Annotated in this window: 50 protein-coding genes and 3 pseudogenes (2 of these 53 cut by a window edge); 21 read left to right on the top strand and 32 right to left on the bottom strand. The window is 64.2% G+C overall.

Annotated features, from left to right (window positions below; translation table 11 throughout):
* Nucleotides 1-620: the 5' portion of a Ppx/GppA phosphatase family protein gene (locus AC0L2O_RS16620; RefSeq protein ID WP_369724421.1), read on the bottom strand. Its footprint begins 454 nt before the window's first position; 620 of the gene's 1074 nt are visible here — the first part of the coding sequence; the start codon lies at nucleotides 618-620; its stop codon lies off the left edge, out of view.
* A gap of 210 nt (nucleotides 621-830) precedes the next feature.
* On the opposite strand from AC0L2O_RS16620, the gene AC0L2O_RS16615 reads away from it, so the two are divergent.
* On the top strand, nucleotides 831-3203 hold the full coding sequence (locus AC0L2O_RS16615) for a xanthine dehydrogenase family protein molybdopterin-binding subunit (protein ID WP_473370453.1): 2373 nt from the start codon (nucleotides 831-833) through the stop codon (nucleotides 3201-3203).
* 167 nt (nucleotides 3204-3370) lie between these two features.
* On the opposite strand, the gene AC0L2O_RS16610 is transcribed toward AC0L2O_RS16615, so the two are convergent.
* The gene (locus AC0L2O_RS16610) at nucleotides 3371-4171 is read right to left on the bottom strand and encodes a hypothetical protein (protein ID WP_409189117.1); all 801 of its coding nucleotides are present in this window, start codon (nucleotides 4169-4171) and stop codon (nucleotides 3371-3373) included.
* Between the two features lie 140 nt (nucleotides 4172-4311).
* Between AC0L2O_RS16610 and AC0L2O_RS16605 the strand changes: the two genes are divergently transcribed.
* The 3 genes from AC0L2O_RS16605 (at nucleotide 4312) to AC0L2O_RS16595 (ending at nucleotide 7782) form a co-directional block, all read left to right on the top strand.
* Complete coding sequence (locus tag AC0L2O_RS16605; protein WP_409189118.1) at nucleotides 4312-4809, top strand: YaiI/YqxD family protein; 498 nt, start codon at nucleotides 4312-4314, stop codon at nucleotides 4807-4809.
* Nucleotides 4810-4817: 8 nt separating this feature from the next.
* Nucleotides 4818-6638, top strand: coding sequence for an ABC-F family ATP-binding cassette domain-containing protein (locus AC0L2O_RS16600; RefSeq protein WP_409189119.1), 1821 nt, complete (start codon nucleotides 4818-4820; stop codon nucleotides 6636-6638).
* Between the two features lie 64 nt (nucleotides 6639-6702).
* Nucleotides 6703-7782, top strand: a complete 1080-nt coding sequence (locus tag AC0L2O_RS16595; RefSeq protein WP_473370452.1) for a D-TA family PLP-dependent enzyme — start codon at nucleotides 6703-6705, stop codon at nucleotides 7780-7782.
* Here the strand turns inward: AC0L2O_RS16595 and AC0L2O_RS16590 are convergent.
* Complete coding sequence (locus AC0L2O_RS16590; protein ID WP_473370451.1) at nucleotides 7779-8681, bottom strand: LysR family transcriptional regulator; 903 nt, start codon at nucleotides 8679-8681, stop codon at nucleotides 7779-7781. The genes AC0L2O_RS16595 and AC0L2O_RS16590 overlap by 4 nt on opposite strands.
* A 94-nt stretch (nucleotides 8682-8775) precedes the next feature.
* Here AC0L2O_RS16590 and AC0L2O_RS16585 point away from each other — a divergent pair, with 94 nt between their 5' ends.
* A complete protein-coding gene (locus AC0L2O_RS16585) occupies nucleotides 8776-9993 on the top strand; it encodes an MFS transporter (RefSeq protein ID WP_473370450.1) in 1218 nt (405 codons plus the stop codon).
* Here the strand turns inward: AC0L2O_RS16585 and AC0L2O_RS16580 are convergent.
* The 8 genes and pseudogenes from AC0L2O_RS16580 to AC0L2O_RS16545 form a co-directional block, all read right to left on the bottom strand.
* The gene (locus AC0L2O_RS16580; protein WP_473370449.1) at nucleotides 9988-11226 is read right to left on the bottom strand and encodes a BaiN/RdsA family NAD(P)/FAD-dependent oxidoreductase; all 1239 of its coding nucleotides are present in this window, start codon (nucleotides 11224-11226) and stop codon (nucleotides 9988-9990) included. The two genes, AC0L2O_RS16585 and AC0L2O_RS16580, sit on opposite strands and share 6 nt — an antisense overlap.
* A gap of 152 nt (nucleotides 11227-11378) precedes the next feature.
* Nucleotides 11379-12296, bottom strand: coding sequence for an SDR family NAD(P)-dependent oxidoreductase (locus AC0L2O_RS16575; RefSeq protein WP_473370448.1), 918 nt, complete (start codon nucleotides 12294-12296; stop codon nucleotides 11379-11381).
* A 217-nt stretch (nucleotides 12297-12513) separates the two neighbouring features.
* Nucleotides 12514-12993, bottom strand: a complete 480-nt coding sequence (locus tag AC0L2O_RS16570) for a MaoC family dehydratase (protein WP_473370447.1) — start codon at nucleotides 12991-12993, stop codon at nucleotides 12514-12516.
* Between the two features lie 161 nt (nucleotides 12994-13154).
* Entirely contained in the window at nucleotides 13155-14873 is a 1719-nt protein-coding gene (locus tag AC0L2O_RS16565; RefSeq protein ID WP_473370446.1) for an AMP-binding protein, read from the bottom strand.
* 131 nt (nucleotides 14874-15004) lie between these two features.
* A pseudogene (mmsB, locus tag AC0L2O_RS16560) lies at nucleotides 15005-15907 on the bottom strand (3-hydroxyisobutyrate dehydrogenase); the annotation flags it as partial.
* Between the two features lie 16 nt (nucleotides 15908-15923).
* Complete coding sequence (locus tag AC0L2O_RS16555; RefSeq protein WP_473370445.1) at nucleotides 15924-16991, bottom strand: enoyl-CoA hydratase/isomerase family protein; 1068 nt, start codon at nucleotides 16989-16991, stop codon at nucleotides 15924-15926.
* Complete coding sequence (locus AC0L2O_RS16550) at nucleotides 16988-18133, bottom strand: isobutyryl-CoA dehydrogenase (protein ID WP_473370444.1); 1146 nt, start codon at nucleotides 18131-18133, stop codon at nucleotides 16988-16990. The genes AC0L2O_RS16555 and AC0L2O_RS16550 overlap by 4 nt, the downstream gene beginning before the upstream one ends.
* A 115-nt stretch (nucleotides 18134-18248) precedes the next feature.
* Nucleotides 18249-19745, bottom strand: a complete 1497-nt coding sequence (locus AC0L2O_RS16545; protein WP_473370443.1) for a CoA-acylating methylmalonate-semialdehyde dehydrogenase — start codon at nucleotides 19743-19745, stop codon at nucleotides 18249-18251.
* A gap of 101 nt (nucleotides 19746-19846) precedes the next feature.
* Between AC0L2O_RS16545 and AC0L2O_RS16540 the strand changes: the two genes are divergently transcribed.
* Entirely contained in the window at nucleotides 19847-20755 is a 909-nt protein-coding gene (locus tag AC0L2O_RS16540) for a LysR family transcriptional regulator (protein ID WP_409189128.1), read from the top strand.
* Between the two features lie 129 nt (nucleotides 20756-20884).
* Here AC0L2O_RS16540 and AC0L2O_RS16535 read toward each other — a convergent pair whose 3' ends face one another.
* Together AC0L2O_RS16535 and AC0L2O_RS16530 are read right to left on the bottom strand one after the other, a co-directional pair.
* Nucleotides 20885-21505 (bottom strand): TetR/AcrR family transcriptional regulator, encoded by a 621-nt coding sequence (locus tag AC0L2O_RS16535; RefSeq protein ID WP_473370442.1) that lies wholly within the window; start codon nucleotides 21503-21505, stop codon nucleotides 20885-20887.
* 108 nt (nucleotides 21506-21613) lie between these two features.
* Nucleotides 21614-21892, bottom strand: a pseudogene (locus AC0L2O_RS16530) (PaaI family thioesterase); the annotation flags it as partial.
* Nucleotides 21893-22044: 152 nt separating this feature from the next.
* Between AC0L2O_RS16530 and AC0L2O_RS16525 the strand changes: the two are divergent.
* The 6 genes from AC0L2O_RS16525 to AC0L2O_RS16500 all read left to right on the top strand — a co-directional run bounded on the left by AC0L2O_RS16525 (nucleotide 22045) and on the right by AC0L2O_RS16500 (nucleotide 28604).
* Complete coding sequence (locus AC0L2O_RS16525) at nucleotides 22045-22815, top strand: enoyl-CoA hydratase (RefSeq protein ID WP_473370441.1); 771 nt, start codon at nucleotides 22045-22047, stop codon at nucleotides 22813-22815.
* A 135-nt stretch (nucleotides 22816-22950) separates the two neighbouring features.
* Nucleotides 22951-24141: an acetyl-CoA C-acyltransferase gene (locus AC0L2O_RS16520; RefSeq protein ID WP_473370440.1), complete on the top strand. Its 1191-nt coding sequence runs from the start codon at nucleotides 22951-22953 to the stop codon at nucleotides 24139-24141.
* Between the two features lie 119 nt (nucleotides 24142-24260).
* Nucleotides 24261-25556, top strand: coding sequence for an MFS transporter (locus AC0L2O_RS16515; RefSeq protein ID WP_473370439.1), 1296 nt, complete (start codon nucleotides 24261-24263; stop codon nucleotides 25554-25556).
* Between the two features lie 383 nt (nucleotides 25557-25939).
* The gene (locus AC0L2O_RS16510; protein WP_473370438.1) at nucleotides 25940-27481 is read left to right on the top strand and encodes a TadE/TadG family type IV pilus assembly protein; all 1542 of its coding nucleotides are present in this window, start codon (nucleotides 25940-25942) and stop codon (nucleotides 27479-27481) included.
* 11 nt (nucleotides 27482-27492) lie between these two features.
* Nucleotides 27493-28056 (top strand): TadE/TadG family type IV pilus assembly protein, encoded by a 564-nt coding sequence (locus AC0L2O_RS16505; protein ID WP_473370437.1) that lies wholly within the window; start codon nucleotides 27493-27495, stop codon nucleotides 28054-28056.
* Between the two features lie 26 nt (nucleotides 28057-28082).
* Complete coding sequence (locus AC0L2O_RS16500; protein ID WP_409189135.1) at nucleotides 28083-28604, top strand: TadE/TadG family type IV pilus assembly protein; 522 nt, start codon at nucleotides 28083-28085, stop codon at nucleotides 28602-28604.
* 67 nt (nucleotides 28605-28671) lie between these two features.
* Here the strand turns inward: AC0L2O_RS16500 and AC0L2O_RS16495 are convergent, their stop codons facing one another.
* From AC0L2O_RS16495 to AC0L2O_RS16480, 4 genes are all read right to left on the bottom strand, one after another.
* Nucleotides 28672-30378, bottom strand: coding sequence for a response regulator (locus AC0L2O_RS16495; RefSeq protein ID WP_409189136.1), 1707 nt, complete (start codon nucleotides 30376-30378; stop codon nucleotides 28672-28674).
* On the bottom strand, nucleotides 30375-31889 hold the full coding sequence (locus tag AC0L2O_RS16490) for an ATPase domain-containing protein (protein WP_473370497.1): 1515 nt from the start codon (nucleotides 31887-31889) through the stop codon (nucleotides 30375-30377). Before AC0L2O_RS16490 ends, AC0L2O_RS16495 begins: the two co-directional genes overlap by 4 nt.
* 176 nt (nucleotides 31890-32065) lie before the next feature.
* On the bottom strand, nucleotides 32066-33625 hold the full coding sequence (locus AC0L2O_RS16485; RefSeq protein ID WP_473370436.1) for an acyl-CoA carboxylase subunit beta: 1560 nt from the start codon (nucleotides 33623-33625) through the stop codon (nucleotides 32066-32068).
* Nucleotides 33555-34529, bottom strand: coding sequence for an IclR family transcriptional regulator (locus AC0L2O_RS16480; protein ID WP_369724466.1), 975 nt, complete (start codon nucleotides 34527-34529; stop codon nucleotides 33555-33557). Before AC0L2O_RS16480 ends, AC0L2O_RS16485 begins: the two co-directional genes overlap by 71 nt.
* A 94-nt stretch (nucleotides 34530-34623) precedes the next feature.
* On the opposite strand from AC0L2O_RS16480, the pseudogene AC0L2O_RS16475 reads away from it, so the two are divergent.
* A pseudogene (locus tag AC0L2O_RS16475) lies at nucleotides 34624-34846 on the top strand (acyl-CoA carboxylase biotin carboxyl carrier protein subunit).
* Between the two features lie 145 nt (nucleotides 34847-34991).
* The gene (glsA, locus tag AC0L2O_RS16470) at nucleotides 34992-36839 is read left to right on the top strand and encodes a glutaminase A (protein ID WP_473370435.1); all 1848 of its coding nucleotides are present in this window, start codon (nucleotides 34992-34994) and stop codon (nucleotides 36837-36839) included.
* Between the two features lie 16 nt (nucleotides 36840-36855).
* On the opposite strand, the gene AC0L2O_RS16465 is transcribed toward glsA, so the two are convergent.
* The 14 genes from AC0L2O_RS16465 to AC0L2O_RS16400 all read right to left on the bottom strand — a co-directional run bounded on the left by AC0L2O_RS16465 (nucleotide 36856) and on the right by AC0L2O_RS16400 (nucleotide 49758).
* Nucleotides 36856-37158 (bottom strand): nucleoside triphosphate pyrophosphohydrolase family protein, encoded by a 303-nt coding sequence (locus AC0L2O_RS16465; protein ID WP_473370434.1) that lies wholly within the window; start codon nucleotides 37156-37158, stop codon nucleotides 36856-36858.
* A gap of 26 nt (nucleotides 37159-37184) precedes the next feature.
* A complete protein-coding gene (locus tag AC0L2O_RS16460; protein WP_473370433.1) occupies nucleotides 37185-37712 on the bottom strand; it encodes a carboxymuconolactone decarboxylase family protein in 528 nt (175 codons plus the stop codon).
* A gap of 484 nt (nucleotides 37713-38196) precedes the next feature.
* A complete protein-coding gene (locus AC0L2O_RS16455) occupies nucleotides 38197-38556 on the bottom strand; it encodes a Zn-ribbon domain-containing OB-fold protein (RefSeq protein ID WP_473370432.1) in 360 nt (119 codons plus the stop codon).
* Nucleotides 38553-39689, bottom strand: a complete 1137-nt coding sequence (locus AC0L2O_RS16450; protein WP_409189145.1) for a thiolase family protein — start codon at nucleotides 39687-39689, stop codon at nucleotides 38553-38555. Before AC0L2O_RS16450 ends, AC0L2O_RS16455 begins: the two co-directional genes overlap by 4 nt.
* Nucleotides 39690-39840: 151 nt before the next feature.
* Complete coding sequence (locus AC0L2O_RS16445; protein WP_409189146.1) at nucleotides 39841-41040, bottom strand: CaiB/BaiF CoA transferase family protein; 1200 nt, start codon at nucleotides 41038-41040, stop codon at nucleotides 39841-39843.
* A gap of 116 nt (nucleotides 41041-41156) precedes the next feature.
* Entirely contained in the window at nucleotides 41157-41363 is a 207-nt protein-coding gene (locus tag AC0L2O_RS16440; protein WP_369724481.1) for a hypothetical protein, read from the bottom strand.
* A gap of 123 nt (nucleotides 41364-41486) precedes the next feature.
* On the bottom strand, nucleotides 41487-42656 hold the full coding sequence (locus AC0L2O_RS16435; protein WP_369724483.1) for an acetyl-CoA acetyltransferase: 1170 nt from the start codon (nucleotides 42654-42656) through the stop codon (nucleotides 41487-41489).
* A gap of 55 nt (nucleotides 42657-42711) precedes the next feature.
* A complete protein-coding gene (gene eda, locus AC0L2O_RS16430; protein WP_409189147.1) occupies nucleotides 42712-43362 on the bottom strand; it encodes a bifunctional 4-hydroxy-2-oxoglutarate aldolase/2-dehydro-3-deoxy-phosphogluconate aldolase in 651 nt (216 codons plus the stop codon).
* 13 nt (nucleotides 43363-43375) lie between these two features.
* Entirely contained in the window at nucleotides 43376-44344 is a 969-nt protein-coding gene (locus AC0L2O_RS16425) for a sugar kinase (protein WP_473370431.1), read from the bottom strand.
* Between the two features lie 23 nt (nucleotides 44345-44367).
* Nucleotides 44368-45354, bottom strand: a complete 987-nt coding sequence (gene denD, locus AC0L2O_RS16420) for a D-erythronate dehydrogenase (RefSeq protein ID WP_473370430.1) — start codon at nucleotides 45352-45354, stop codon at nucleotides 44368-44370.
* A 90-nt stretch (nucleotides 45355-45444) separates the two neighbouring features.
* Nucleotides 45445-46320 carry a carbohydrate ABC transporter permease gene (locus tag AC0L2O_RS16415; protein WP_369724489.1) on the bottom strand — a complete coding sequence of 292 codons (876 nt, stop codon included), beginning with the start codon at nucleotides 46318-46320 and terminating at the stop codon, nucleotides 45445-45447.
* A gap of 2 nt (nucleotides 46321-46322) precedes the next feature.
* Complete coding sequence (locus tag AC0L2O_RS16410; protein ID WP_409189150.1) at nucleotides 46323-47270, bottom strand: carbohydrate ABC transporter permease; 948 nt, start codon at nucleotides 47268-47270, stop codon at nucleotides 46323-46325.
* 65 nt (nucleotides 47271-47335) lie between these two features.
* Nucleotides 47336-48649, bottom strand: a complete 1314-nt coding sequence (locus AC0L2O_RS16405; RefSeq protein WP_473370429.1) for an ABC transporter substrate-binding protein — start codon at nucleotides 48647-48649, stop codon at nucleotides 47336-47338.
* Between the two features lie 47 nt (nucleotides 48650-48696).
* Entirely contained in the window at nucleotides 48697-49758 is a 1062-nt protein-coding gene (locus AC0L2O_RS16400) for an ABC transporter ATP-binding protein (RefSeq protein ID WP_369724493.1), read from the bottom strand.
* 204 nt (nucleotides 49759-49962) lie between these two features.
* Between AC0L2O_RS16400 and gntR the strand changes: the two genes are divergently transcribed.
* The 7 genes from gntR to AC0L2O_RS16365 all read left to right on the top strand — a co-directional run bounded on the left by gntR (nucleotide 49963) and on the right by AC0L2O_RS16365 (nucleotide 56410).
* On the top strand, nucleotides 49963-51063 hold the full coding sequence (gene gntR, locus AC0L2O_RS16395) for an HTH-type transcriptional regulator GntR (protein WP_369724495.1): 1101 nt from the start codon (nucleotides 49963-49965) through the stop codon (nucleotides 51061-51063).
* A gap of 135 nt (nucleotides 51064-51198) precedes the next feature.
* The gene (locus AC0L2O_RS16390) at nucleotides 51199-53028 is read left to right on the top strand and encodes an IlvD/Edd family dehydratase (protein ID WP_473370428.1); all 1830 of its coding nucleotides are present in this window, start codon (nucleotides 51199-51201) and stop codon (nucleotides 53026-53028) included.
* 136 nt (nucleotides 53029-53164) lie between these two features.
* On the top strand, nucleotides 53165-53896 hold the full coding sequence (locus AC0L2O_RS16385; RefSeq protein ID WP_473370427.1) for an SDR family oxidoreductase: 732 nt from the start codon (nucleotides 53165-53167) through the stop codon (nucleotides 53894-53896).
* Nucleotides 53897-53913: 17 nt separating this feature from the next.
* Nucleotides 53914-54660, top strand: coding sequence for an SDR family NAD(P)-dependent oxidoreductase (locus AC0L2O_RS16380; RefSeq protein ID WP_473370426.1), 747 nt, complete (start codon nucleotides 53914-53916; stop codon nucleotides 54658-54660).
* 7 nt (nucleotides 54661-54667) lie between these two features.
* Nucleotides 54668-55060 carry a GFA family protein gene (locus tag AC0L2O_RS16375; RefSeq protein ID WP_473370425.1) on the top strand — a complete coding sequence of 131 codons (393 nt, stop codon included), beginning with the start codon at nucleotides 54668-54670 and terminating at the stop codon, nucleotides 55058-55060.
* Nucleotides 55061-55227: 167 nt separating this feature from the next.
* Nucleotides 55228-55908, top strand: coding sequence for a site-2 protease family protein (locus AC0L2O_RS16370; protein ID WP_369724505.1), 681 nt, complete (start codon nucleotides 55228-55230; stop codon nucleotides 55906-55908).
* Between the two features lie 79 nt (nucleotides 55909-55987).
* Complete coding sequence (locus tag AC0L2O_RS16365; RefSeq protein WP_473370496.1) at nucleotides 55988-56410, top strand: hypothetical protein; 423 nt, start codon at nucleotides 55988-55990, stop codon at nucleotides 56408-56410.
* Between the two features lie 11 nt (nucleotides 56411-56421).
* Here AC0L2O_RS16365 and AC0L2O_RS16360 read toward each other — a convergent pair whose 3' ends face one another.
* Nucleotides 56422-56900 carry the 3' portion of an energy transducer TonB family protein gene (locus tag AC0L2O_RS16360; RefSeq protein ID WP_473370424.1) on the bottom strand. The gene runs 310 nt beyond the window's last position, so the window shows 479 of its 789 coding nt (coding positions 311-789); its start codon lies beyond the right edge, outside the window — the gene reads right to left on this strand; its stop codon occupies nucleotides 56422-56424.

The raw sequence follows: 56900 nt of genomic DNA, 5'->3' as shown, positions 1-56900 counted from the left end.
GTCACCACGCCAAGCGGGATCGACATCCAGGCCTTGATCCGAGGCTCCGGATCTTGCGGGTCGCGCTCGATCCGCACCAGCTCGGTCGAGCCGCCGCCGATATCGAATAGGATCGCGCCGCGTCCCCTCGGGTCGACCAGCGGCGAGCAGCCGAGCACGGCGAGCGCCGCCTCGGTTCCGCGGTCGATCACCTCGAGCTCGATCCCGGTCTCGGCCGCCACCCGGCTGCGGAACCCGTCCGCGTTCGAGGCCGCGCGGCAGGCCTCGGTGGCGATCAGCCGCAGGCGCCGCGCTTTGCGGAAGTTGATCTTGTCGCGGCAGATGCTGAGCGCCACGATGGCACGCTCGATCGCGGCCTCGCTGATGCACCCCGTCGCCGAGACACCCTCGCCGAGCCGGATGATGCGTGAGAAGGAATCGACCACACGAAAGCCGTCGTGGGTCGGACAGGCGATCAGGAGCCGGCAATTGTTGGTGCCGAGGTCGAGCGCCGCATAGACGCCGGTTCCCGGCGCTTGCGCGACGACGGACGGTTCGGGGGCCAATGCCACCGCCGCCATCGACCCCTCGAGCTCACCGTGCGGCGCAAGGCCGTCGCGGAGCCGCGTGTGGTCATTCATACAAACTGTCTTTCCGCGGCCCTAAGGGGCCGATCTGGAATTGCTTTTTCGCCTGAAACATTAGCAGCGCGTCAGTCCTGTGCAACAACGCATCACATGGGACCATGCCCATTCGTGCGTTGTCGTGAACGGGTCGGTGGGTTATTTGAGGGGATCCGGTCCCCCAGGCGCCCACAAAACGCGCAATTGCCGGCTTTTCAGGTCAATTCCATGCAAGAACACACCAAATCGTCCACGCTCGACAACGCTATCGCACTGCAAAAATACGGCGTCGGGCAGCCGGTCCGCCGCAAGGAGGACGACACGCTGGTGCGCGGCAAGGGCCGCTACACCGACGATTTCAACCTGCCCGGCCAGGCCCATGCGGTGGTCGTCCGCTCGACCCATGCCCATGGCATCATCCGCGGCATCAACACCGAGGCCGCAAAGGCGATGCCGGGCGTGCTCGGCGTTTGGACCGGCACCGACCTCAACGCCGCCGGCTACGGCCCTTTCACCTGCGGACTGCCGCTGAAGAGCCGTGACGGCTCGCCCCTGCTCCAGACCAACCGCCACCCGCTCGCGACCGATAAGGTCCGCTTCGTCGGCGATCCCGTCGCCTTCGTGGTGGCGGAGACGCTGGCCCAGGCGCGCGACGCAGCCGAAGCGGTCGAAATTGACATCGAGCCGCTGCCGGCGGTTACCGATCCCGAAGAAGCTGCTCGGCCCGGAGCGCCGCAGCTGTACGACCACATCCCGAACAACGTCGCGCTCGACTACCATTATGGCGACACGGAGAAGGTCAACGCGGCCTTCGCCAGCGCCGCCCACGTCACGAAGATCGACATCGAGAACACCCGCGTTGCCGTCGTCTCGATGGAGCCGCGCGTCGGCCTCGCCTCCTACGACAAGGTCATCGAGCGCTACACCATCCAGATGCCGACGCAGGGCGTTGCCGGCAACCGCGCCAATCTCGCCAAAAACCTGAAGGTGCCGAACGAGAAGGTGCGGATCCTGACCGCCAATGTCGGCGGCTCCTTCGGCATGAAGAACGTCAATTATCCCGAATACATGTGCATCCTTTACGCGGCCAAGGCGCTCGGCCGGCCGGTGAAATGGCTCGACGAGCGCTCGACCAGCTTCCTCTCCGACAGCCACGGCCGCGGGCAAAAGATGCATGCCGAGCTCGCGCTCGATGCCGAGGGGCACTTCCTCGCCGCCAGACTCTCAGGTTACGGCAATCTCGGGGCCTACATCACCGGCGTTGCGCCCAGTCCGCTCTCGCTCAACACCGGCAAGAACTTTTCCAGCGTCTATCGCACGCCGCTGATGGCGATCGACATCAAGACGGTCCTGACCAACACCACGCTGATGGGCGCCTATCGCGGCGCCGGCCGGCCCGAGGCGAACTACTACATGGAGCGGCTGATCGACCGCGCCGCCGACGAGATGGGCATCAACCGGCTGACCTTGCGCAAGCGCAATTTCATCAAGCCGAGCCAGATGCCGTTCCCGGCCTCCTCCGGCGTCACCTATGACAGCGGCGACTTCCAGTCGGTCTTCAACAAGGCGCTGGAGATCTCCGACTACGAGAATTTTGCCAAGCGCAAGAAAGAGAGCAAGAAGGCCGGCAAGCTGCGCGGTATCGCGGTCGGCTCCTATCTCGAGGTCACCGCACCTCCCGGCGTCGAGCTCGGCAAGATCGTGTTCGATCCTGATGGCAGCGTGCAGCTCATCACCGGCACGCTCGATTACGGCCAGGGCCACGCCACGCCATTTGCGCAGGTGCTGTGCGCGCAGCTCGGCGTTCCCTTCGAAAGCGTCAAGCTGGTGCAGGGCGACAGCGACATCGTCCACACCGGCAACGGCACCGGCGGCTCGCGCTCGATCACTGCGACAGGCATGGCGATCGTGGAAGCCGCGAAGCTCGTGATCGAGAAGGGCAAGCGCGCCGCGGCGCACATGCTGGAAGCCTCCGAGGCCGACATCGAGTTCGAAGGCGGCAGCTTCACCATCGCCGGCACCGATCGCAGCATTGACATCATGGAGCTCGCCAAGCGCCTGCATGACGGCAAGGTGCCGGACGGCGTGCCGGATAGCCTCGACGTCGACCACACCAGCGAGCCGGTGCCGTCGGCGTTCCCAAACGGCTGCCATGTCGCCGAGGTCGAGATCGATCCCGACACCGGCGTGGTGCAGATCGTGCGCTACAGCGCGGTCAACGATTTCGGCACGGTGATCAATCCGCTGCTGGTCGAGGGCCAGCTCCACGGCGGCGTCGTGCAGGGCATTGGACAAGCGCTGATGGAGCAGGTCCGCTACGACGAGAGCGGGCAGCCGATCACGGGCTCGCTGATGGACTACGCACTGCCGCGCGCGGAGGACGTTCCTAACATGGCCGTCGGCGACCACCCGGTGCCGGCCAAGAGCAATCCCCTGGGCAGCAAGGGCTGCGGCGAAGCCGGCTGCGCCGGCAGCATGTCGACGGTGGTGAACGCGGTCGTCGATGCGCTCTCCGAGTACGGCATCAAGCACATCGACATGCCGCTGACCCCGGAGCGGGTGTGGCGGGCGATCCAGGACGCGAAGACGGCGGCGGCGTAGGGCTGCCCTTCTGCCTCCACACGCACACTGTCATCGCCCGGCTTGACCGGGCGATGACAGTACTCCGAGACAGGAGTGATTGACCGAGAAGCCGCGGCGTACTGGATTCCCCGCCTTCGCGGGGAATGACAGCGGCTGCGAGGACGCGCTGTGCCCGTTCCCTACACTTAAGCCGCCGCCTGCTCGCGTGGCTGGTAGATTGCGGTGTGCTGACAATGCGCCAGCGGCATCGTGCCATTGGCGACGACCAGCGCGTCGAGCTCGACGAAGCGGTGGCCTTTCTTCTCGTAGTTTGCTGTGACCTTTGCTCGCGCGGTGATTTCGTCGCCGGTGCGCGCGGGTGCGAGAAGCTGCATGCGGCTGCCGACGTGAATCCACGGACCCAGGATGGTGTTGTCGACCAGCACCCGGTTCATGACGCGCTGGATCAGGCCGGGGTGGCCGAGCCCCTCGCGCGCGAAGATCGGATCGGCTTCACGGATGTCGGCGAGATAGTCGGCCGCGTCCTGCCCGGCCCAGCGGCGCGGCGTCGTGCCAAGCCATGTGCCGGTCTCGAACGTCGCCGCGCTCACCGGCTTGCGCTCGGTGACTGCCGCCACGTCCTCATAGTCGCTCAACGACACCGCTGGCGCGGCCGCAGGCAGCGACGCCGTGCCGGTGGCACAGAGCTCGGTGCGGCTGAACACTTCGATCGTGAGCAAGCCATTATGCTCGGTGCCGTCAACGTCCGCGGTCTCGCCGTCATAGACCGGCTTGATGAAGCGCGCCTCGATCAGGCCGCGGAGGAGGAAATCGCCGCCCCAGCGCGCCACCGGCACGTGCATCATGTAGGCGAAGACATCGACACCCGGGACCAGCCCGCCGGAAAAGCCGAAGCGGCGCGCCACATTGTCGTCGTGCATCTTGTTTTCGGATTGCTTGGCGGTGTTGTAGGCCTCGACGCGGTAGGTTTCGAGCCGGTTCGGCATGGCTTGGCTTCCCCAAATTCTCGTTGTTTCGGGCCGATGGTAGGCCTTGAGGAACCGGGGTCAATCCCCTCGCCTTTGCGACCGGGATGGGGTACCACGCGGCTGCTGCGAAACCGCTTCGCAAGCCCTATCTACGGACAATGACGAACCCTCAAAACGCCACCCGCATCTATGTCGACGCCGACGCATGTCCGGTGAAGGACGAGATCTATCGCGTCGCCGCCAGGCATGGCCTGCCGGTGAGCGTGGTCGCGGGCAATTTCATTCGCGTGCCGCAGGATCCGCTGATCGAGCGGGTCGCGGCGGGCGCCGGCATGGATGCCGCCGACGACTGGATCGCGGAACGCGCCGGCCCCGGCGATATCGTCATTACCTCGGATATTCCACTCGCGAGCCGCTGCGTGAAGGCCGGGGCCGATGTGATTGCGTCCAACGGCAAGGCGTTCACCGAGGAATCGATCGGGATGACGCTCGCGGTGCGCAACCTGATGACCGATTTGCGCTCGGCCGGCGAAGTCACCGGCGGTCCGAAATCGTATTCGCCGCGCGACCGCTCGACCTTCCTGTCGATGCTCGACCAGACCATCCGCCGCATCCAGCGCCGCCGCGCCGAGCAGGCCGCAACGAGACAGGACTGAGACACCGCATGGCGCCACCGCTGATTCAACTGCGCGATATCAGGCTGACCTTTGGCGGAACGCCGCTGCTGGCAGGCGTCGAATTGTCGGTTTCGACCGGGGAGCGCGTCTGCCTGATCGGCCGCAACGGGTCGGGCAAATCGACGCTGCTCAAGATCGCCGCCGGCCTGGTCGAACCGGATGGCGGCAGCCGTTTCGTGCAGCCCGGCGCCACCATCCGCTATTTGCCGCAGGAGCCCGATTTTTCCGGTTTCTCCACCACGCTGGCCTATGTCGAGGCCGGGCTCAATGCCGGCGACGATCATTATCAGGCGCGCTATCTGGTCGAACAGCTCGGTCTCAGCGGCGAAGAAGATCCGGCGCATGTCTCGGGCGGCGAGGCGCGCCGCGCCGCGCTGGCGCGCGTGCTGGCACCCTCGCCCGACATCCTGCTGCTGGACGAGCCGACCAACCATCTGGATCTTCCGACCATCGAATGGCTGGAGGCCGAACTGGAGAGCCGCCGCTGCGCGCTGGTGATCATCAGCCACGACCGGCGCTTCCTGTCCAACCTGTCGCGCAGCACCGCCTGGCTCGACCGCGGCCAGATTCGGCAGATCGACCGCGGCTTCAGCGCCTTCGAGGCCTGGCGCGACGAGGTGCTCGCGGAAGAAGAGCGCGACCAGCACAAGCTCGACCGCAAGATCGTCAACGAGGAGCACTGGTTGCGCTACGGCGTTTCGGGCCGGCGCAAGCGCAACGTCAAGCGGCTCGGCAATCTTCATGCGCTGCGCGACCAGCGGCGCGACTATCGCGGCGCGACGGGCAACGCCAACCTCGCGGCCGCCGAAGCCGACAAGTCCGGCAAGCTCGTCATCGAGGCCAAGAATATCAGCCGGTCCTATGGTGAGCGAAAGATCGTCGACGGCTTCTCGATCCGCGTCCAGCGCGGCGACCGCATCGGCATCGTCGGCCCGAATGGCGCCGGCAAGACCACGCTGATCGAAATGCTGACCGGCGGCAGCGCACCGGACAGCGGCGGCGTCCGCCTCGGCGCCAATATCGAGATGGCGACGCTCGACCAGCATCGCGAAAGTCTCGATCCCAAGTCGACGCTGGCCGAGGCGTTGACCGGCGGCCGCGGCGATCATGTCATGGTCGGCGGCAAGCCGAAGCATGTCGTCAGCTACATGAAGGACTTCTTGTTCGCCCAGGAACAGATGCGCACGCCGCTGGAGGTGTTGTCCGGGGGCGAGCGTGGCCGGCTGATGCTGGCACGCGCGCTGGCCAAGCCCTCCAACCTCCTGGTGCTGGACGAGCCGACCAACGATCTCGACCTCGAGACCCTCGATGTCCTCGAGGAAATGCTCGGCGATTATGAGGGCACCGTGATCCTGATCAGCCATGATCGCGATTTTCTCGACCGCGTGGTGACGTCGGTGATCGTGCCCGAGGGCAACGGACGCTGGCTCGAATATGCCGGCGGTTACACCGACATGCTGGCCCAGCGCGGCGCCGACGTGAAGCGCGCGACGGCCAAGGCGGTCCAAGACAAGGCTGGCGAAGGCAAGACAGAGATGCGGTCAGTCGCGCCTTCCGGAGTTAGCAAACGACGGTTGAGCTTCAACGAGCAGCATGCGCTGGACACGCTGCCCAAGACCATCGCCAAGCTGCAGGCCGAGATCGCCAAGCAGCAGCGCTTCCTTGACGACCCCGATCTGTTCCGCAAGGATCGCAAGCGCTTCGACCAGGCCTCTGACGCCCTGACGAAGGCGCAAAAGGAACTGGCCGAGGCCGAGGACAAATGGCTGGAGCTCGAAGTGCGGCGCGAAGAAATTGAACAGGCCTAGCGCGCATTCCGCAAAAGTGGGCACCGGTTTTGCGATCAGAATGCGCGCCAACTAAGAGATTCCCATGACAACTCCTCTCGCCGCCAAGATCGCCCGTGAATATGGCACGCCCTGCGCCGTCATCGACATGGACAGGGTCGAGCGCAACATCGCGCGCATCCAGAAGGCCTGCGACGACGCCGGGATCGCCAACCGGCCGCACATCAAGACCCACAAGAACCCGACCATCGCGAAGATGCAGGTCGCGTCGGGCGCGAAGGGCATCACCTGCCAGAAACTCGGCGAGGCCGAGATCATGGCCAATGCCGGCATCGACGACATCCTGATCAGCTACAATCTCCTCGGCGAAGAGAAGATGGCGCGGCTCGGTGCGCTGCAGGCCAAGGCCAACATGACGGTGGCCGCCGACAATTCGACTGTTGTCGCCGGCCTGCCCAAGGCTGCCGCGGCTTCGGGCCGTCCTCTGTCGGTCGTGGTCGAATGCGACACGGGGCGCAAGCGCGCCGGTGTCGAGACGCCGGCCGAGGCGATCGCGCTCGCGCGTGAGATCGCAGCATCCAAGGGGCTGCACTTCGCCGGCTTCATGCTCTATCCGACCGAGACCGGCTGGGCCGACGCGCAAATGTTTTTCGACGAGGCGCTGGCCGGCGTGCGCGCGCACGGGTTGGACGCCACCATGGTCTCGACCGGCGGCACGCCGAACCTCAAGAACATTGGCAAGCTCAAGGGCGGCACCGAGCACCGTTTCGGCACCTACATTTACAACGACCGCATGCAGGTCGCCGCCGGCTCCGCCACCTGGGACGACTGCGCGCTTCACATCTATTCGACGGTGGTGAGCCGTGCCGCGCCCGAGCGCGGCATCCTCGATGCCGGCTCCAAGACGCTGACGACGGACACCGGCGGCCTCGACGGCCACGGCCTCATCCTGGAACACCCCGAAGCGAAGATCGCACGCTTTGCCGAGGAGCACGGCTTCCTCGACCTCTCCCGCAGCAACACCCGCCCCAATGTCGGCGATGTCGTCCGCATCGTGCCCAATCATGTTTGCGTCGTCGTCAACATGATGGACGAAGTCGTGATGGTGCGCGGCGAGGAGATCATCGGCACGCTGCCGGTTGCCGCGCGGGGCAAGCTGCGTTAGCCGCCGATCAGGGCCTGGAGCTCCCGGTCGAGTCCATCACGAAATAGCTTGATCGGTCGCTCCAGCCGGCCGGCCGGCGCGCGATGGACGATCCACGCGCGCACCGCGGGTTTGAAGTCGCGCGCAGCGATCGGCTTGAGCTTGTGGCGAAACGCGCTGCGCCTCAGGGCGATCGGTGTGACCAGCCCGACGCCCAGGCCGCGCGACGCCAGCGACAATCGGAGCTCGCTGTCCAGCGCCTCGACGGCAATGCTGAACGGCAGATGCTGCGCATCGAATTTGCGCTTCAGCGTATCGCGAAATCCGCAGCCGTCCTGGTTGATCACCCAAGACAGCTGCGACAGCCGTTCCAGATCGACGATGCGCGGAATCTTCATGTCGCGCGCGACGACGAAAACGACGGGCTGGGCGCCGAGATCGTCGGCGGCGAGATCGGAAGGCGGCACCGCACCGTCAGGCAGACAGATCGCGGCCGCATCGAGCTCGTTGCGGCTGACCCGCTCGAGCTGGTTCGGCGACCAGCCGGAGACGACACGCACGGCCAGCGCGGGAAATTCGGCGCGCACCGCATCGAGCGGTCCGGTCAGCCCCGCCTCCGAAAGGAATGGCGTCAGACCGAGCCTGAACTCGCCCCGCACCACGCCGTCATTGGCGACGCCCGACTTGAGATCATCGAGCATCCGGAGCAGGCGTCGGCCCTGCTCATAGGCCTCATGGCCCGCTGCCGTCGGCTTCAGCGGCTTTGACAACCGGTCCAGCAGCTGTGCTCCCAGCATCTCCTCGAGATTCTGGATGCGCCGGGTCACGCCGGGCTGAGTGAGATTGAGACGCGCCGAAGCAGCCACGATCGATCCGGTCTCGACCACGGCAACGAAGGCGACAAGGTCATGGGTATTCATACAAACTCGCATATTCTTTATAGGCTTATTTGAATTGTAGCATATTAGGCCTGCGGCCTAAAGGGGTACTCGCACCAAGTCCCTGCGAGGTCCGATGACGATTTCCGACACCACCAAGCTTGCGTCCCCAAACCAGCTCGCCGAGCGGTCCCTGATCTGGCTCGGCGCCCTCACCACCGGCGTGGTCGTCACCAATCTGTTCGCGCCGCAGATCCTGCTCGGCTTGATCGGGCGCTCATTGTCGATGCCGGCGTGGCAGGCGGGCCTGATCAGCACGCTGACAATGCTTGGCTATGCGCTCGGGCTGCTGCTGCTGGTGCCGCTGGTCGATCTCGTCGAGAACCGGCGCGTCATCCTGCGCACGCTGGGCTGTGCCATCCTCGCCGCGCTTGCGACAGCATTTGCGCCGACACCATCAATGCTGCTGCTTGCCACCTTCGTCCTCGGCGCCTCCTGCGCAGCGATCCAGATGATGGTCCCGCTCGTCGCAGCCATGGTGGCGCCGGATCGCCGCGGCCAGGCCATCGGCGAGGTGATGAGTGGATTGATGATCGGCATCCTGCTGTCGCGGCCTGCGGCGAGCCTGATCGCCGATCTCTGGAGCTGGCGCGCCTATTACGTCGTCTCCGCCGTCCTGATGGCGCTGCTTGCCGGGGCGCTCGGCCGCTACCTTCCACCGCTTCAGCCGACGGGGCGCGCGAGCTACGGCCAATTGCTGCTCTCCTTTCCAAGACTGCTGCGCGAGGAGCCCGTGCTCCGCATGCGCGCCTGGACTGCGGCCCTGGTCATGGCGTCCTTCACCGCGTTCTGGTCGGCGGTCGCGCTGCGGCTGCCGGATGCGCCGTTCGGCCTCGATGCGAGGGGAATTGCCGTGTTCGCGCTGATCGGCGTCGCTGGCGCCGCCGCGACTCCAATGGCCGGCCGCTGGGGCGACAAGGGCTGGGCACGCCCGCTGTTCGTTGCGGCGCATCTGCTCATCATCGGCTCGCTCGCACTCTGTGCCTGGGCCGGTGCGCTCGAATCGCGCATCGCCGCGCTGTTGGTGCTGAGCCTCGGCACGATCCTGCTCGACGTCGGCATCACCACCGACCAGACCTTGGGCCGCCGCGCCATCAACCTTTTGCGCCCCGAGGCACGCGGCCGCATGAACGGCCTGTTCGTCGCGCTGTTCTTCATCGGCGGCGGGGTCGGCGCCGCTGCAGCATCGGTGGCCTGGAGCTTTGGCGGGTGGACGACGGTCTGCGCGGTGGCGGCGAGTTTTGGTGCGCTCGGGCTGCTGACGGATCTCATCACCCGGACCGGCACGTCATGATGGCGATTGCGAAAGCCATCGCAAGACGCCCTGCCCCGCGGCGCGCCCGGTCGCGAATGATGCCTGCAGCAGATAGCCGCCGGTCGGCGCTTCCCAGTCCAGCATCTCGCCGGCCGCGAACACGCCGGGCAGGCGGCGCAGCATGAAATGCGCGTCGAGCTCCTCAAAAGTTATTCCGCCTGCGGTCGAGATCGCCCGATCGATCGCGGCGACGCCGGTGAGCTGAACCGGAATTGCGTTGATCAGGTTCGCGAGATCCGCCGGCGAGAACGAGGCGAGCGGCCGGCCTGACGCGATGGCGGCCTCCTGCATCAGGCCGATGCCGACCGGCGACACCTGCGCCGCCTTGCGCAGGAAGTTCGCGAGCGATTGCTTGCCGCGCGTGCCTGACAGGCGCTCGGATAGAGCCGCGATGTCGAGGTCGGGCCGCAACGCAATCGTCAGCGTCGCCTGGCCGAGACCCAGCACCGCCTCGCGCAACTCCGCGGAGAGCGCATAGATCGCGCCACCTTCGATACCGGTGCGGGTGATCATGGCTTCGCCGCGCACCGTGTGTGCACCGATCGTCAGCGCCACGCCCTTGAGCGGCTGGCCCTCGAAACGGTCACGGAAAACCTCCGACCACGCAACCGTGAAGCCGGAATTGGCAGGCCGCAGTTTTGAGATAGCAATACCTTTTGCCCGGAGGATGTCGACCCAGCCACCATCCGATCCGAGCCGCGGCCAGCTTGCGCCGCCAAGCGCAAGCACCGTTGCCTTGGCCTCAATCGCCTGTTGACCGTCGGTGGCGTGAAACAGCAGCTGCCCCGCTTCATCCCAGCCGCTCCAGCGATGGCGAAAGGCAAACCGCACGCCGCCGGCATCGAGCCGGCGCAGCCAGGCACGCAGCAAGGGTGACGCCTTGAACGCTTTCGGAAACACACGTCCGCTGGTGCCGACGAAGGTCGGCTCGCCGAGCGCCTCGCTCCAGGCGCGCAGCGCGTGGGGTGGAAACGCGTCGATTGCCGCCTTCAGCATCGGCGCCGCGTCGCGATAACGCGCCATGAACTCCGGCAGCGGCTCGCTGTGGGTCAGATTGAGACCGCCACGGCCGGCCATCAGGAATTTGCGGCCCGCTGACGCCATGGCGTCGTAGACGGTGACGCAGGCGCCACCCTGCGCCAGCACCTCCGCCGCCATCAGGCCGGCGGGACCGGCACCGATGATTGCGACGTGGGTATGGGTTGTGGTCATGGCGGGAGTTTAGGCCAGATTCGCGCCACAAGAATGTCTGTCATTCCGGGGCGCGCCCGCTTGGGCGCGAGCCCGGAATCCATTAGGCCACGGATATTGCTGCACGATGGATTCCGGGCTCGCCCTTCGGGCGCCCCGGAATGACAGACGCGCTACAGCTTGATGCCCGCCCGTGCCGCAGCCTGCCCTACATATTTCTGCGTCTGCTCGAACGCTCCCGCCAGCGCTTTCGCCTTCGACATGTCGCTGATCTCCGCGAAGTGCGCGGCGATCGCATCCGGCGTCCATTCGGCCTCCGGCAGGTTGATGCCCTCACTCTCGACAATCTTGATCACGGCGAAGGAGCCTGCGCCCGCGCCCATGATGGTGCGGGTCGGCGCATCCTCGCTCAGCATATATTCGACAGCAGGCGTGATCGCGTTCGGCTTCATCAATTGCAGCGCCTGCGGCGGCAGCAGCTCCTCGGTCATGCGGGTCGCAGCCGTCGGCGAGATGATGTTGACGCGGATGTTGGTCTTGCGACCCTCTTCGGCGAGCACGTTCATCAGGCCCACCATGCCGGACTTCGCCGCGCCGTAATTGGCCTGGCCGAAATTACCGTAAAGTCCGGAGGAGGACGTGGTCAGCACGATGCGGCCGTAGTTGCGGTCGCGCATGCCGGCCCAGACCGCCTTGCAGCAGTAGAAGGTGCCGACGAGGTGCACGTCGAGCACCTTCTGGAAATCGGCCGCTTCCATCTTGCCGAACGACTTGTCGCGCAAGATGCCGGCATTGGCGCACAAGAGATCGACGCTGCCCCACTCCTTGGTGGCGCGCTCGACCATGGCGGTGACGTGCTCGAAATTGGAGACATCGGCGCCGTCGGCCATCGCCGTGCCGCCCGCTTTGCGGATCTCCTCGACCACGGCTTCCGCCGGCGAGAGCGAGCCGCCACTGCCGTCGCGCGCGCCGCCGAAATCATTGACCACGACTTTTGCGCCGCGGCTCGCCAATCCCAGCGCATGCGCCCGTCCGAGGCCATTGCCTGCGCCGGTGACGATGGCGACGCGTCCATCAAACCTGATTGCCATTGTGCAGTTCCTGCTTCTTGTTCCTTCTCCCCTTGCGGGAGAAGGTGGCGCGAAGCGCCGGATGAGGGGTTATCTCCGCAGGCGAGTCCGCGGAGAGATACCCCTCACCCGTCTTCGCTTTCGCGAAGCCACCCTCTCCCACAAGGGGAGAGGGTAAGATCGCGCTTTCGGTAGCTTTTTGAGCAGCGATGAAGAGCCGGGTCAAGCCCGGTACAGCTTACGCAAAATAGATCAACCCGAGCCAGTCTGCGACCAGCGCCGGCTTGTCTTCGCCCTCGATCTCCACCGTGACGTTGGTGCGCGACTGCAATTCATTGGGTTTGCGCAATTTGGCTTCCGCCAGCACGAAACGGCCGCAGACGCGCTTGCCCGAACGCACCGGCGAGATGAAGCGGAGCTTGTCGAAACCGTAATTGACGCCCATCGTGGTGCCGGCAATCACCGGCATCACCTCGTAGGACATGATCGACAGCAGCGACATCGTCAGGAAGCCGTGCGCGATGGTGGTGCCGAAGGCGGTCTCCTTCTTTGCGCGCACGGGATCGACATGGATGAACTGATGATCCTCGATCACGTCGGCATAGCTGTCGATACGCGGCTGGTCGACCAGGTGCCATGAGGACACCCCGATCTCGTTGCCGACCATGGCCCGATAGGCGTCCAACGTGATCGGCGGTTTTTTCCAGACTTCGTTCATTGATAGCTCCTGGTGCCGTCATTCCGGGGCGATGCGACGGGACCGCGCAAGTGCGGCCCGGAGCATCGAGCCCGGAATCCATCGTGCCGCAGAGTTCGTTGCGAAATGGATTCCGGGCTCGCGCTTCGCGCGCCCCGGAATGACGATCTTTGTATGTTCACTTAGCTCTCACCCCTGGCTTTCGGCAACTCCGGAAAATCCTCTTCGCGGAATTCGCGGCCGCGCAGGGGATCGTTGCGGTCGTCGTCGCGCTCGAGACGGCGTAGCTGCACGCGGCGGATCTTTCCCGAGATGGTCTTTGGCAGCTCGGTGACGATTTCGAGCCGACGGATCCGTTTGAACGGCGCAAGGCGCGTGTGCAGATGCCTGAAGATGGACAGCGCGGTTTCCGGGCTCCGCTCGGCACCCGAAATCAGCAGCACGAAGGCCTTGGGGATCGCGAGGCGGATCGGATCAGGGCTCGGCACCACAGCGGCCTCGGCGATGAGTTCGTGCTCGAGCAGCACGCTCTCCAGCTCGAACGGGCTGATGCGATAGTCGGATGATTTGAACACGTCGTCGGAGCGGCCGACGAAGGTGAGATAGCCGTCGTCGTCCTCGAACACGACATCGCCGCTACGATAGAGCTCGCCTTCGGCGCCGGAGAGCATGCCGTCGTCGTCCTGGTAGCCTTGCATCAGGCCGGCGGGACGATCACTGCCCAAGAGCAACGCCACCTCGCCTTCCTTGGCGGGGTTGCCGTCGGCATCGCTGACCTGCACGCGGTAGCCCGGCAGCGGGCGCCCCATCGAGCCGATCTTGATCTTCTGGCCCGGCGAGTTGCCGGCCAGCGCGGTGGTTTCAGTTTGGCCGTAGCCGTCCCGGATGGCGAGCCCCCAGGCCGCCTGCACCTGATCGATCACTTCCGGATTGAGCGGCTCGCCGGCACCGCAGACCTCGCGCAAGGCGACCTTGAACGCCGCGAGGTTCTCCTGGATGAACAGCCGCCACACCGTCGGCGGCGCGCACAACGTGGTGACGCCGCAGCGGCCGATGGTTGTAAGCAGTGCCTTGGCATCGAAACGCGGTTGGTTGACCACGAACACGGTGGCGCCGGCGTTCCACGGTGCGAAGAAGCAGCTCCAGGCGTGCTTGGCCCAGCCGGGCGACGAAATGTTGAGGTGAACATCTCCGGGCTTCAGCCCGATCCAGTACATGGTGGAGAGATGGCCGACAGGATAGCTGCGCTGACTGTGCAGGACGAGCTTTGGTTTGGCCGTCGTGCCCGAGGTGAAATAGAGCAGCATGGGGTCGTCGGCGTTCGTCGGGCCGTCCGGCGCAAAGCTCTCCGGCGCTTTCGCCGCATCGTTGTACGAAAGCCAGCCGTCGGACGCTGCGCCGACCACGATGCGCACGATGTTTTCGGCCCCGAGGCTCGCGAATTTCGCGACTTGATCCTGCGCGGCCACCACCGCCTTCGCCTTGCCGCGATCGAGCCGGTCGCGGAGTTCATCGGCGGTGAGCAGCGTTGTGGCGGGAATGACGACGACGCCGAGCTTGATCGCGGCCAGCATGGTCTCCCACAGCGGCACGACATTGCCGAGCAGCAGCAGGAGATGGTCGCCGCGCTTCAAGCCCTGCGCGTGAAGGAAGTTTGCGACCTGGTTGGAACGGCGCGATAGCGCCCCGAAGGACAGTTTTGTCTGGCGGTCTTGCGCGGCATCGACGATCCAGAGCGCAGGGCGAACCTTGCTCTCCGCATTCCCCGCCAGCTCGGCGTCGAACCAGTCGAGCGCCCAATTGAAGGGAACCGGATCGGGCCAGCGAAACCCTTCGACCGCGGCGTCGTAATCCGTGCGGTTCTCAAGCAGAAACGCGCGCGCTTCCTGAAATGTCGTCATGGTCCAAGCCCGTCAAAATGATCTTGAGCGTAGCCCGGATGGAGCGAAGCGCAATCCCGGAACGGCTACGCAATTGGAAGCAGCTGTCCCGGATTTCGCTTCGCTCCATCCGGGCTACGGGCAAAGCCTCGCTACTTTCCAGCGAGGCTGCGAACGTGCTTGATAATTCCGGAAAAATCCACCCCGCCGTGGCCGGCCTTATCGAAGGCCTGATAGATCTCCTGCGCATGCTGACCGAGCGGGGTCGAAGCACCCGCGGCATTGGCCGCGTCCTGCGCCAGCGTCAGGTCCTTGACCATCAGGGCGGACGCAAAGCCCGGCTTGTAGTCGTTGTTGGCGGGCGAGGTCGGCACCGGCCCCGGCACCGGACAATAGGTCGTCAGCGACCAACACTGGCCCGACGACGTCGAGGCGACATCGAACAGCGCCTGATGCGAGAGGCCGAGCTTCTCGGCCAGCGCAAAGGCTTCGCTGACCGCGATCATGGAAATGCCGAGGATCATGTTGTTGCAGATTTTCGCGGCCTGCCCCGCACCGGCGCCGCCGCAATGAACGATCTTCTTGCCCATCTTCTCCAGCACCGGCTTGGCCGCCGCGAACGCGTTCTCCTCGCCGCCGCACATGAAGGTGAGCGTCGCGCCCTTAGCGCCACCGGTGCCGCCGGACACCGGCGCGTCCACCGACAGCACGCCGTGCCTGCCGGCGAGCGCATGCGCCTGCCGCGCGCTCTCGACGTCGATGGTGGACGAATCGATAATCAGCGCGCCCTTTGTCATGGCGGGAATGACCTCGTTCCAGACGCCGAGCACGTGCTTGCCGGCCGGCAGCATGGTGACGACGACATCGGCGCCCGTCACCGCCCCAGCTGCACTGTCCGCGATGCCGGCGCCGTCGGCCCTGGCTTGCACCCGCGAGGCTTCGACGAGGTCGAACGCCACCACCTTGTGGCCGGCCTTGACCAGATTGGCCGCCATCGGGCCGCCCATGTTGCCGAGACCGATAAATGCGATCGTGGCCATCTTCGTGTCCTCCCGTGATGCAGTTCGTTGTTTAGTTGAACTTCAGTTCGTCGGCGCCAATCCCGGCGAGATACGGCGCCAGCATCTCCGGCGTGACGTCCTCGATCCGCGGCGGCGACCAGGCCGGCTTGCGGTCCTTGTCGATCACGGCGGCGCGCACGCCTTCGCGAAAATCATCGCTGCGAAAAACCTCCAGCGCGGCGCGATACTCGCGCACCAGACATTCTTCAAGGCTCGACGCAGTGCGCGCCAGCCGCAGCAGTTTCAGCGTCACCACCATCCCACGCGGCGATTTTTCGTTGAGCGTTTTCAGCGTTGCGAGCGCAAACTCCGAGCCGTCGCGCTCGAGCGCCGCAAGAATATCCTCCATGCGGTCGAAGCCGAACAGCGCGTCGATGATCGGCTGTTTTGCGGCGACCGGTCCGGCGGTCTCACCGGTGGCAAAGCCTTTGATGAGCTTGCTGACCTCTGCGGCCGTCGCGCCTTGACGAACCCTGGTCAGCGCCTCGCGCAACTCCGGCCATTTGGCCGCCGGCACCACCGCATCGGCGAACTTCGCGTGGATCGCATCGGGGCCATTCATGGTCTGGCCGCTGAGGCCGAAATAAGTGCCGATCTCGCCGGGGGAGCGCGACAACAACCAAGTGCCGCCAACATCCGGGAAGAAGCCGAGCCCGACCTCAGGCATTGCGAGCTTGGTGCGATCGGTGACCACGCGATGGCTCGCATGCGCGGACAGGCCGACGCCACCGCCCATCACGATGCCGTCCATGAAAGCAACATAGGGCTTCGGAAACGTCTTGATCCGGGCGTTGAGGATGTATTCCTCGCGCCACAAAATCTTGCCGAGGTCGCCGTGAACCTTCGAGCTTTCCCAGAGCGCACGGATATCGCCGCCGGCGCAGAGCCCGCGCTCGCCGGCACCTTCCAGCAGGATCACGGCGACGCCCGGATCGGCCTCGAAGCGATCGAGCGCCTTCTCGATGTCGCGAAACATCTCCAGCGTCACGGCATTGATGGCCTTCGGACGATTGAGCCTGATGATCCCGCCCGCGCCCTCGACACGGGCGACCAGATCGCCCTCTTCCACCGAACTCATCGCGCGCCCTCGATCAATTTGCGCGCCACGATGAGCCGCATGATTTCATTGGTGCCTTCGAGGATCTGGTGCACGCGCAGATCGCGCACGATCTTCTCGATGCCGTATTCGCTGAGATAGCCATAGCCGCCGTGAAGCTGGAGCGCCTGATTGGCGACTTCGAAACCGGCATCGGTGCCGAACCGCTTGGCCATGGCACAGAGCATGGTGGCATCAGGGTCCTTGCGGTCCAGCGCCGCCGCGGCGCGCCACAGGAAAGTGCGCGCGGCCTCGAGCTCGATCGCCATATCGGCGAGACGAAATTGCAGCGCCTGGAATTCATCGAGACGTTTCCCGAACGCCTTGCGCTCCTTCATGTAGCTGCGCGCCTTGTCGAGCGCGGTCTGGGCGCCGCCCAGCGAGCAGGCCGTGATGTTGAGGCGACCGCCGTCGAGGCCGGCCATCGCGATCTTGAAGCCGATGCCCTCCTCACCCAGCCTGTTTTCGACAGGCACGCGCGCATTCTCGAACATCACCGCGCGAGTCGGCTGCGCATTCCAGCCCATCTTGCGCTCGTTGGCGCCAAACGACACGCCTGGTGTGTTGCCGTCGATCACCAGCGTCGAAATGCCGCCGGGACCGTCGCCGCCGGTGCGCACCATCGTGACCAGCAGATCGGTACCGCCCGCGCCGGAAATAAACTGCTTCTGGCCGTTGAGGACGTAATGATCGCCATCGCGCACCGCGCGGGTGCGCAGCGCCGCCGCATCCGAGCCTGCGCCCGGCTCGGTCAGGCAGTAGCTCGCGATCAACTCCATGGTGCAGAGTTTTGGCAGCCATGTGTGGCGCTGGGTGTCGCTGCCATAGGCATCGATCATCCAGGACGCCATGTTGTGGATCGAGATGAAGGCCGAGGTGGTCGGGCAGCCCGTCGCCAGCGCTTCAAAAATCAGCGCCGCGTCGAACCGGGTCATGGCGGAGCCGCCGACATCGTCGCGGATATAGATGCCGCCCATGCCGAGCGTCGCGGCTTCGCGCATGACGTCGACGGGAAAGTGCTTCTCCTCGTCCCAGCGCAGCGCGTGCGGCGCGATCCTCGAAGCCGCAAACGCCAACGCCATGTCGCGAACCGCGACCTGATCCTCGTTCAGAGCGAACTGCATGCTGGGCTGCTCATCTTTCTCTCGTCATTGCGAGCGAAGCGAAGCAATCCAGACTGTGTCCGCGGAAAGATCCTGGATTGCTTCGTCGCAAGGGCTCCTCGCAATGACGAGGAAATTACTTCATCAGCGGGATCGAGAACTCCGCGCCTTCCTTCACGCCGGACGGCCAGCGCGAGGTCACCGTCTTGGTCTTGGTGTAGAAGCGGATCGAGTCCGGGCCGTGCTGGTTGAGATCGCCAAAACCCGACTTCTTCCAGCCGCCGAACGTGTAGTACGCGATCGGCACCGGGATCGGCACGTTGATGCCGACCATGCCGACATTGACCTTGGCCGCGAAATCGCGCGCGGCGTCGCCGTCGCGGGTGAAGATCGCAACGCCGTTGCCGTAGTCATGCTCGGACGGCAGCGCCAGCGCTTCCTTGTAGTCGTGCGCACGCACCACGGAGAGCACGGGGCCGAAGATCTCTTCCTTGTAGATCCGCATGTCCTTGGTGACGTTGTCGAACAGCGATCCGCCGAGATAGAAGCCGTTCTCGTAACCCTGCATCTTGAAGCCGCGGCCGTCGACGGCGAGCGTCGCGCCTTCCTTGATGCCGATGTCGATGTAGCCCTTGACCTTCTCGACCGCCTCGCGCGTCACCAGCGGGCCGTAATCGGCGGAGGGGTCGATCGAGGTGCCGATCTTGAGCGATTCGACGCGCGGGATCAGCTTGTCCATCAACCGGTCGGCTGTGGTCTTGCCGACGGGCACGGCGACCGAGACGGCCATGCAGCGCTCGCCGGCGGAGCCGTAGCCGGCACCGATCAGCGCGTCGACCGCCTGGTCCATGTCGGCGTCGGGCATGATGATGGCGTGGTTCTTGGCCCCGCCAAAACATTGGCAGCGCTTGCCGGTCTGGGCTGCGCGATCGTAGATGTACTGCGCGATCGGCGTGGAGCCGACGAAGCCGACGGCCTTGATATCGGGATCGTCGAGGATGGCGTCGACCGCTTCCTTGTCGCCGTTGACGACGTTGAGGATGCCGGCCGGCAGCCCGGCCTCGATCATCAGTGCGGCCAGCATCATCGGCACGCCGGGATCGCGCTCCGACGGCTTGAGGATGAACGCGTTGCCGCAAGCGATCGCGGGCGCGAACTTCCACATCGGGATCATCGCCGGGAAGTTGAACGGCGTGATGCCTGCGACGACGCCGAGCGCCTGGCGCATGGAATAGATGTCGATGCCGGGGCCGGCGCCTTCGGTGTACTCGCCCTTCATCAGATGCGGGATGCCGCAGGCGAATTCTGCAACCTCGAGGCCGCGCTGGATGTCACCCTTGGCGTCGGGCACGGTCTTGCCGTGCTCACGCGCGAGCAGCTCGGCGAGCTTGCCGTAGTCGCGCTGCACCAGCTCGACGAATTTCGTCATGACGCGGGCACGGCGCTGCGGGTTGGTCGCGGCCCATTCCGGCTGCGCGGCGCGGGCGTTCTCCACAGCGGCGCGGACTTCGGCCTTGGACGCCAGCGCGACCTTGGCCTGCACGTCACCGGTCATCGGCTCGAAAACGTCGGCGGTGCGGCCCGAGGTGCCCTTGACCTCCTTGCCACCGATGAAATGTCCGATTGAACGCATGGAATGATCTCCTTAAGGCCAGCCTGATCGCTTTGACAAATCCTATCGACCTGCATTTTATAGGATTCAAGTCTGAGATAATGCACCTTAGATGTGCGAAAATGCTGGATCAAGGTCACATCGACTGGGACGACTTCCGCTTCGTGCTGGCCATCGTGCGGGGCGGCTCGGTGTCGGCTGCGGCAAAGCAGCTCGGCGTCGACCATGCGACCGTGATCCGCCGCGTCGACCGGCTGGAAAAGCAGCTTTCGGCCAAGCTGTTTGACCGCCGCAAAACCGGCTACCTCCTCACCGAAGCCGGCCAGCGCGTCGCCGACAGCGCGGAGGCGATGGAATCGACCATCGTTGCCAACCAGGAGCAGGTCGGGGGATCGGTGGCGCGGCTGACCGGCACGGTGCGGATCGGCGCGCCCGACGGCTTCGGCACCGCGTTCCTGGCGCCGCGGCTGGCGCCGTTCGCCGACCGGTATCCCGATCTCGATCTGCAACTGGTGGCGACCGCGCGGCTGTTCAGCCTCTCCAAGCGCGAGGCCGATATCGCGATCAGCCTGACGATGCCGAAGGAAGGCCGCATCGTCGGCCGCAAGCTGCTCGACTATCGGCTTGGGCTCTATGCTGCCCCCGGCTATCTCGACCGCTTCCCCAAAATCGTCTCGCGCGAGGTGCTGCCGCAACATCGTTTCGTCGGCTACATCGAGGAACTCCTGTTCACGCCCGAGCTCGACTATTTGCCGCAGGTCTCACCGCGGATCTCCGCACGTCTGCGCAGCGCCAATCTGATCGCACAGCTCAATGCCACGCTCGCAGGCTTCGGCATCGCCGTGTTGCCGCACTTCATGGCGACCGACTATCCGCAGCTCGTGCCGGTGCTGCCCGAGGAGGTTTCGATCACCCGCACCTTCTGGATGCTGATGCACGCCGACAGCAAGGATCTTGCGCGGATCAGGGCGGTGGCGGATTACATCGGCGAGATCGTCGAGCGCGAGCGGGCGTTGTTTGCGGGGCAGTGAAGTACCGCTCTCGTGGGCAAAGCGAAGAATTTGTAGGGTGGGCAAAGCGGAGCGTGCCCACCACGTCAGCCGCGATCGTGGAGGAATGGTGGGCACGGCGCAAGAGCGCCTTTGCCCACCCTACGGCAGCTAGCCCTGCTTCGGCTTCTTCGCAGCCGTCAGCTTCGGCTCACGCTTCGCGGCGTCGAGCGCATTCTCCTTGCCGGCCTTGAGCACCTCGTCGGACAGCTCGCCGGTCCCCGCGATCCGCGCCAGCAGCATGGTGCCGGCCATCGTCGCCAGCGTCGCGATCGCCTGCTTGCGCGCGGCTTTGCGTGGCAGATTGGGGATATAGTCGGTTATCATCTCGATCATCTCGTCGAGCTTGCCGGCAAAAGCTTTCCGCGTCTTCGGGCTCTCGCGGGAGATCTCGGCGCCGAGCGAAGGGATCGAGCAGCCATGGCCGGGATCGTCGCGATGCAGCGTGGAGAGATAGGTCTCGACGATCTGGCTGAGCTGCTTCTCCGGCGCGACCTGGCCGGATTGCTTGCGCCAATGCTCCATCGAGCGGTCCATGGCGTAGCCAAACGCCTCGATCACCAGCGCCTCACGGGAATCGAAATGCGCGTAGAAGCCACCATGGGTCAGGCCCGCCTCTTTCATGAGGTCGGCGACGCCGATGCCATGGGCGCCCTTTTCGCGCAACCGCACGGACGCCTTCTTCACGATGCGGTCGTGGGTTTCCTGCTTGTGTTCCGGGGAATAGCGCATGCGGCTCTCATTGAATGTCGAAGGTCATCTAATAACACGGATATCGCGCCAAGGGCGGATTAATTCCCTGTAAAATCGTTGCCGATCATGGAAAAGGTTGCCGTTGCGTGCACTGCACGCGCCGTGCAGGAGCCCGATGGTATTTTCGAGGTCTTGGCGCGGCTCCAGTTCCATGACGATCCGGCCGGGCTCGACCACCGTCATTGTGAGGCCGATCAGCTTGATGAACGGCGGCGGCGGCAGCCGTCCGTCGCGGAGTGCGAGCATCGCGTCCATTCCCGAAAGGCCCATGGCCGCTTTTGCAACCGGCCCGGGCACCTGCCAATCCACAACGCGCTCGCGCCTGCGCTCGGGCGAAAACAGCTCGACTTGTTCGTTTTCGGTCATGGGACGCCATTTGTATGATATGCGTCATGCTATAGGACGGAGTTCGCGCCGACAACTGCATTCCCTGCCCGCTTGACAAAGAGCGCGTTTCGGCCCGGAAGTGATCCCGACTGGTGCGCCTGCACACGTCCACGAAACTTCGGGATCTCACGATGGAAATGCTCAATCAGCACTGCGGCGTGACGCGCGACGCACGTGGCGTCGTTCACGTCACGATCTGCAACGCCGGCCCGCTCAACATTCTGGGCTCGCCCGTCACCGATGCTGTCCGCCAAGGCTTGCAGCAGCTCGCTTCCGACCGCAGCATCCGCGTCGTGGTGCTGCGTGGCGAGAGCGAGAAGAGCATGATCGGCGGCGCCGACATCAAGGAGATGGCCAGGCTCGACCAGACATCAGCGGAAGCCTTTATTACTCGCCTGCGCGATCTCTGCGAAGCCGTGCGCGCGTTCCCTGCTCCCGTGATCGCGCGCATGCCCGGCTGGTGCCTCGGCGGCGGGCTCGAAGTGGCGGCCGCCTGTGACTTCCGCATCGCGGCCCATGATGCGCATTTCGGCATGCCGGAGGTGCGCGTCGGCATCCCCTCCGTCATTCATGCGGCGCTATTGCCGCGCCTGATCGGCTGGGCCCGCGCGCGCTGGCTGGTCATGACGGCCGAAAATATCGACGCGCCCACGGCGCTGGCCTGGGGACTGGTCGACAAGGTCGCGCCGGAGGGCGGGCTGGATGCCGCTGTCGAGCACACCGTGACCGCGCTGCTCGCATGCGGCCCCGAGGCGTTGCGGTCGCAGAAGGCGCTGCTGCGGCAATGGGAGGAACTGCCGCTGACGGAGTCGGTGAACTTGAGCGTCAAAATCTTCGGCGAGTCGTTCCTGACGGATGAGCCGACGCGGCTGATGCAGGCGTTTGTGGATCGGAAGCGGTAGAGTTCTCCGCCTCCTCCGATCGAACGACCAAATCTCATCCGAACCACGACAATTTCTCATGCCGGGCGCAGTTGCTTTTTTTGCGCCGCATCATATGATGATTATAATCTTACATCATCGTCAGGGAGCCTCGCCATGGCCGAAGCCGCCGATCCCGTCGTCATCGTTTCCGCCGCCCGTACCCCGCTCGGCCGCTTCATGGGCGAGCTGTCGCCACTGGCCGCACACAAGCTCGGTTCGCATGTGATCGGCGCTGCGCTGGACCGGGCAAAGCTCGCGCCTGAGAAGGTCGACGAGGTCTTCATGGGTTGCGTCCTCCCTGCCGGGCAGGGTCAGGCACCGGCGCGGCAGGCCGCGCGCGCGGCCGGACTTCCCGACGCGACCGGCGCCACCACCGTGAACAAGGTCTGCGGTTCCGGCATGAAAGCGACCATGCTGGCGCACGACATCATTCGTGCGGGCTCGGCCGAGATCGTCGTCTCCGGCGGCATGGAGAGCATGAGCAACGCGCCCTATCTGCTGGCAAAGGCACGCGGCGGCTATCGCGCCGGCCATGACCGTATCATCGACCACATGATGATGGACGGGCTGGAGGACGCTTACGAGACCGGCCGTTCCATGGGCGATTTCGGCGAGGCCACGGCGGAGGCGTACCAGTTCACCCGCAAGGACCAGGACGCCTATGCGATGGAAACGCTTACCCGCGCACGCAGCGCGGTCGAGGGTGGGGCGTTCAAGGCGGAGATCGCGCCGATCACGCTGACCGAGAAGGCCGGACCGCGCATCGTCGCCAACGACGAGCATCCGCTGAAGGTCGATCCGGCAAAAATCCCCGGACTGAAGGCTGCGTTCCGAGCCAATGGCACCATCACGCCCGCCGCGTCGTCGGCGAATGCGGACGGCGCCGCGGCGCTGGTGCTGACGAAGCGGTCGCTCGCGGATCGCAACGGCCTGCCGGCGCTCGCGGTGATCAAGGGCCATGCGACCCACAGCCAGGAGCCGCAATGGTTCACCACGGCGCCGATCCCGGCGATCCGCAAGCTGCTCGACAAGGTGGGCTGGAACGCCGCCGATGTCGACCTGTTCGAGATCAACGAGGCGTTTGCCGTGGTGGCGATGGCGGCGCAGCGCGATCTCGGCATTCCCCGCGACAAGCTGAACGTCAACGGCGGTGCCTGCGCGCTCGGCCATCCGATCGGGGCCACCGGCGCACGACTGATCGTGACGCTGCTGCATGCGCTCGAGGCGAAGAACCTCAAGCGCGGCGTCGCCGCGCTTTGTATTGGTGGCGGAGAAGCTACCGCGATTGCCGTAGAGCGCATCTGACGTCCCGACGTAAACGTCAGAAAATGAGGGAAGTCTGTCATTTTCGACAGACGATTCCCATGCCATTCTGCAAGCTCGCGCAGGTCCTCTTCACGCCTGCCCAGCAATATTGAGGCCCAATGATCTCGAACTGGCTCGCGGCAGCACTCGGCCGCCGCAATATTCACTATGGCTGGGTGATGGTCGGCGTGACCTTCTTCGCCGCCCTGATCAGCGCCGGCACGGTCGGCGCGCCCGGCGTGTTCATCGTTCCCCTGCAAAAGGAATTCGGCTGGAGCACGGCGCAGATCTCGTCCGCGCTCTCGATCCGCTTCATCCTGTTCGGGCTGATGGCGCCGTTCGCTGCGGCGCTGCTCAACCGTTACGGCCTGCGCAACGTCACGCTCACCGCCCAGCTCATCGTCGTCTCGGCGCTGGTGGCCTCGCTCGGCATGACGGAGGTCTGGCAGCTCGTCGCTTTGTGGGGTGTCGTGATCGGCCTCGGCACCGGCATGACCGCGCTGGTGCTGGGTGCAACCATCGCCACGCGCTGGTTCGCAGCGCGCCGCGGGCTCGTGATCGGCATCATGACCGCGAGCGTCGCCACCGGCCAACTCGTATTCCTGCCGCTGCTGGCGAGCCTCACGGAGCGCTATGGCTGGCGGCTTGCGCTCGGCTTCGTCTGCATCATGCTCGGCGTTTCCGCACTGGCGGTGCTGCTTTTGATGCGCGACCGTCCGAGCGATGTGGGCCTGCGCCCGCACGGCGACGAAGGTACCGAGCCCCTGCCCGCGCCTCCAGTCAGCCATGGCTCGATCACGGCCGTGGCGTTGGGCACGCTGCGCGACGCCTCGAAGTCGAGTGCGTTCTGGATCCTGTTTGCGACCTTCTTCGTCTGCGGCGCCTCGACCAACGGCCTGGTCCAGGTGCATCTGATCCCGATGTGTCTCGATTTCGGCATCCCGCAGGTGCAGGCCGCGAGCCTGCTCGCCGCCATGGGCATCTTCGACTTCTTCGGCACCATCATGTCGGGCTGGCTGTCGGACCGCTACGACAATCGCTACCTCCTGTTCTGGTACTACGGGCTGCGCGGGCTATCGCTGATCTTCCTCCCCTTCAGCGATTTCTCGTTCTACGGCCTGTCGATCTTCGCGATGTTCTACGGGCTCGACTGGATCGCGACCGTGCCGCCGACCGTGCGGCTGACCGCGCAGAAGTTCGGACCCGAGCGCGCCAATCTGGTGTTCGGCTGGATTTTTGCGGGCCATCAGCTTGGCGCCGGCACTGCGGCGTTCGGCGCGGGCCTGTCGCGGACGCTGCTCCAGAGCTATCTCCCCGCCTTCTTCGTTGCGGGTGCGCTCTGCGTGTTCGCGTCGCTGATCGTGCTCGGGCTGTCGCGACAACCAAAGCCGCAAGCGAAGCCTGCGATGGCATGAGCGGCCCGCGTGACCGGGCCGGCGCGAGCTGGTTCAGGGCTCCTACACTCCGCGCCCAGCCGCGCCGGACGGTTTACAGCTCGTAACTCTGTGCTCCCTCTCTCGGTTCTTCCCGGGGAGGGAGAACCAGCATGCCGCCTGGCGAGGCAAGTCGCTTCAATTTTCCTGACGCCTTAAGCTTTGGTTAATGATGCCGCTCGATCCGGCAACCGCGGATTTTCGGGGGCCCGTGTTCGCGCGATCCGCGTAAGCTTTACTTAACAGGCGATCTTCAAAGTTCCGCTCTGCTGAGAGGTCGGCAGAGGTCGCCCGGTCGCGTTCGCCGGTCCTCGATCCTTGATAGGCCAGAGAAATTGCCTCTGCCAAGTCCGACGGCGATTGGGATGAAGATCATGCTCCGTGCTTGGTTGTATCGTTTTGCCAGAGATCGCAAGGCCAACGTCGCCGTGATCTTTGGACTTGTGATGGTGCCGACCGTCTTTCTGCTGGGCATGGCGCTGGACTACACTCATACGCAGCACATGAAGGTCAACCTCGACTCCGCCGCCGACGCTGCCGCCGTCGCCACCGTCACTTCGGCGATGATGCAGCAGAGCCCGCAGGCGGCCCAGACCGCAGCGAAGAACGTCTTCAACATCACTGCGAACACTCTGGTGAGCAACAACAACTTGCCGGGACAGCCAACTCTCACGGTCGCGGTCAATTGCAGCAAACCCGATTCCACAACAGGCTACTGTACCTACGCCGCCTGCCCCGGCACCGACACAGTCTATGCTGACCCCGTCAACTCGAACAACCAGGTCGTTCGCAACGTCCAGGTCTGCTACAACGCGACCGCGACCAATGCCTTCCCGAACCTGCTCAAACAGGCAAGCTGGCCGTTCACAGGTCAGTCCTCGGCACGCAACCAGGGCGCGCCCAACATCAATTTCTATCTCTTGCTGGACGACTCGCCTTCGATGGCGATCGGCGCAACATCGGACGACATCAACAAGCTGATCGCCAACACGCAAAAGCAGGTCGACTCAAACGGCACCAAAGGGTGCGGTTTCGCATGCCACGAAACCAATCCTGCGGCTGACAATCTGGGCAATCCAGGCGGGATTGATAACTACCAGCTTGCCATCAATCTTGGCGTCACGTTACGCATCGATCGTGTAGCGCTGGCCGTCAAATCCCTGATCAGTACCGCCCAAAGCGTGTCGACCACCAATCGAAATACTTATGGGCTTGCGATCTATTCGTTCGATTATCAGTTGAACAGCAGCTCGCCGATCTTCGCGCCGTCCGGAAAACCGGGGGTGGTGCGAACTCCCGTGACGCCCAACTCGACGACCAGCTACACGGTCGCGACCATCCAGAGTTATGCCAACAACATTGCGGTCTTGCCAGTCTACAAGAACAACTGGCTGACATCGACGAACAATAACAGCGACGCCGACACCAGCATCGCGGGCGCATTGAGCGGTCTCAACAAGATCATGCCCACTCCGGGGAACGGCACCAACGTCGCCAACGATACGCCACAGGAAGTGGTTTTCCTCGTGACCGACGGCGTCGAGGACGTGAATATTACCACCGACCCATACACGAACTCCTGCAAGAAGACGCTCACAGGTAAGCGCTGCCAGGCGCCGCTCGATCCGACGATTTGCACCACGATCAAGGACAGGAAGATCCGCATCGCGGTGCTTTACACCGAATATGACGACTCGGCGCTCCATAAAACCAACTCCTGGTACGATAGCTGGATCTACCCCTTCAACAGCACGTCCACCGGCTCGACCAGCCAGATCGAGACAAATCTCCAAGCCTGCGCCTCGTCGCCCGATTTGTACACGAAGGTGTCGACCAACGGCGACATCACGAGCGCACTCCAGGCTCTGTTCCTCAAGGTCGCGTCCGACCCCCGCCTGACTCAATAGAGAAAGCAGTCATGACCGCCACACACGCCGTGCCCATCACCAGACGCCGCCGCTGGCGCGCGTTCTGTGCCGACCGGAAGGGCGCAACCGCGGTCGAATTCGCGCTGATCGGCCCGGCGTTCATCGCCTTGCTGGTCGCGCTCATCCAGACCTTCCTTGTTTTCTTTGCCCAGCAGCTCCTGGAGCAGGTGGTGAACCAGTCGAGCCGGGCGATCCTGACGGGACAGGCTCAGGGCCAGAACATGACCCAGGCTCAATTTGCCCAGGCGGTCTGCAGCAACGTCGTGATCCTGTTCAACTGCAACGGCCTGATGATCGACGTTCAGGTTGCCAACTCATGGAGTTCGGCGAACACGGCCCTGCCAGCCCTGACCTATGACGGCCAGGGAAACGTGACCAACGTCTGGCAATTCAACCCCGGCAATCAAGGCGACATCGTTGTCGTGCGGGTGATGTATCTGTGGCCGGTTTTCCTGGGTCCACTCGGTTTCAATCTGGCGAACCAACCGGGCAATAGCGTCCGCCTGATGATGTCGTCCACGGCTTTCATGAACGAGGCCTTTGTCAACTCATGAGCCGAAGCCTTCATCGCATACGTAACTTGTGGGTCGATACGCGCGCCGTCGCGGCGGTGGAATTCGCCATCGTGGTGCCGTTCATGCTGGTGCTCTATGTGGGCGGCGTCGAGCTCGGGAACGGGATGGCGATCAGCGTGAAGGTCAGTGAAACAGCTCACACGGTCGTGGACATGGTGTCACGGAACGCCTGCGTCACCGACACATCACTGAGCACCATGCTTGGGGCGTCGGCGGCGACGATCGCCCCCTATGCCGCGGCGAATACGACAGTCGTCGTGTCGGAAGTATCGACGGACGCCAACGGAAAGGCGACCGTGACCTGGAGCAAAGCACTCAACGGCACCCCACGCCCGGTAGCTCAGCCGATGACTTTGCCAACGTCCCTCGGCACGCCCTCGCCCTCCAACATTTCGTTGCTGCTGGGCGAGGTCACGTACCAGTACACGCCCAACCTCGGCTACACGATCACCGGGACCGTCCCGATCAGCGAGAGCTATTACTTGTATCCGCGCGTTTCCTCGGCAGTGCAGTATCCGTGCAGCTGAAGCGCGCCGGCGAGCGCGAGAGGTGCGCGCCGCAGCTCACCGTCCTGGGCCCGGTCTGCATGTGGCCTCAGGACGCACCGGACCGCGCGGGCTCGGTGCCGCGCTGAAAATCTTGCTTGGCGGCGCCAAGCGCTGCGGCGAGTTCTTCGATCTGGTAGGGTTTGGGCAGGATCTGGACACCAGCGCTTTCGGCGTCCCGAACCGCCGCCTCGGCGTATCCGCTGGTCAGCAACACCGGGATGTCGCTTCGCCTTCTCTGGATCTCTCGTGCGAGCTCGACCCCGTTCATGCCACCCGGCATCATGATGTCGGAAAACACGATGTCGACAGGGCGACCATCCGCGAGGGCACCAAGAGCGGCGGCCGCGCTGGCGGCGCGCGTGACCTCATAGCCGAGCTGCGCGAGCATCTCGCTGACGAGTGCGGCGACCTCGTCATCATCTTCGACCAGAAGGACCTGGCCATGGCTGGCCTTCTTCGGACGAACCCTGTTCAGGTCGATGAGATGCCGTTCTTGCGACGGGAGATTCATCGATCGCGGCAGATAGAGCTCGATACTGCTGCCCTCGCCAACTGTCGACTTTATGCGAACCGCTCCCCGTGACTGGGTCGCAAATCCGTGCACCTGAGCGAGCCCGAGTCCCGAGCCCTTGCCGACGTCCTTCGTGGTGAAGAACGGTTCGAAAACCCGCGACAGGATGTCGGGGCCCATGCCAACGCCCGTGTCCACCACCGAGAGACGGACATAGTCGCCCTCGATCTGCTCGTCGTGCAGGTCGGGCAGGTTCTCGCCGCGGACGACGATCGTGCCGCCGCTCGGCATCGCGTCCCGGGCATTGACCGCCAGGTTGAGAACGACCAGTTCGAGCTCGCCGGGGTCGACCTCCACCGGCCAGAGATCTTCCGGAAAATCAAACGCGACGTGAACGTCGCCTCTCAGACTGCGATCGAGCAATTCGCGCATGCCGCCGATCTGCATCGCGATGTCGACAGGCTCCGGCCGGAGCTTCTGCCGGCGGGAAAAAGCCAGGAGTTGCCGGGTCAAGCCGGCGCCGCGCTGCGCCGCCTGGACCATTCCTTCCATGAGACGACGGCGGCGATTTGGGTCCGCCTGACGGTCGAGCATATCCAGGCCGCCGGAAATCACCATCAACAGGTTGTTGAAGTCGTGGGCTACTCCGCCCGTCAACTGTCCGATGGCTTCGATCTTTTGGGCTTGCCGAAGCGTCTCTTCGACGCGCGCGCGCTCTTCCATTTCAAGCCGCAAGTGCTTGTTCGCTTGCTCGAGCGCCCGGGTGCGCTCGACCACGAGCCTTTCGAGCTGCTGAGCGGTTCGCTCGCGCGCTTCGAGCAAGCTGCGTATCTCATATTGCCGCCGGCGTGCCCGCATCGCCGATTGGACCGCGCTGGTCAGCGTGATCGGCTGAACCGGCCGCTCAAGCAGCGACACGTTCCGAAGGAGCTGGACGATACTCTGGCGCCAGGCAACGACCGCCGGCTGCGCCCGGTGACTGGTGAGAATCACAAAGGGAAGATCGGACCAGGGCGGCTGCCGCTCGATCCATTGTGCCAGCGGCGTCGTGTCCCTTCCGAACAAGCCTTCCTCGGCGAGGCAAACGGCGCCCACGCCGGCAGACATCTCGCTGATCAATTCGGGAAACATTCGACAATTGATCGCTTCGAGACCGGAATGACGCAAAAGCTCGGTCGAGGCCGGGCCATCGCGGCCGATCGGAGCAAACACGAGAACGCAGTGATCCCGGTCGGCACTCATTCCGCCGGCTCTCCCGGAAATGCCGTTCCGGTATAACGCGGAGTGCCGGTGAAGATGCCGCTAAACTCCCGAAGCGGGGGACCGAGCGTGATGCCGGCACTGCTGAGGCGAAACTCGCGGATGGTATGCTCGTGATTGCCGGTCCGCTTCTTGACCACAGACAAAGCGCGCCGCACCGTTCCGTTCACCTCGAAATAACGCAGCATGAGCACTGAATCGCTCAAATAGCTCATGTCCAGCGGCGTATCCATCGGACCGACCAGCCCGTGTTGCGCAAGGATCAGGATGGTCAGCACGCCTTGCTGCGCAAGATAAGTCAGGAGTTCGTGCATTTGCAGGATGAGAAATCGCTCATCCGGCATCGCGTTCAGATACCCATTCAGACTGTCGATCACGACGATGCGGGCGTTATCCTTTTCGACGCTCTCCTTCACATTGGCGGCGAATTCGCCGGGAGACAGCTCGGCCGGATCAATCTGCTGAAACCGGATACGTCCGGAGTCAACGTGCCTTTGCAGAGGCAGCCCAAGGGTTCGAGCCCTCGCTTCCACCGTTCCGCGCCCTTCATCGAAGGCAAAGAACACGGCGTGCTCGTTGCGTTCGGCAGCCGCGATTGCATAGCTCAGCGCCAGCGAAGATTTCCCGACACCCGCTGCGCCGATCAGAAGTGCATTGGTGCCGCGTTCGAGACCGCCTCCCAGCAACCGGTCGAGTTCGGCATTGCCGCTGGACGTGAGTTCGTTGCTGAACGACTTGTGATGTTCCGCCGCGATCAGACGCGGGAATATCCGCAAGCCTCCTGATTCGATGGTGAAATCGTGGAAGCCGCCGCGAAATTGGATGCCGCGCATCTTGATCACACGAAGGCGCCGGCGCTCCGCGCCGTAATCGATGGCGAGCTGTTCGAGCATCACCACGCCGTGCGCGATCGAATGGAGCTGGAGGTCGTCTTGCGACGAAGAGAGATCGTCGAGGAGGACGACCGTGCAATTGCGATTCGTGAAGAAATGCTTGAGGGCCAGGACCTGCCGCCTGTAGCGCAGCGGGTTTTGAGCAAGCAGGCGCAGTTCGGACAGGCTGTCCAACACCACACGGCTCGCATTGATGCGTTCGACCTCCTTGAATATCAGTCCGGTCGTTTCGCTCAGCTCCATTTCGGCGGGATGAAACACGGTCAGTTCACGCTCCGGATCGAGCGTCGTCTCCGGCGGGACCAGTTCAAAGATATCGACGGCATCCAGCGACCAGCCGTGCCGCCGCGCAACGAGCGTCAGTTCGCGCTTGGTTTCGGACAGCGAGATGTAGAGCACGCGCTCACCGCGACGCGCACCCTCGAGGAGGAATTGAAGGGCCATGGTGGTCTTGCCCGCGCCCGGGCGACCCTCGTACAGATACATGCGGTTGGGATCGAGCCCGCCGCAGAGAATGTCGTCAAGGCCATCGCTGCCGGTCGAAATCCGGGGCAGATCCTCGAAGTCTCTGGTCTGGGCCCCGCTCGATGAATCGCTCATTGAACCCCCTGAAGTTCCATAGCTAAACAAGGCTTCGCCGCAGGGCCGCAGGGTCGCGCTCCCAACCAAAAGGCGAGATTTAGCAAAGAACGTTCGAGGCGGGTTCCGGGTTCCGCGTTGAGACGCATACCCGCAGACGCGGCGCTGTGGAACAGTTCTGAAAAGAGGGTTGAGCGTTATGGCCGGATCGAAAAATTCTCCGGTGGCCCTACCTTACGCAGCGGCTCGGCCAGTCGCGCGAACTCGCACAGCAGCGACCTTGTCTTCCTGGGGTCGATGATTTCCTCGACCCAGAATTTTTCGGCGGAACGGAACGGAGAGCGGAGCTTGTTGAGGCGATCCTCGATTTCCTTCAGCTTCGCAGCCTTGTCCTCGGCCGCGTCGATCTCGGCGCGGTAGGCGGCTTCGATGCCGCCTTCGAGCGGGAGCGAGCCCCAATAGGCCGAGGGCCAAGCGTAGCGGATCGAGAAACGGTCGGCCGGCTGATGCACCACGCCGGCGACGCCGAAGGCGTTGCGCAGGATCACGGTGCACCAGGGCACGCTGGTCTGGTTGACCGCGGCCATGGCGCGGACGCCGTGGCGGATGGTCCCCGCCTTCTCAGCGTCGAGGCCGATCATGAAGCCCGGGCAGTCCATGAGATAGACGATCGGCAGATGGAAGGTCTCGGCGAAATCGACCCAGCGCACCACTTTCTGGCAGGCATCCGCCGTCCAGGAGCCGCCATAGTGAAAACTATCGCTGGCAAGCAGCAGCACCGCCCTGCCCTCGAGCCGCGCCAGGCCCGCGATGATGGGCTTGCCGAAATTCCTTGCGACCTCGAAGAACGAGCCCTTGTCGACCACGGACTCGATGATCGGCCGCATCTTGTAGACTTGCTTGCGGTTGCGCGGCACCGCGCTCATCAACGCGTCCTCGGTGCGCTCCGGATTGTCGCTGCAGGGTAAGGTCGGCGGCAATTCGTAGACCGACGAAGGCAGATAAGAGAGAAAGCGCCGCGCGCAGGCGAACGCCTCCTCCTCGGTATCAACGGCATGATCGACCGCGCCGGCACGGGTCTGGATGTCGGCACCGCCGAGTTCCTCCTTCGAGAGGTCCTGCCCCAGCGCCTTCACCACCGGCGGCCCCGCGACGAACATCGCGGATTTCCGGGTCATGATCGAATAATGGCTGGCGGCAAGCCGCGCGGCGCCGAGCCCTGCGACAGAGCCGAGACCCAGCGCGACCACGGGCACGCGCGACAAATTCTCGGTCGTGAAGCGATACCAGCGCGTGCCGCCGATGCCCCCGGGCAGATTGGCCGCGCCCTTGGTTTCGATGGTCTTGACCGAGCCGCCGCCGCCGGAGCCTTCGATGATGCGGACAATGGGCAGCCGAAAATCATGCGCCATCTCCTCGGCCATCAGCGGCTTTGCAGAGATCGAAGCGTCGGCCGAACCACCGCGCACGGTAAAGTCGTCGCCAACCACGACGACCGTGCGGCCATCGACGCGCCCCCGGCCGAACACGCAGTTCGCCGGCGTCACGTTTTTGAGCTCGCCTGTTGGATCGTATTCGCCGATGCCGGAGACGGCACCGATTTCGTGAAAGCTGCCTGTATCGATCAGCTTGTCGATGCGCTCCCGAACAGTCAGCCGGCCCTGGTCATGCTGTCGCTTGACCTTGTCAACGCCGCCCATCTCCCGCGCGAAGGCTTCGCGCCGGGCGAGCTCGTCGAGTTCCGGCTTCCAGTTCATTCACGCCCTCCGAATTGATCGGCTTGTTATTGTTGTGCACGGCCATCGCGACCGGCTTGCGCGGGATGCGATTGTTGAAGACGTCGCCTTCAGCGCCTTCGAGCAGGCTGCCGAGGGAACGGCCGAGCTCGACCATCAGCGGCGCCACTTCCGTATGCAGACGCTGCTCGTCATACATCGCGGACAGAAGGCCGATCGTGATGACCACGAAGGTTTGATACTGCGGCGACCAGATCGGCACCGCGAGCCCGTTGATGTGCGGGCTCCAGAGCCCGCAAGCCACGACATAGCCGTGCTCACGCAGCGCCTCGCGGTTGGCCTCGATGCGAGGCTTCAGGATCCTGACCGCCTCGGGCGCTTCCCGCTCCATCTCCGCAATGAAGGCGTCGCCGACTTCCGGCGCCAGCGCCGCGGTATAGGCCGCGCCCGCAGCAGTCGAGGCCATCGAGATGCGGCTGCCGGTGCCCTCGTGCAGGCCGAGCGCCGTCGCCGAGCGCGCAAATTGCAAATAGACGAGATGGAAGCGATCGGGGACGACGAAGCCGACCGTGCCCGGCAATTGCTCGGCGACTTCCTGAAGCCGTTGCCGAATCATGCTGCGCAGCTGCGCGCCCTTCATCATCGAGGCGCTCATCGCCACCGCGCTCGGACCGATGCGATATTTCTGGTCACGCGGCAGGTAAACCAGTTGGCCCATGCGCGTCAGCGTGTGCGTGAGCCGCGACACCGTCGAGCGCGGCAGGCCGCAGCGGTTTGAAATTTCGAGATTGCCGAGCCGGGCCTCGTGGCCCTCGAAGCATCGCAACACATCGAATGCGCGCGATACCACCTGGATAACGTCACCCTCGCCCGCATCTCCGGCGAGCATTCCTTGCCTGCTCAAGCGCTCCGAACGTCGTCCCATGTTCCCTACCAGTTGTTCCGCTGTGCGAAATTAAATTCCACTTGCAGATGACGCTACCTCAGGCATTTTGCGACGACAACAAAAAGGCGACGGCATGCCAGAAATTAAGATCGTCACCGAAGTCGCGGGACGCATCTGCGCAACTCCCGTGCAAGTTGGAGGAACGGTCGCTGGATGGCGATGAGATTGTGTTCGTCGAGGCCATGAAGATGGAGATACCGGTGCCATCGCCCGCGGCCGGAACGCTCAAATCGCTGCTCGTCAAGCTCGATGATATCGTCGCGGAAGGACAAGCGATCGCGATCGTCGCGAGCTGAGTTCGCACCGTTGCGGATGTGGCTCGCGACAATCCAAAAAAGCATCATAGATCGCGCATTACGTCTTGCGTTCTGGCGTCACGGGGCATGGCGTCGGGATACCACCGGGTTGCGCGTGCCCTGATTGCGTTGCACAAGGGAGGCAATGATAGCGCAACCGTCGCCCGCCTCCGCCTGGACCCGTTCGAAGCCGCCCCTGCTGCGGTTTCTCGACACATGCCTTAACGAATTCTCGGCAGAGAGCTCGGGCACGGTGGCCGATTACATCCCGGAGCTCGGCAAGGCCGACCCTGCCTATTTCGGTATCAGTCTCGCCACGCTGGACGGCCATGTCTACGAAGTCGGCGACAGCCGGGTGCCCTTCACCATCCAGTCGATGTCAAAGCCGTTCGTGTTCGCGCTGGCGCTGGATCTGTTGGGCGCGGGCAAGGTCGAGAGCGCGATCGGCGTCGAGCCCTCGGGCGATCCCTTCAATTCGATCCGCCTCAACGCCGAGAACCATCCATTCAACCCGATGGTCAATGCCGGCGCAATCGCCTGCACCGGGCTGATCTACGACAGCAAGGGCGGGGATGCGTTCGAGCAGATCCTCCTGGCGCTCAGCCGGTTTGCGGGGCGCGATCTCGCGGTGGACGAGGCCGTCTACACCTCGGAAAGCCAGACCGGCGACCGCAACCGCGCCATTGGCTATCTCCTGAAGACCAATGCGGTGATCTCGGACAACGTCGCAGGCGTGCTCGACGTCTATTTCCGGCAATGCGCGGTGCTGGTCACCGCGCGCGACATCGCGGTCATGGCGGCGACGCTCTCCAACCGTGGCGTCAATCCGGTCACCGGCGAACAGGTGCTGAGCGCTTACGCAATCTCGCGCACGCTCTCGGTGATGACATCGTCAGGCATGTACGATTATGCCGGCGAATGGATCTACCGGATCGGTATCCCCGCCAAGAGCGGCGTCGGCGGCGGCATTTTGGCGGCGCTGCCGGCGCGTCTCGGGCTCGGCAGCTACTCGCCAAGGCTCGACAAGCACGGCAACAGCGTGCGCGGCATCAAGGTGTGCGAGGCGCTGTCCTCGCATTACGATCTGCACATGCTCAACCGCAGCGACGATGCGCGCAACGCCGTCATCGCCGACTACGATATCGGCAAGAGCCCGTCGCGCCGTGTCCGCCGGCCGCAGGAACGCGACATTCTCGCGGCGCACGAGCAGGAGGTGCGGGTGATCGAGTTGGTCGGCACGCTGTCGCTCTCGGCCGTCGATTATGTGTCGCGCCGGCTTGCGGGGCGGCCACGGCCGCAATTTGTGATCTTCGATCTGCATCGCGTGACCTCCACCACGCGTGCCGGTGCGCGGCTCGCGGCCGAGGCTTTCGAGGAGCTCGCCGCGCTGAACGTCACGGTAGTGTTGTCAGGCGTCAGGCGTGCCTCCAGGGAGTGGATCAGCTTACGCGAATGGACGGCCGAGCTGAAGAACGTCCGCGACTTCTACCTGCTCGACACCGCGATCGAATGGGCGGAAGACCAGATCGTCTACCGCTACGGCGGCTCGATCGACTTTCACGAGACCACCGAACTTGCCGAACAGCCCCTGCTCGAAGGCCTCAGCGCGGACGAATTGATCGAGCTCGGCGCGACTTGCACGATCCGGACCTATCAGTCCGGCGCAAAGATCCTCACCACCGGCGATCCGGCCGACGCCCTGTTCTTCCTGCGCAGTGGCGCCGTCCATGTCACGCTGCCCGACGGCGTGCGACTGGCGACCCTCACCGCCGGCATGGCCTTTGGCGAAATGGCTCTGATCGAGACCACCCGCTCCGCCGACGTGTTCGCCGACATGGCGGCGACTGCCTACGAAGTGCCGCTGAAAGCGTTCGAACGCTTCCGCAAGCAGCACCCGCGGGCCTCCGAGCGCATCATGCGCAATCTGGCGCTGCTCCTCGCCGATCGCCTGATCGTCGCCAACGCCAAGGTCGATATCCTGACCTCGACGTAAGCGGCAGCGACAGGGCTCAGCGGGCCGCTGCTTCGCTGATCCGCCGATTGATCTTGGCGGCGCTTGCCTTGAGCAATTCGGATGGTTGCTGGCCGGTCGCGGCGCAAAGGCACGCCCAGTAGTAGATGACATCGCCGAGCTCTTCGACCAGACCGGCCTTGTCGAGCCAATCATCGCGCAGCAGCTTCTTGATGTGCTCGGCGACCTCGCCCGCTTCGCCCGCGAGGCCAAGTCCGAGATATGACAGCCGTTCGTTGGACGGATGCTCATCGACCTTCGCAACCGTTGCGGCCCAAGCCGCGTATTCATCGATCGTCATCGGCATCCCTCGCCGCAGTTGTCGGATCAGCCCACCACTTCCGTGACCGGCTGGAGATCGATCTCGAACGTTTCCAGGAATTTCGAGGTCATGATGTAGAATCCGACCGAGAGCTGCAGCTCGACCAGTGCGGCGGGCGTTAGTTTTGACGCGATCGCCTTGAAGGTCGCGTCTGTCGGCTTGTGCAGCTTGACGACCTCGTCGGTGAAAGCGAGCGCCGCGCGCTGCACCTCATTGAAACAGGACGCCGACTGCCAGTTCGCGAGCGCCTCGTTCTGCGCGTCGGTGACGCCGACATTCTTGCCGATGCGCTTGTGCGCGACGATCTCGTACGGCGCCTCGCACAAGATGCCGGTGCGCGTGATCGCGAGCTCGCGCACGATCGGATCGAGCTCTCCCTTGTGGCGGATGGCGCCGCCGAGCCGGCAATACTGCTCAAAATAACTCGGCGAATGCGACATCATCCGGAAGATGTTGGCATTGCGGTTCTTGCCGAGAATTTCGCGGGTGCGGTCGGACGCTTTGGACGGGTCGCTGTAGTCGATGCGGGCCATGATTTGCCTTGAGTGCTTCCTGGAGCCTTTGATGCTTATTGTCGTTGTCGGGCTAAGTTCCCCCAAACTCTATTCGTGCGCGACCGCACGAGCAACAACATCGAGTCAAAATGCCGCCGCATTGCTGATCGACCTTGGCACAGTCGATATTCGCCGCATGGGGACACATTGCAGCGAGTACTCGAAGTGGGGTGTTCCGAGTAAAATAATTGGCCATCGGGTGTGCGGCTCGCACAACGATGAGTCACGCCCAGGTCTAGGGAGAAAACGGCATGAAGGAAGCCACCAAGGGGGCGGCCTCGGGGGCGCTCGCGCATATGCTGGCGGTCATGGCGATGCTGGTCATCGCCAGTATCTTGTTCTACGGGCGCTAGCAAGAGTTGTAAGCGTTTTCGTCATTCCGGGGTGGCTCTCGCACAGGCCAGGCCCAGAATACCCGTTCCAGGCTCGGTCTCTCAGGACCGCCCCCGAATGACGAATCCCACTATTTCCTCCTCATGAAGAACGGCACGAGCTTTCCCGCGAACGGTCTGAAGCTCGCATCGACCTCGTCGCCGATCGCAAGGCCGTTCTCGCCATGCGCCATCATGCGAAAGCCCTCGGCGCAATCGACCAGCAGGATGTTGTAGGGCACATGGGCGCGGGTCTCGGGCGTGGCGGCCCGGCAGACCAGCGACGTCGCGTAGACCCTGCCCTTGCCGCTGGCGCGCTGAGCGCGCGGATCAGCTGCGCCGCAGCCCGCGCAGAAGGCGCGATGAAAATACTGCACGTGACCGCACGCGCCGCAGGTCTGATAGGTGATGGCCTGTTCGCCCTTGGTCCAGTCCGCCAGACGCTCACTCATCGCACCCGCTCCAGAAACATGCTGACATGCGACGACAGCACGCCGCCGTCGCCATGCAGCAGTGCGACCGAGGCGTCCCGCACCTGGCGATGAGCCGCCCGTCCCGTCATCTGCAAATGCGCCTCGACCAGATGCGCCATGGCGCCTCCGACGCCGCAATGGCCGTAGCTGAGCAGGCCGCCATGGGTGTTGAGCGGCATCCCACCGTCGTGGCCAAAATGACCGGCGCGCACGCGCGCGGCCGCCTCGCCGCGGCCGGCCAGCCCAAGGTCTTCCAGCAGCATCGCGAGCGTGATGGTGAAGCTGTCGTAGATGGCGGCGTAGCGCACGTCGGAGATCGCAAGGCCGGTGGCTTGCTTGGCGCGCGCGATCGAGATCTCGGCGCCGAGCTCCCCGAAGCCTGGTGCGGCCGTGACATGCTGATGCGTGTGCGCCTGGGCGCAACCGCGAATGCGGACCCCCAGCGCTCCGGTCCGCTCGCGGCTGATGACGAAAGCGGCGCCGCCGTCGGACACCGGACAGCAGTCGAGCAGCTTGAGCGGCATCGCCACCGGCTTGGACGCCATCACATCGGCGACCGTGATCGGCTCCTGGAATTGCGCGCCGGGATGGGTGCGGGCATGCGCCCGCATCAGCACCGCGAACTCGGCGAGATCTTGCTCGGTCACGCCGTATTCGTGCATGTACCTGCTGGCAACGAGGCCGTAATAGGCGGGAATGGTCGGGCCCAGCGGCACCTCGTAATCGGGATGGCCGACCTGGGCCAGCGCCTGGATCGAGGCGTCGCGGCTCTGCCCGGTGAGACGGTTCTCGCCGGCAACAACGAGGACGTGGCGCGCCACGCCGGCCTCGACCAGATGATGCGCGAGCATGGTCATCGCAAGCCCGGTCGCGCCGCCAACCTGCACGGCGTGGGCGTAAGCCGGGCGGATGCCGAAATGCTCGGCGAACACGGTCGCGAGCATGATATGCGGCGAGACGGTGGAGTAGCCACAGAGGATTCCGTCGATCTCGGCGCGGTTCAGCCCGGCATCGTCGAGCGCGAGCTGGGCTGCGTTGCTCATCAGGTCGAGCGAAGACGAGCCTTCATGCTTGCCGAAAGGCGTGAGGCCGACGCCGCTGATGAAGCTCATGGTCCTACCCCGTCATTCCGGGGCGCGACGAAGTCGCGAGCCCGGAATCCATCGTACGGCATGCCTGGGGATGGATGGATTCCGGTCTGGCGCCCCCAAAGGGCGCGCCCCGGAATGACGGATGAGAGAGTTTGCGCCATCACTGCCTCCTCTACTCCGGCAGCGAACGTGTCACGCCATCGCGGACCATGGTCGCGATCTCATCCACGGAGTAGCCGATCTCGCGCAGGATCTCCGCGCCGTGCTCGTTGAGCCGCGGCGCCAGCCGCACCGGTTCGGCTTCGGTCTCCGACCAGGTGGCCGTCACCTTCATGCTCCGGATCGGGCCCTCCGTGGGATGGTCCACGACCGGGAAGAAACCGGTCGCCTCCAGATGCTCATCATGCAGCACGCCCTGCAGGTCGTGCATCGGCATCACCGGCACGTCGGCTTTGGTGAGAAGGTCGATCCATTCGGCCGTGGTACGCGTCTCGAAAATGCGCGCAAGCTCCGCATAGACGACATCGATGTTGGCGGCGCGACCGGCGAAGGTCGCGAACATCGCGTCCGCCCGCAGATCATCGCGACCGGTTGCTTCGAAGAAACTGTTCCACTGCTTGTCATTGTAGACGATGACGCTGAGATAACCGTCCGACGTCTTGTAGGGCCGGCGGTCGCGCGAGAGGTGACGCGCGTAGCCACCCTTGTCCAGCGGCGGCTCGTAGGTGAGCCCGCCCATGTGGTCGCCCATGACGAAGCCGGCCATGGTCTCGAACATCGGGATGTCGACGCGTTGGCCGCGGCCGGTGCGGTCGCGATGCACGAGGCTGGCGCAGATCGCGCCGACGGCAGTGAGGCCGACGATGCGGTCGACCAGCGCGTTCGGCACATAGCGCGGCACACCGTCGCCGGTCTGCGCCATTAATGCCGGCAACGCGGTGGCGCCCTGGATCAGATCGTCATAGGCGGGCTTGGCGGCATAAGGCCCATCCTGACCGAAGCCGAACACGCCGGCATAGACCAGCCGCGGGTTGACTTCGGAGACGACGTCAAAGCCGAGCTGAAGCCGGGCCATCGCCTGCGGGCGCACGTTGTAAACGAGAACGTCGGCGTCCTTCAAAAGCCGGAGCACCGCTTCGCGGCCGGCGGGTTTCTTCAGATCGAGGCAGATCGACCGTTTGCTGCGGTTGGTGTTGAGAAACACCGGGCCCATGCCGGCGTGACGCATCGGCCCGATCAGGCGGGTGACGTCACCGTCCAGCGACTCTATCTTGATCACGTCGGCACCGTAGTCGCCGAGCATCTGGGTCGCGTAGGGGCCCATCAGCACGGTCGTCATGTCGATGACCTTGATGCCTTTCAGCGGCCCCATCGTTCACTCCCGATTGCGCGGGCTCCAGTCGCGGCTCGCGATCGGTTCAGCTAACGGCAGCAGCACGCGAGGAGCAAGGGCGGCCAACGTATGGCGGCATGCGCAGGCGACGCCGCTTATTTCTTCTGGCGGGCTTCGCGAACCTTGAGGAGACGGTCGAGCTCCTCGTTTTGCGCGCTGATGCGGTCGGCGATCCGCGACTCGCTCTGCTCACCCGACGCCGCCGCGGCCTGCTCGATCAGCTGACGGATGTTGTCCTCAAGGATCGCGATGCGATCGTTGAGGGCTTCGAGAGAGAGCGAGTCTTCGTAGTCATTGCTCATGATACATCCCAGCAAATCAATCAGGAGCCGTAGGGTGGGCCAAGCGAAGCGTGCCCACCATGATCTAGCGCAAGAGAGAAGGTGGGCACGGCGCTTGCGCGCCTTTGCCCGCCGTACGCGACTCTACTTCAACGGCTCCAGCAGGGAGACGTAATTCGCGACCGCCGCACCGCCCATATTGAAAATGCCGCCGAGTGTGGCGTTCTTGATCTGCATGCCCTCGGGCGCCTGTCCCGCAAGCTGCATCGCGGTCATCACGTGCATGGAGACACCGGTGGCGCCGATCGGATGGCCCTTGGCCTTCAGGCCGCCGGACGGATTGACCGGCAGCTTGCCCTCCTTGAGCGTCCAACCTTCCTTGATGGCGCGCGCGCCCTGCCCCTTCGGCGTCAGGCCCATCGCCTCGTACTCGATCAGCTCGGCAACGGTGAAGCAATCATGGGTCTCGACGAAGGAGAGATCGGTGAGCGCAACGCCCGCCTTCTCCAGCGCGCGCTGCCAGGCGACCGTGCAGCCCTCGAACTGGAGGATGTCGCGCTTGCTCATCGGCAGGAAATCCTGGGCGTGCGCGGTCGCCCGGAAGCCGATCGACTTGCTCATGCCCTTGGCGGTCTCGGCGTCGGCCAGCACCAGCGCTGCGGCGCCGTCGGAGACGAGCGAGCAGTCGGTGCGCTTCAGCGGACCCGCGACGTAAGGGTTCTTCTCGCTCTCGGCGCGGCAGAACTCGAAGCCAAAATCCTTGCGCATCTGGGCGAAGGGATTGGCGACGCCGTTCTTGTGGTTCTTGGCCGCGATCAGCGCCAGCGCATCGGACTGGTCGCCGTATTTCTGGAAGTAGGAGCTGGCGATCTTGCCGAACACCCCGGCGAATCCGCCAACCGTGTCGCCGTCCTCGGGCAGATAGGACGCCTTCAACAGGTTCTTGCCGATCTCGGCGCTCGGCGTGCGCGTCATCTGCTCGACACCGACGACCAGCACGATTTTGGCCGCGCCCGCGGCAATCGCGCGCACCCCCTGGTGCACAGCGGCTGATCCCGTGGCGCAGGCGTTCTCGACGCGAGTGGTCGGCTTGAAACGCAGTTTGGGGTCGGCCTGGAGCACCAGCGAGGCGGTAAAATCCTGCGGCGAAAAGCCAGCGTTGAAATGGCCGAGCACGATCTCATCGACATCGGAGGCGGAGATGCCGGCATCGGCCATCGCCTCGTTGGCAACGCGCGTGACCAGGCTTTCGACGGTTTCGGTGTCGAACTTGCCGAACGGCGTATGCGCCCATCCGACGATGCTGGCGGTCATGGTCATCTCCCTCGTCTTTTGCTGACCCTAGTCTTAGCTCAAGGACGGCGAGACTTCACCCGGCTTTCAGGGCCTTGAGCGTGCGCTGGCAGATGGCAGTTATGCCGGCCCAGTTCCCGGCCCTGATCTCCGCCGTCGGGCACAGCCAGGAACCGCCGACCGCCACGACGTTGGGCTCGGCGAGCCAGCTTGCCGCATTGGCCTCGCCGACGCCGCCGGTGGGGCAGAACCGCACATTCGGGAACGGACCGCCGAGCGCGCGCAGGCCCTTGATGCCGCCGGCCTGCTCGGCCGGGAAGAACTTTGCGATATCGAAGCCATGGGGCAGCGCCATCATCAACTCGGACGCGGTCGCAATGCCCGGCGCGAACGGCAAGCTGCTGTCGGCCGCGGCCTTCAGGAGATCGGGCGTCAAGCCCGGGCTGATGCCGAATTTGACGCCAAGCTTCTCGACCCGAGCGAAGTCGGCCGGATTGAGAATCGTGCCGATGCCGACGATCGCTTCGGGGACTTCGGCCATCATCGCCCTCGCGGCCTCGATCGCAACGGGGGTCCGTAAGGTGACCTCCAGCGTGCGGACGCCGCCGGCAACCAGCGCACGCGCCAGCGGCACGGCATCCTGGATACGCTCGATGGTGAGGACGGGAATAACGGTCGCTGCCTTGAACAGCGCGGCGAGGTGGTTCTGTTGGGCAGTCGTGGTCATCGTTGTCGCTTCTTTACTTGGTTGCCTGGCGAGAGGTCGCCGGCCGGTGCCGCTTCTTCGGGGGCATGGCATAGCCCGGAATGATGGCACCGGGATAGCAGATCACGAGGCTGGCGAGCCGATGCCCGGCCTGGGCGGCCTCGACCGAACCGGAACCGCCGAGCCTGGCGGCAATATAGGCCGCGGCAAAGCTGTCGCCGGCGGCGGTGGTGTCGACCACGGGCTTGGTCATGGGTTCGGCGCGTACCTCGCTCGTCCCGCCCGGAAAGCGCAACAGGCTCACCGGCTCGGCGAGCCGGAACACGAGCTCGGGCGTGGGGATGCGCGCCATCAGCTGATCGCGGCTCTCGCCCGGATAGAGCGCGTGCAGGTCCTCGGTCGAGGTCAGCACGATATCGGCACCTGCGAAGGCCGCAGCAAAGACCTCGCGCGCAACATCGCGATCGGGCCAGCCGCGGGCACGAAAATTGGTATCGAACACGAATCGGGTGCCGAGCAGGCGTGCGCGCTTGATCGCGGCGAACAGGCGCTCGCGCCCGGCTGCGTCGTAGATCGAGAGCGTGATGGCGGAGAGATAGACGATATCGTAGCTCATCAGCGAGTTGAGGATCTCGTCCGTCTCCGGCAGATCCATCAGCCGGCGCGCGGCCGCGCTGTCGCGCCAGTGGAAGAACTGGCGCTCGCCATTGCCGTCGGTTTGGATCATGTAGAGGCCGGGTAGCTTTCCCGGCACACGCACGACCCGTCGGGTCCCGACCCCCTCCGCGGTCCAGGCCGCGACCATCTCATCGCTCAAGCCGTCGTCGCCAAGCGCGGTGAGATAGTCGACCTTGACCTCCAGCCGCGCGAGATAGACGGCGGTGTTGAGGGTGTCTCCGCCGAAGCCACGCGAATATAGGCCACCACCCTGCCCGGCATGTTGCCCCCCTTGGGCCTGCCGAAGCTCGACCATGCATTCGCCGATGCAAGCAACGCTCGCCATCACTTTACCCGCTCAGTCACAGATCACGCGACGAAATTGCCGCCGAGCTCGTCTTCGATGTGAATGCGGATGATATCGTCGAACGTCCTCTCGGCGGTGGTGAAGCCGAGCTCGAGCGACCGCTTCGGATTGAAGTTGCGCGGCCAGCCGCCGACGATGCCGACGATGAAGGGATCCGACTCCCGCTTGATGCGCGCGGCCACCTTGTCGCCAGCGACCCGCTTCAGGGCCGCGATCTGCTCGCCGACCGTGGCCGACAGGCCGGGCATGGTGAGGTTGCGGCGCGGGCCGACGGCGGCGAGATCCATCGTGCCGGCATGGAGCAGGAAGCCGACGGCCGAGCGCGGCGTGGCGTGCCAGTGGCGGACGTCCTCGGAGACCGGCAACACCGCTTCCTTGCCGGCCAGCGGCTCGCGGAGGATGTTGGAGAAGAAGCCCGACGCCGCCTTGTTGGGCAGGCCGGGCCGAATGCAAATGGTCGGCAGGCGGATGCCGATGCCGTCGAGGAAGCCGCGGCGCGAATAGTCGGCGAGCAGCAATTCGCCGATCGCCTTCTGCGTGCCGTAGCTCAATAGCGGGGTGTGGAAGAACTCGTCGCCGATTGCGTCCGGGAACGGGGCACCGAACACCGCGATCGAGGACGTGAAGACCACACGCGGCTTGTAGCCGCCGCCCGCAAGCCTCACCGCGTCGAGCAGCATCCGCGTGCCGTCGAGATTGATGCGGTAGCCCTTGTCGAAATCGAGCTCGGCTTCGCCGGACACGATCGCCGCGAGGTGGAAAATCACGTCCGGGCGGCCGGCGATCAGCTTTTCAGCCGCGCCCGGCACGGCAAAGTCTCCGGACACCGTCTCGACCGCGAAACCGGCCTTTTCCGGCTTCTTCGGCTCGACCACGTCATGCATGGTCAGCTTGGTGATCTCGCTCTTGCCGAGCCGGCCATCGCGCAACAGCCGTTCACACAATTTGCGGCCGACCATGCCGGCGGCGCCCAGAACCAGAATGTGCAAGAGCCTACTCCTTTTTATTGGCCGGAACGCGCCGCTCCTGGTGCGTTCTCCTCACGCTCCCTTGGCGCGCTCTCAAGGCTGGCCCCGCAATCACTCCTTCACGGCGCCGGTCATTGCCGACACATAGTACTCCACGAAGAAGGAATAAAGGATAACTACGGGGACCGAACCGGTCAGGGCTGCGGCCATCAGCGCGCCCCAATGGTAGACGTCGCCATTGACGAGCTCCGTAATGGCGCCGACCGGGATGGTCTTGTTCTCGGATGAGGAGATGAAGGTCAGCGCATAGATGAACTCGTTCCACGACAATGTGAAGGCGAAAATGCCGGCCGAGATCACCCCCGGCAGGGACAGCGGCAGCGTGATCTTCGTCAGGATCTGGAGCCGCGTCGCCCCGTCGATCAGCGCACACTCCTCGAGCTCATAGGGAATGGTGCGGAAGTAGCCCATCAGGAGCCAGGTGCAGAACGGGATCAGGAAGGTCGGATAGGTCAGGATCAGCGCCAAATTGCCGTCGAACAGGCCGAGCTGGAACACGATCGCCGCGAGCGGAATGAACAGGATCGAGGGCGGCACGAGGTAGCCCAGAAAGATCGCCAGGCCGACGTAGCGCGATCCCTTGTAGCGCAGCCGCTCGATCGCGTAGGCCGCGCACACACTGGCAAACAGCGAGATGCAGGTCGAGGACACCGAGACGATCACCGTGTTCCACATCCACTGCGGATAATCGGTCTCGAAGAACAGCTTGTTGATGTGCTCGAACGTCGGATGCAGGATCCAGAACGGATTGTACTTCTCGTAGTCGTACATCTCCGCGTCCGGCTTGAACGTCGCAACCGCCATCCAATAGAACGGAAACAGCAGGAAGAACATGATCAGGCCGAGCGGAAGATAGACGCGGAGAAATCTCCGCGGCAGGCTTTCCAAATAGGACATTCCGACGCTTTGGTCGTCCACCGTGGTCATGGTCAGTCCCTCCCGCCCTGCTGCCAGCGAGACCGCTGAAGTCCGAAGAAGCTGAGCAGGATCGCGGCGACCAGGAACGGGATCATCGCATTCGAGATCGCCGCCCCCTCCCCGAGATTGCCGCCGGTGATGGCGCGCTGGAACGACAGGGTCGCCATCAGATGCGTGGCATTGATCGGCCCGCCGCGCGTGATGGTGTAGATCAGCTGGAAATCGGTGAACGTCATCAGCACCGAGAATGTCATGACCACCGCGATGATCGGCGACAGCATCGGCAGGGTAATGTGGCGGAAGCGCTGCAGATTGGTCGCACCGTCGAGATTGGCGGCCTCATAGAGCGAGGGCGAAATGGTCTGGAGCCCCGCGAGCAGCGTGATGGCGACGAAGGGCACGCCGCGCCAGATGTTGGCGACAACCACCGACCAGCGCGCGTTCCAGGGATCGCCGAGGAAGTCGATATAGTGCGAGATCAGGCCCGCCTTGATCAGCACCCAGGAGATGATCGAGAACTGGCTGTCGTAGATCCACCAGAACGCGATCGCCGAGAGCACCGTCGGCACCACGAAGGGCAGCAGCACGATCGCCCTGATGATCGACTTGAACGGCAGCCGCTCGTTGAGCAGCAGCGCCAGATAGAGTCCGATCGCGAATTTTATGATGCTGGCGGCGACCGTGTAGAAGATGGTGTTGAAGACCGACAGCCAGAACACCGAGTCCTTGGACAGCGAGACGAAGTTCTGGAAGCCGATGTAGCGCCCGACACCGCCGATCTTGGTATCGGTCATGCCGAGCCAGAAACCCAGCGCCAAGGGGTAAGCCAGAAACAGCACAAGGATGGCGATAGCCGGCACCATGAACATCGCGCCCAGAAAGTTCCGGCTTTCGAACGCCCTCGACCACAGGCTGCTGCGCTTGAGATGCGCGGCGACGGGCTCGGCCATAACTGCCATGTCGGACTCCCTGACAGAATAGTTGCGGCGTCCGGCGAACCGGACGCCGCGCGGACTGGAGCAGATCAGACCTGGTAATAGCGCTTGGCGCGCTCGGCAGCACGGGCTGCCGCTTCCTTCGGCGTGGCCTGTCCGGAGGCCGCCTCCGCGAACATGTCGACCACGACGAAGTCGCCCATGACGGCGGCCGAGGCGTAGCCGAGATCGCCGGCATAGCCGTTGTCACGGCAGCGCTTCAGGCAGTCGCGATACGGCGTGATCTTGGGATCGGAGGTCCACACCGGGTTGTCATTGTAGGCCGGGAGCGGCGGCGAGACGTATCCATTGGAGGAGACTTCCCACGCGTCGTAGTTCTCCTTGTCCATCATGTACTTGATGTATTCCTTGACCGCATTCGGATACTTTGAGTGCTTGTAGCCGTAATAGACCAGCACGTTCTGCTGCTCTGTGGGCACGCCGACGGGGCCGATCGGCATCGGCGCGTGATTCATGTCCTTGGCGATCTCCTGCTGTTTCGGATCGGGGGAGTTCTTGCCGACCGTCCAGATCGAGATGCCGTTCAGGGTCAGACTGAGTTCGCCGTTCAGGAATGCCTTGTTGTTGTTCGAGTCGTTCCACGACAGCACGCCCGGGATGAAGGTTGCATAGAGCTGCTTGACGTATTCGAGCGCCGCAATGGTCTCCGGCGAGTCGATCACGACCTCGTTCTTCTCATTGACGACCTTGCCGCCGAACGCCCACAGCGCCCACTGGCACCAGCCGTTGGCATCGCCCGTGGCGTGGCCGAGCGCGAAGCCGGCCGGCGTGTTGTTCTTCTTCAAGGCCTGGCACAGCTTGAGGAAGCCGTCGGTGTCCTTGGGGAACTCCTCGAAGCCAGCAGCCTTCATGTGGCTGATGCGGTAATTCAAGCAGCCGCCGGTCGCACCTTGCGGGATCGCGATCCAGCCATTGCCCTTCTTGCCGTACTTCTCGGCCACCGGATACCAGCCGCCATACTGCTTGCCGAGATAGTCGGCGACGTCAGTCACGTCGATCAGCTTTTCCGGAAACTTGTGGGGATCGTCGAGCGTGCCGATGATCAGGTCGGGACCGGCACCGACATTGGCGGCGACGGCGGCCTTCGGGCGGATGTCTTCCCAGCTCTCGGCCTCAAGCTTCACCTTCACGCCGGTCTTTTCGGAGAACTTCTTGGTCTGCTCGGCGAACTTGTCGAATTCGGCCTGGATGAACTGCTTCCAGCGCAACACGCGGATCGAAGCGTTCGGTTCCGGCTTGTTGGTCCACTCCGCCGCACGAACCGGGACGATCCCCGGGCCGGCCAGCAGGGCCGCGCCGCCGAGGCCCGCTTTGAGCACACTTCGCCTGTCAAAATCGCTCATAGTTCTCTCCCTGAATTTTCTATTTGTTTTGGTTCTTTTTTTCGTCGTTACACGCGCTTACCGGTCGCCTCGTCGAACAGATGAATCACGGACGGATCGGGCTTCAGCCGGACCTTGTCGCCCGGGTTGAACTGGTGACGCTCACGGAACACGGCCACGACCTGCTCACCGCCGAGCTTCGCAAACACCTGCGTCTCGGAGCCGGTCGGCTCGACCACGACGATCTCGGCTTCGGCGCCATCGTCGGCGATGGTGAAATGCTCAGGGCGGACGCCGTAGACCACAGGCCGGCCATCGGACGCGGTCGGCGCGGTCTTGAGCGGCAGCTTGACGCCGTTCGGCCCCTCGAAGCTCGCAACGCCATTGACGCGCACATGGCCCTTCAGGAAGTTCATCGCCGGCGAGCCGATGAAGCCGGCGACGAACTGGTTCTCCGGCGTGTCGTAGAGCTCGAGCGGTGTGCCCATCTGCTCGACGATGCCGTCATGCATCACGACGATCTTGTCGGCCATGGTCATGGCCTCGATCTGGTCGTGGGTGACGTAGACGGTGGTCGTCTTCAGCCGCTGGTGCAGTTCCTTGATCTCGGTGCGCATGGCGACGCGCAACTTGGCGTCGAGGTTCGACAAGGGCTCGTCGAACAGGAACACCTGGGGATCGCGCACGATGGCGCGGCCCATAGCGACGCGCTGCCGCTGACCGCCGGAGAGCTGGCGCGGATAGCGATCGAGCAGCGGCGACAACGCGAGAATTTCGGCGGCGCGCTTGACCCGCTTGTTGATCTCCTCGGTGCTCTCGCCGCGCAGCTTCATCGAGAAGCCCATGTTCTCGCCAACCGTCATGTGCGGATAGAGCGCGTAGTTCTGGAACACCATCGCAATGTCCCGCTCCTTGGGCTGGACATTGTTGACGACCCGATCGCCGATCGAGATCGTGCCGGAGGTGATGTTCTCGAGGCCCGCGAGCATGCGCAGGAGCGTCGACTTGCCGCAGCCGGAGGGGCCAACCAGGACGACGAACTGGCCATCCTCGATCGGAATCGAGACGCCGTGCAGGACTTCAAAATTGCCGAACGATTTCCGCACGTCGCGGATTTGCACAGACGACATTTAGCTCCCTCCTTCGACTCGACGACGCAATTGTCGCGCCGCCACCGTCTTGTTTTTGTGAACTTCGCCGAACGAAGCCCGCTCGTAACCGGCCACATTGTCGGCAGTTTGCGCGGTTTTGGCAATTTGGTCTTTGGTTATTCGTTGCTGGTAGCGCTGTCAACGTTCCTTTGTTTGCGGAAGTGACTGTGTTAAGAGCAGCCTATGGGTCGAAAGCGCACCAAGTCAGGCAAAATCCGGCTGGCAGAAGTCGCCGAGCACGCCGGTGTGAGCCCGATCACCGCCTCCCGCTTCTTTCGCAATCCGGAGGCGCTGTCGGTCGCCAAACGGGCGCGGGTTGAAAGCGCGGCCAGGGAGCTCGGCTATGTGCCGAACCTGGCGGCACGCGCGCTGGCGTCGCAGCGCACGGAAGTGATCGGTGTCTTGATTCCGTCGCTGACCAACAACGTCTTCTCGGACGTGCTGCGCGGCATCTATCATGCGTCCGAGAACAGCCGTTACTCGATCCAATTGTCCAACACACGCTACAGTATTCTCCAGGAGGAGAAGCTTCTGCGCATCTTTCTTGCGCAGAAGCCGGCCGGACTGATCGTCACGGGGATCGACCAGACCGCGGAATCGCGCACGATGCTGGAAGCGGCCGACTGCCCGATCGTGCAGATCATGGAGCTCGGGCCCAACCCGGTCGACATGATGATCGGCTTTTCGCACTATGATGCGGCGCGTGCCGCGCTTGACCATTTGCTGGAGCAAGGCCACCGCAGGATTGGGTTCCTCGGTGCGCGCATGGATCCACGGGTGCAGCGGCGGCTCGACGGCTATCAGGCCGCGATGAAGGAAGCCGGACTTTTCGAGCAACGTCTCGTCGTCACGACTGCGACCCCCACCTCGGTGACGCTCGGCGGCGCCCTGTTTGCCGATCTCCTGGGGCGGGAGCCTGATATCGATGCGGTGTTCTGTGCCAATGACGACCTTGCGCTCGGCGTGCTGTTTGAATGCCGCCGCCGCGAGATCGCCATCCCCGAGCAGATGGCGATCATCGGATTCAACGACCTCGAATTCATGGCGTCTGCCGTCCCCACCCTCACCAGTGTGCGCACCAACCGCTATGAGATGGGCCGAACCGCCGCCACCATGCTGATCGATGCGATCGAAGGGCGGCGGCCGGAGCGGCCGGTGCTCGACCTCGGCTTCAAGGTGATGGAGCGCCAGAGTTCGTCGTTGCGGCGATCGGACACCAGGCCAATCCTGTCCGGTGCGGGCGTCGAGAACAAAATGGTAGCGTTACCAAGCAGCCATGATTAATATCGAGCTTGTGAGGAAACGACCCACCAACGGGAGCCAGGCCATAGCTCACGCCGTTGGGCATCGCACACGCCGACAACCCAAGACGAACACCAGTGACGGACCGCCGGTGCGCTTGCATTGCAGGAGAAACCAATGACAAAAAAACCGACCAATGGGCACGCGCCCACAGGCAACGGCACTCGCCGCCACCTTCGCTCGCAGGAATGGTTCAACAACCCGCATAATCCGGGCATGACCGCGCTCTATATGGAGCGTTACCTCAACTACGGCCTCACCCGCGCCGAGTTGCAGTCCGGCAAGCCGATCATCGGCATCGCCCAGACCGGCAATGACCTCTCGCCCTGCAACCGCCACCACATCGAGCTCGCCCATCGCGTTCGCGAGGGCATCCGCGAGGCCGGTGGCATTGCTATGGAATTCCCGACCCATCCGATTCAGGAGACCGGCAAGCGCCCGACCGCGGCGCTCGACCGCAACCTCGCCTATCTCGGCCTCGTCGAGATCCTGTACGGCTATCCCCTCGACGGTGTGGTGCTGACCACCGGCTGCGACAAGACCACCCCGGCCTGCATGATGGCGGCGGCGACCGTCAACCTGCCGGCGATCGTGCTGTCGGGAGGCCCGATGCTGAACGGCTGGCACAATGGCGAGCGCACCGGCTCCGGCACCATCGTCTGGAAGTCGCGCGAACGGCTTGCCGCTGGCGAGATCGACTACGAAGAATTCATGGAGATCGTGGCGTCTTCGGCGCCCTCGGTCGGCCACTGCAACACGATGGGCACCGCCTCGACCATGAACGGGCTTGCCGAAGCGCTCGGCTTCTCGCTGCCGGGCTGTGCGGCGATCCCCGCGCCCTATCGGGAGCGCGGCCAGATCGCCTATGAGACCGGCAAGCGCGCCGTCGAGATGGTCTGGGAAGATCTGAAACCCTCGGACATCCTGACCCGCAAGGCGTTCGAGAACTGCATCGTGATCAATTCCGCAATTGGCGGCTCGACCAACGCCCCGATCCACATCAACGCGCTGGCGCGCCATATCGGCGTGGAGCTGTCGATCGACGACTGGCAGAAGTTCGGCCACGACGTGCCGCTGCTAGTCAACATGCAGCCGGCCGGCTTCTATCTCGGCGAGGAGTTTCACCGCGCCGGCGGCGTGCCGGCGGTGGTGCGCGAATTGATGAAGCACAAGCGCATCCACGAGGACGCGGTCACGGTGAACGGCCGCGGCATTGGCGAGAACTGCGCCAATGCGCCCGTGCCGGACAACGACGTGATCTGGGCCTACGACAAGCCCTTGGTGAAGGACGCCGGCTTCCTGGTGCTGCGCGGCAATCTGTTCGATTCCGCGATCATGAAGACCAGCGTGATCTCCAAGGAGTTTCGCGAGCGCTACCTCAGCAATCCGAAAGACCTCAACGCCTTCGAGGGCCGCGCCGTCGTGTTCGAGGGGCCGGAGGATTATCACGCGCGGATCGACGATGCGTCGCTCGACATCGACGAGCGCTGCGTGCTGTTCATCCGCGGCACCGGCCCGATCGGCTATCCCGGCGGCGCCGAGGTGGTGAACATGCAGCCGCCCGCGGCGCTGATCAAACGCGGCATCCACTCCCTGCCCTGCATCGGCGACGGCCGCCAGTCCGGCACCTCGGGCTCGCCCTCGATCCTCAACGCCTCACCGGAGGCCGCCGCCAATGGCGGGCTTGCGGTCCTCAAGACCGGCGACAAGGTGCGCGTCGACCTCAACAAGGGCAGCGCCAACATCCTGATCTCCGACGACGAGTTGAAGAAGCGCCACGCCGAGCTCAAGGCCAATGGCGGCTTTAAGCATCCGCCGAACCAGACGCCGTGGCAGGAGCTCTATCGCAACACCGTCGGCCAGCACGCGACCGGCGCCTGCATGGAGCTCGCCACGCGCTACCAGAACGTCGCCGGCGCGTTCGGCGTGGCCCGGGATAATCACTGAGAACCACACCGTCATTGCGAGCGTAGGGAAGCAATCCAGAGATATCTCCGCGGAGACAGTCTGGATTGCTTCGTCGCAAGAGCTCCTCGCAATGACGTGGGGTTGGCGTTGGACGAATCCAAAGGAGAACAACAAAATGACAGACCGCCTCAAAGGCAAGCGCGCAGTCGTTACCGCCGCAGCCGCCGGCATCGGGCGCGCATGCGCGATCGCATTCGCGCGTGAGGGCGCCACCGTCATCGCCACCGACATCAATGAAGGCGGCATCGCCAGCCTGGCGAAGGAAGGCATCGCCGAGACGGCCAAGCTCGATGTGCGCAACACCGCCGACGTCAACGCCTTTGCCAAGCGCATCGGCAAGGTCGACATCCTGCTCAATGCGGCCGGTTTCGTGCACCACGGCACCATCCTGGACTGTTCGGAAGAGGACTGGGATTTCTCGTTCGACCTCAACGTCAAGTCCATGCACCGGACCATCAAGGCGTTCCTGCCGGAAATGCTGGCGGGCGGCGGCGGCAGCATCGTCAACATCTCGTCTTGCGCGGCGCTGCGGCCGCCGGCGAACCGCTATGCCTACAGCGCGTCCAAAGCCGCGGTGTCGCTGCTGACGCGCGCGGTCGCGCTCGACTTCATCACGCAAGGCATTCGCTGCAACAGCATCTGCCCGGGCACCGTCGAGACCCCCTCGATGCTCGACCGCGCCGCGGCCCAAGGACCGCAGGGCAAGGAGATGTTCATCTCCCGCCAGAAGATGGGCCGGCTCGGCACCGCCGACGAAATCGCGTCCATGGCGGTCTATCTCGGCAGCGACGAGAGCGCCTTCACCACCGGCGTCGACCTCGTCGTCGACGGCGGCTACATGCTCTGACGCCGAAGGCGGCCTGCATGAACAAGATCGATCTCAACGGCCGCGTTGCCGTCGTCACCGGCGGCGCGCAAGGCTTTGGCCGCGCCATCACCGAGCGCTTCGTCGCCTCCGGCGCCAAGGTCGCGATCTGGGATTTCGATGCCGCACTGGCGGACAAGACCGCCAGGGAGATCGGCGACAACGTCCGCGTCTTCAAGGTTGACGTGACCGACAGCGCAGGCGTCGAGCAGGCACGCGATGCGACGCTCGCCGCCTTCGGCCGGATCGACATCCTGGTCAACAATGCCGGCATTGCCGGCGTCAACAAGCCGGTCTGGGAGACCGATCTCGAGGAATGGCGCAAAGTGCTGCGCATCAATCTCGACGGCCCTTTCATCGTCTGCAAGGCGATCGTGGCGACGATGCTCAAGCAGAAATACGGGCGCATCGTGAACATCGCCTCGATCGCTGGCAAGGAAGGCAATCCGAACGCCTCGCACTATTCGGCCTCCAAAGCCGGTCTGATCGCGCTGACGAAGTCGCTCGGCAAGGAGCTCGCAGCTCACGACATTCTCGTGAATGCCGTGACGCCCGCAGCGGCGAAGACCGCGATCTTCGACCAGATGACGCAGCAGCATATCGACTTCATGCTGTCAAAAATTCCCAAGGGCCGCTTCGTGCTGGTGGAAGAGCTCGCCGCGATGGTGGCCTGGCTCGCATCGGAAGATTGCGGCTTCTCCACCGGCGCAGTGTTTGACATTTCCGGCGGACGAGCGACCTATTGAGGGCGTCATGATCAGGGAAGGCGGATGCCTGTGCGGCGCGGTGCGGTTCAAAGCGGAGGGCGAGCCGCTCAACGTCCGCATCTGCCACTGCCGCTTGTGCCAGAAGGCGATGGGCTCGCCCTACTTCGCCCGCGCGCAGTTCGACCAGCGCGCCCTCAGCGTCGAAGGCGACACCGAGCGCTATGCGTCGTCCGAGCACATCGACCGCGTGTTCTGCAAGCGCTGCGGCACGCGCCTGTTCTCCTGGCGGCGCAACGGCACGCTGGCGGGTGTCGCGCTCGCGACCTTCGACGACCGCAACGCCTTTGCACCGACCGAGCACATCTGGGTCAGCGAAAAGATGGGCTGGGTGGCGATCGAGGACGGCATGATCCGGTATGAGGGGACGATCCCGACGTAGCTCTTCCGGCGCCAAGGCAAGGCTCGGCGCCAAGGCTGCCGGTCCCGCCGATCATTTGCAGCGTGGCATTTTGGAACCGGGCGCCCTATGTTGACCTGACGTGTTGCTGTACCGCCGGTTTGGCCGGGACCGCCGCAAGGCCGCAGGCAAACCGGGACAGACGAGCCGTGAACATTTCCCTCTATGATCTCTCCGTCTGGGTGCTGCCGCTCGTGCTCGCCATCACCTTCCACGAGGCCGCGCACGGCTTTGTCGCGCACCGCCTCGGCGACAACACGGCCTGGCAGCTCGGCCGCGTCAGCTTCAACCCGCTCCGGCACATCGATCCGTTCGGCACCCTGATCCTGCCGGCGATGCTGCTGTTTGCGCATTCGCCGTTCCTGTTCGGCTATGCCAAGCCGGTGCCCGTCAATTTTCGCAACCTCAACAATCCCAGGCTCGACATGGTCTGGGTGGCGCTGGCCGGGCCTGTCACCAACATCCTGCTGGCGCTGGTCGCCGGCCTTGCTCTCCACGCGCTGCCCTGGGCCCCGGCAAACTCGGCGCAGTGGATCTTCGACAACCTCAAGAATGCGCTGTTGATCAATGCCGTGCTCGCCGTCTTCAACATGATGCCGATCCCGCCGCTGGACGGCGGGCGGGTCGCGGTCGGGCTATTGCCCCGGCCGCTCGCGCTGCCGCTGGCGCGGCTGGAGCCGTTCGGCATGCTGATCCTCATCGGGCTGCTGATCCTGCTACCGTTGGTGGGTTCCCAGTTCGGTCTAAATCTTGATGTTATTTCAGCAATACTGCGAACGTTGACCGGATATGTGATTCAGGCTGTTCTCTTGCTGACCGGCAATGCGTAGTTGAAGCAAGACACTGAAGTCCAGGACACTTGAAGACAAACCCGAAGGGTCCGAGGCCAACTTGGTCAAAGCTGCTGATATGCTGATCGCGCGACGCGCCGACACCCGTGCCCGCGCCGATTTCGCCACCTGGAAGATGATGGCCAAGCTCAACGGCCTGTCAGCCCTGCCTGCGGACGCGCAGGGCTTTCTCGCCGGCTACAAGAAGCTGCTGGAGCGGACGAGCGAGGCCGAAGCGACCGAGGCCTGCATCGCTGAGGTCTACAAGGCTTACTATCTGGAGATGGGCGGCGGCGGAAACCCGCCCGACGTGCGCCCGCGGCCTGCGGAGCCGGTGGCGGACAATGTTACCGCGTTCCGGCGCCCCGCGCCCAAGCCGAAGAAGACCCGAACATTCGGCGCCGCGTCGTTTGGCGGAGCCCAGAAGCGCCCGCTGCCGGTGGCGCTGATCTTCGCCTGCCTCGTGGTGGTCTACGTCTCGATCCAGTATTACTGGCGCTGACGGCGACCTGACTATTTCGGTTTCTTGAAGTTCACGGGCAGGCTGAAGGAAAACTCATCGTCCGTCAGCTCGGCCGGCGGAGCCGGCACAGGATCCGAGCGACGCACCATTGATATGGCCGCGTCATCGAAGGCTGGATCCCCTGAAGACTCCGCGACGTTCACGGACACCACATTACCACGCCGGTTCAGGACCAGGCTGAGCTTGACCGTCGTCGTCTTGCTCTTGTCCTTGGGATAGCGCTTGTGAATCTCGAAATAGGCGCTGATCCGCTTGCCCCAGTCGGCCGTCAGCTTGCGAGCGTCCTTGCCGATGCCCTGGTGCGGCGCGGCCGCTTTCTCATCCTCGCGCGCGTTCTCGTCTAGCGCCTGTCTCGCCGACTCCACGGCATTCGGCATTTCCTCGACGGCCTGGGTTTCGACCTTGGCCACCTTCGTGCTGTCCTCAACCGGCTTCTTGGAATCGTTCTCGGTAACGAGCCGGTCCGGGT

It is taken from the genome of Bradyrhizobium sp. Kon10, assembly GCF_055807395.1.
This window is presented reverse-complemented; position numbering and strand designations above follow the sequence as displayed.

Excerpts from the sequence above, each read along its gene's own strand:
- AC0L2O_RS16610 (WP_409189117.1), bottom strand. The coding sequence starts at position 4,171 with ATGCCGAACCGGCTCGAAACCTACCGCGTCGAGGCCTACAACACCGCC.
- AC0L2O_RS16380 (WP_473370426.1), top strand. The coding sequence starts at position 53,914 with ATGAACAAGATCGATCTCAACGGCCGCGTTGCCGTCGTCACCGGCGGC.
- AC0L2O_RS16520 (WP_473370440.1), top strand. The coding sequence starts at position 22,951 with ATGGCCGAAGCCGCCGATCCCGTCGTCATCGTTTCCGCCGCCCGTACC.
- AC0L2O_RS16390 (WP_473370428.1), top strand. The coding sequence starts at position 51,199 with ATGACAAAAAAACCGACCAATGGGCACGCGCCCACAGGCAACGGCACT.
- AC0L2O_RS16415 (WP_369724489.1), bottom strand. The coding sequence starts at position 46,320 with ATGACCACGGTGGACGACCAAAGCGTCGGAATGTCCTATTTGGAAAGC.
- AC0L2O_RS16590 (WP_473370451.1), bottom strand. The coding sequence starts at position 8,681 with ATGAATACCCATGACCTTGTCGCCTTCGTTGCCGTGGTCGAGACCGGA.
- glsA (WP_473370435.1), top strand. The coding sequence starts at position 34,992 with ATGATAGCGCAACCGTCGCCCGCCTCCGCCTGGACCCGTTCGAAGCCG.
- AC0L2O_RS16585 (WP_473370450.1), top strand. The coding sequence starts at position 8,776 with ATGACGATTTCCGACACCACCAAGCTTGCGTCCCCAAACCAGCTCGCC.
- AC0L2O_RS16515 (WP_473370439.1), top strand. The coding sequence starts at position 24,261 with ATGATCTCGAACTGGCTCGCGGCAGCACTCGGCCGCCGCAATATTCAC.
- AC0L2O_RS16600 (WP_409189119.1), top strand. The coding sequence starts at position 4,818 with ATGGCGCCACCGCTGATTCAACTGCGCGATATCAGGCTGACCTTTGGC.
- AC0L2O_RS16580 (WP_473370449.1), bottom strand. The coding sequence starts at position 11,226 with ATGACCACAACCCATACCCACGTCGCAATCATCGGTGCCGGTCCCGCC.
- AC0L2O_RS16540 (WP_409189128.1), top strand. The coding sequence starts at position 19,847 with ATGCTGGATCAAGGTCACATCGACTGGGACGACTTCCGCTTCGTGCTG.
- AC0L2O_RS16435 (WP_369724483.1), bottom strand. The coding sequence starts at position 42,656 with ATGACCGCCAGCATCGTCGGATGGGCGCATACGCCGTTCGGCAAGTTC.
- AC0L2O_RS16605 (WP_409189118.1), top strand. The coding sequence starts at position 4,312 with ATGACGAACCCTCAAAACGCCACCCGCATCTATGTCGACGCCGACGCA.
- AC0L2O_RS16465 (WP_473370434.1), bottom strand. The coding sequence starts at position 37,158 with ATGACGATCGATGAATACGCGGCTTGGGCCGCAACGGTTGCGAAGGTC.
- eda (WP_409189147.1), bottom strand. The coding sequence starts at position 43,362 with ATGACCACGACTGCCCAACAGAACCACCTCGCCGCGCTGTTCAAGGCA.
- AC0L2O_RS16525 (WP_473370441.1), top strand. The coding sequence starts at position 22,045 with ATGGAAATGCTCAATCAGCACTGCGGCGTGACGCGCGACGCACGTGGC.
- AC0L2O_RS16615 (WP_473370453.1), top strand. The coding sequence starts at position 831 with ATGCAAGAACACACCAAATCGTCCACGCTCGACAACGCTATCGCACTG.
- AC0L2O_RS16490 (WP_473370497.1), bottom strand. The coding sequence starts at position 31,889 with ATGAGCGATTCATCGAGCGGGGCCCAGACCAGAGACTTCGAGGATCTG.
- AC0L2O_RS16495 (WP_409189136.1), bottom strand. The coding sequence starts at position 30,378 with ATGAGTGCCGACCGGGATCACTGCGTTCTCGTGTTTGCTCCGATCGGC.
- AC0L2O_RS16445 (WP_409189146.1), bottom strand. The coding sequence starts at position 41,040 with ATGGGGCCGCTGAAAGGCATCAAGGTCATCGACATGACGACCGTGCTG.
- AC0L2O_RS16510 (WP_473370438.1), top strand. The coding sequence starts at position 25,940 with ATGAAGATCATGCTCCGTGCTTGGTTGTATCGTTTTGCCAGAGATCGC.
- AC0L2O_RS16550 (WP_473370444.1), bottom strand. The coding sequence starts at position 18,133 with ATGCAGTTCGCTCTGAACGAGGATCAGGTCGCGGTTCGCGACATGGCG.
- AC0L2O_RS16400 (WP_369724493.1), bottom strand. The coding sequence starts at position 49,758 with ATGTCGTCTGTGCAAATCCGCGACGTGCGGAAATCGTTCGGCAATTTT.
- AC0L2O_RS16485 (WP_473370436.1), bottom strand. The coding sequence starts at position 33,625 with ATGAACTGGAAGCCGGAACTCGACGAGCTCGCCCGGCGCGAAGCCTTC.
- AC0L2O_RS16570 (WP_473370447.1), bottom strand. The coding sequence starts at position 12,993 with ATGAACGAAGTCTGGAAAAAACCGCCGATCACGTTGGACGCCTATCGG.
- AC0L2O_RS16555 (WP_473370445.1), bottom strand. The coding sequence starts at position 16,991 with ATGAGTTCGGTGGAAGAGGGCGATCTGGTCGCCCGTGTCGAGGGCGCG.
- AC0L2O_RS16480 (WP_369724466.1), bottom strand. The coding sequence starts at position 34,529 with ATGGGACGACGTTCGGAGCGCTTGAGCAGGCAAGGAATGCTCGCCGGA.
- AC0L2O_RS16375 (WP_473370425.1), top strand. The coding sequence starts at position 54,668 with ATGATCAGGGAAGGCGGATGCCTGTGCGGCGCGGTGCGGTTCAAAGCG.
- AC0L2O_RS16440 (WP_369724481.1), bottom strand. The coding sequence starts at position 41,363 with ATGAGCAATGACTACGAAGACTCGCTCTCTCTCGAAGCCCTCAACGAT.
- AC0L2O_RS16385 (WP_473370427.1), top strand. The coding sequence starts at position 53,165 with ATGACAGACCGCCTCAAAGGCAAGCGCGCAGTCGTTACCGCCGCAGCC.
- AC0L2O_RS16405 (WP_473370429.1), bottom strand. The coding sequence starts at position 48,649 with ATGAGCGATTTTGACAGGCGAAGTGTGCTCAAAGCGGGCCTCGGCGGC.
- AC0L2O_RS16460 (WP_473370433.1), bottom strand. The coding sequence starts at position 37,712 with ATGGCCCGCATCGACTACAGCGACCCGTCCAAAGCGTCCGACCGCACC.
- gntR (WP_369724495.1), top strand. The coding sequence starts at position 49,963 with ATGGGTCGAAAGCGCACCAAGTCAGGCAAAATCCGGCTGGCAGAAGTC.
- AC0L2O_RS16575 (WP_473370448.1), bottom strand. The coding sequence starts at position 12,296 with ATGGCAATCAGGTTTGATGGACGCGTCGCCATCGTCACCGGCGCAGGC.
- AC0L2O_RS16535 (WP_473370442.1), bottom strand. The coding sequence starts at position 21,505 with ATGCGCTATTCCCCGGAACACAAGCAGGAAACCCACGACCGCATCGTG.
- AC0L2O_RS16365 (WP_473370496.1), top strand. The coding sequence starts at position 55,988 with ATGCTGATCGCGCGACGCGCCGACACCCGTGCCCGCGCCGATTTCGCC.
- AC0L2O_RS16410 (WP_409189150.1), bottom strand. The coding sequence starts at position 47,270 with ATGGCAGTTATGGCCGAGCCCGTCGCCGCGCATCTCAAGCGCAGCAGC.
- AC0L2O_RS16425 (WP_473370431.1), bottom strand. The coding sequence starts at position 44,344 with ATGGCGAGCGTTGCTTGCATCGGCGAATGCATGGTCGAGCTTCGGCAG.
- AC0L2O_RS16450 (WP_409189145.1), bottom strand. The coding sequence starts at position 39,689 with ATGAGCTTCATCAGCGGCGTCGGCCTCACGCCTTTCGGCAAGCATGAA.
- AC0L2O_RS16565 (WP_473370446.1), bottom strand. The coding sequence starts at position 14,873 with ATGACGACATTTCAGGAAGCGCGCGCGTTTCTGCTTGAGAACCGCACG.
- AC0L2O_RS16545 (WP_473370443.1), bottom strand. The coding sequence starts at position 19,745 with ATGCGTTCAATCGGACATTTCATCGGTGGCAAGGAGGTCAAGGGCACC.
- AC0L2O_RS16595 (WP_473370452.1), top strand. The coding sequence starts at position 6,703 with ATGACAACTCCTCTCGCCGCCAAGATCGCCCGTGAATATGGCACGCCC.
- AC0L2O_RS16505 (WP_473370437.1), top strand. The coding sequence starts at position 27,493 with ATGACCGCCACACACGCCGTGCCCATCACCAGACGCCGCCGCTGGCGC.
- AC0L2O_RS16455 (WP_473370432.1), bottom strand. The coding sequence starts at position 38,556 with ATGAGTGAGCGTCTGGCGGACTGGACCAAGGGCGAACAGGCCATCACC.